This window comes from Vibrio lentus (assembly GCF_030409755.1).
GTDB lineage: Bacteria > Pseudomonadota > Gammaproteobacteria > Enterobacterales > Vibrionaceae > Vibrio > Vibrio lentus.
In genome coordinates this window covers 1,499,457-1,557,127 of sequence record NZ_JAUFQE010000001.1, presented here as the reverse complement: position 1 = coordinate 1,557,127, position 57,671 = coordinate 1,499,457, and the positions used below count along the sequence as shown (strand labels likewise).

General features: G+C 45.8%; 49 protein-coding genes (1 of these 49 only partly in view). 29 read left to right on the top strand and 20 right to left on the bottom strand.

Annotated elements, in window-relative coordinates; translation table 11 throughout:
- The 3 genes from QWZ07_RS06530 to QWZ07_RS06520 form a co-directional block, all read right to left on the bottom strand.
- On the bottom strand, positions 1 to 421 hold the 5' portion of the coding sequence (locus tag QWZ07_RS06530) for a hypothetical protein (protein ID WP_076667195.1). The gene continues 98 nt to the left of window position 1, outside the view; only the first 421 of its 519 coding nucleotides appear in the window; it begins with the start codon at positions 419 to 421; its stop codon lies beyond the left edge, outside the window.
- Positions 422 to 758: 337 nt separating this feature from the next.
- On the bottom strand, positions 759 to 1,160 hold the full coding sequence (locus QWZ07_RS06525) for a hypothetical protein (RefSeq protein WP_192852459.1): 402 nt from the start codon (positions 1,158 to 1,160) through the stop codon (positions 759 to 761).
- 21 nt (positions 1,161 to 1,181) lie between these two features.
- Positions 1,182 to 1,421, bottom strand: coding sequence for a hypothetical protein (locus QWZ07_RS06520; RefSeq protein ID WP_192852458.1), 240 nt, complete (start codon positions 1,419 to 1,421; stop codon positions 1,182 to 1,184).
- 341 nt (positions 1,422 to 1,762) lie between these two features.
- Here QWZ07_RS06520 and QWZ07_RS06515 point away from each other — a divergent pair, with 341 nt between their 5' ends.
- Positions 1,763 to 2,827 (top strand): acyltransferase family protein, encoded by a 1,065-nt coding sequence (locus QWZ07_RS06515; protein ID WP_192852457.1) that lies wholly within the window; start codon positions 1,763 to 1,765, stop codon positions 2,825 to 2,827.
- A gap of 178 nt (positions 2,828 to 3,005) precedes the next feature.
- Here QWZ07_RS06515 and QWZ07_RS06510 read toward each other — a convergent pair whose 3' ends face one another.
- From QWZ07_RS06510 to puuE, 5 genes are all read right to left on the bottom strand, one after another.
- Positions 3,006 to 4,322: a urate hydroxylase PuuD gene (locus QWZ07_RS06510; protein ID WP_192852456.1), complete on the bottom strand. Its 1,317-nt coding sequence runs from the start codon at positions 4,320 to 4,322 to the stop codon at positions 3,006 to 3,008.
- A gap of 14 nt (positions 4,323 to 4,336) precedes the next feature.
- A complete protein-coding gene (locus QWZ07_RS06505; protein ID WP_192852455.1) occupies positions 4,337 to 4,897 on the bottom strand; it encodes an ureidoglycolate lyase in 561 nt (186 codons plus the stop codon).
- 14 nt (positions 4,898 to 4,911) lie between these two features.
- Positions 4,912 to 5,898, bottom strand: coding sequence for an allantoicase (gene alc, locus QWZ07_RS06500; RefSeq protein ID WP_192852454.1), 987 nt, complete (start codon positions 5,896 to 5,898; stop codon positions 4,912 to 4,914).
- A gap of 153 nt (positions 5,899 to 6,051) precedes the next feature.
- A complete protein-coding gene (gene uraD, locus QWZ07_RS06495; RefSeq protein ID WP_017061596.1) occupies positions 6,052 to 6,567 on the bottom strand; it encodes a 2-oxo-4-hydroxy-4-carboxy-5-ureidoimidazoline decarboxylase in 516 nt (171 codons plus the stop codon).
- Positions 6,568 to 6,590: 23 nt separating this feature from the next.
- On the bottom strand, positions 6,591 to 7,511 hold the full coding sequence (gene puuE, locus QWZ07_RS06490; RefSeq protein WP_017633003.1) for an allantoinase PuuE: 921 nt from the start codon (positions 7,509 to 7,511) through the stop codon (positions 6,591 to 6,593).
- A gap of 398 nt (positions 7,512 to 7,909) precedes the next feature.
- On the opposite strand from puuE, the gene uraH reads away from it, so the two are divergent.
- The 4 genes from uraH (at position 7,910) to QWZ07_RS06470 (ending at position 13,069) form a co-directional block, all read left to right on the top strand.
- Entirely contained in the window at positions 7,910 to 8,263 is a 354-nt protein-coding gene (gene uraH, locus QWZ07_RS06485) for a hydroxyisourate hydrolase (RefSeq protein WP_192852453.1), read from the top strand.
- Positions 8,264 to 8,509: 246 nt separating this feature from the next.
- Positions 8,510 to 9,853: an NCS2 family permease gene (locus QWZ07_RS06480; protein WP_017083062.1), complete on the top strand. Its 1,344-nt coding sequence runs from the start codon at positions 8,510 to 8,512 to the stop codon at positions 9,851 to 9,853.
- 243 nt (positions 9,854 to 10,096) lie between these two features.
- Positions 10,097 to 11,548 carry a nucleobase:cation symporter-2 family protein gene (locus QWZ07_RS06475; RefSeq protein WP_192852452.1) on the top strand — a complete coding sequence of 484 codons (1,452 nt, stop codon included), beginning with the start codon at positions 10,097 to 10,099 and terminating at the stop codon, positions 11,546 to 11,548.
- A gap of 159 nt (positions 11,549 to 11,707) precedes the next feature.
- Positions 11,708 to 13,069 carry an 8-oxoguanine deaminase gene (locus tag QWZ07_RS06470; protein ID WP_192852451.1) on the top strand — a complete coding sequence of 454 codons (1,362 nt, stop codon included), beginning with the start codon at positions 11,708 to 11,710 and terminating at the stop codon, positions 13,067 to 13,069.
- A 92-nt stretch (positions 13,070 to 13,161) separates the two neighbouring features.
- Here QWZ07_RS06470 and QWZ07_RS06465 read toward each other — a convergent pair whose 3' ends face one another.
- The 3 genes from QWZ07_RS06465 to QWZ07_RS06455 all read right to left on the bottom strand — a co-directional run bounded on the left by QWZ07_RS06465 (position 13,162) and on the right by QWZ07_RS06455 (position 18,691).
- Entirely contained in the window at positions 13,162 to 14,598 is a 1,437-nt protein-coding gene (locus tag QWZ07_RS06465) for an amidohydrolase (RefSeq protein ID WP_192852450.1), read from the bottom strand.
- A 194-nt stretch (positions 14,599 to 14,792) separates the two neighbouring features.
- The gene (locus QWZ07_RS06460) at positions 14,793 to 17,855 is read right to left on the bottom strand and encodes an efflux RND transporter permease subunit (protein WP_192852449.1); all 3,063 of its coding nucleotides are present in this window, start codon (positions 17,853 to 17,855) and stop codon (positions 14,793 to 14,795) included.
- A 2-nt stretch (positions 17,856 to 17,857) separates the two neighbouring features.
- Positions 17,858 to 18,691 carry an efflux RND transporter periplasmic adaptor subunit gene (locus tag QWZ07_RS06455; protein WP_192852448.1) on the bottom strand — a complete coding sequence of 278 codons (834 nt, stop codon included), beginning with the start codon at positions 18,689 to 18,691 and terminating at the stop codon, positions 17,858 to 17,860.
- A 193-nt stretch (positions 18,692 to 18,884) separates the two neighbouring features.
- On the opposite strand from QWZ07_RS06455, the gene QWZ07_RS06450 reads away from it, so the two are divergent.
- Complete coding sequence (locus tag QWZ07_RS06450) at positions 18,885 to 19,589, top strand: response regulator transcription factor (protein WP_192852447.1); 705 nt, start codon at positions 18,885 to 18,887, stop codon at positions 19,587 to 19,589.
- 50 nt (positions 19,590 to 19,639) lie between these two features.
- Positions 19,640 to 20,890: an ATP-binding protein gene (locus QWZ07_RS06445; protein WP_192852512.1), complete on the top strand. Its 1,251-nt coding sequence runs from the start codon at positions 19,640 to 19,642 to the stop codon at positions 20,888 to 20,890.
- A gap of 93 nt (positions 20,891 to 20,983) precedes the next feature.
- Here the strand turns inward: QWZ07_RS06445 and QWZ07_RS06440 are convergent, their stop codons facing one another.
- The 5 genes from QWZ07_RS06440 to gcl form a co-directional block, all read right to left on the bottom strand.
- Complete coding sequence (locus tag QWZ07_RS06440; RefSeq protein WP_192852446.1) at positions 20,984 to 21,601, bottom strand: TetR/AcrR family transcriptional regulator; 618 nt, start codon at positions 21,599 to 21,601, stop codon at positions 20,984 to 20,986.
- 163 nt (positions 21,602 to 21,764) lie between these two features.
- Positions 21,765 to 23,075, bottom strand: coding sequence for a glycerate kinase type-2 family protein (locus tag QWZ07_RS06435; protein ID WP_192852445.1), 1,311 nt, complete (start codon positions 23,073 to 23,075; stop codon positions 21,765 to 21,767).
- A 186-nt stretch (positions 23,076 to 23,261) separates the two neighbouring features.
- Complete coding sequence (locus QWZ07_RS06430; protein ID WP_017076971.1) at positions 23,262 to 24,158, bottom strand: 2-hydroxy-3-oxopropionate reductase; 897 nt, start codon at positions 24,156 to 24,158, stop codon at positions 23,262 to 23,264.
- A gap of 37 nt (positions 24,159 to 24,195) precedes the next feature.
- Positions 24,196 to 24,972, bottom strand: a complete 777-nt coding sequence (hyi, locus tag QWZ07_RS06425; protein WP_017075254.1) for a hydroxypyruvate isomerase — start codon at positions 24,970 to 24,972, stop codon at positions 24,196 to 24,198.
- Positions 24,973 to 25,088: 116 nt separating this feature from the next.
- On the bottom strand, positions 25,089 to 26,861 hold the full coding sequence (gene gcl, locus QWZ07_RS06420; protein WP_192852444.1) for a glyoxylate carboligase: 1,773 nt from the start codon (positions 26,859 to 26,861) through the stop codon (positions 25,089 to 25,091).
- Between the two features lie 313 nt (positions 26,862 to 27,174).
- Here gcl and aceB point away from each other — a divergent pair, with 313 nt between their 5' ends.
- Complete coding sequence (aceB, locus tag QWZ07_RS06415) at positions 27,175 to 28,800, top strand: malate synthase A (RefSeq protein WP_192852443.1); 1,626 nt, start codon at positions 27,175 to 27,177, stop codon at positions 28,798 to 28,800.
- A 101-nt stretch (positions 28,801 to 28,901) separates the two neighbouring features.
- Positions 28,902 to 29,342, top strand: coding sequence for a GlcG/HbpS family heme-binding protein (locus QWZ07_RS06410; protein WP_192852442.1), 441 nt, complete (start codon positions 28,902 to 28,904; stop codon positions 29,340 to 29,342).
- A 98-nt stretch (positions 29,343 to 29,440) separates the two neighbouring features.
- On the opposite strand, the gene QWZ07_RS06405 is transcribed toward QWZ07_RS06410, so the two are convergent.
- Positions 29,441 to 29,923, bottom strand: a complete 483-nt coding sequence (locus QWZ07_RS06405) for a MarR family winged helix-turn-helix transcriptional regulator (protein ID WP_017054932.1) — start codon at positions 29,921 to 29,923, stop codon at positions 29,441 to 29,443.
- Between the two features lie 125 nt (positions 29,924 to 30,048).
- Between QWZ07_RS06405 and QWZ07_RS06400 the strand changes: the two genes are divergently transcribed.
- Positions 30,049 to 30,957 (top strand): DMT family transporter, encoded by a 909-nt coding sequence (locus QWZ07_RS06400; RefSeq protein WP_192852441.1) that lies wholly within the window; start codon positions 30,049 to 30,051, stop codon positions 30,955 to 30,957.
- 197 nt (positions 30,958 to 31,154) lie between these two features.
- Complete coding sequence (locus tag QWZ07_RS06395) at positions 31,155 to 32,672, top strand: DUF1254 domain-containing protein (RefSeq protein ID WP_192852440.1); 1,518 nt, start codon at positions 31,155 to 31,157, stop codon at positions 32,670 to 32,672.
- Positions 32,673 to 32,856: 184 nt separating this feature from the next.
- On the opposite strand, the gene QWZ07_RS06390 is transcribed toward QWZ07_RS06395, so the two are convergent.
- Complete coding sequence (locus QWZ07_RS06390) at positions 32,857 to 33,765, bottom strand: LysR family transcriptional regulator (protein ID WP_192852439.1); 909 nt, start codon at positions 33,763 to 33,765, stop codon at positions 32,857 to 32,859.
- Positions 33,766 to 34,175: 410 nt separating this feature from the next.
- On the opposite strand from QWZ07_RS06390, the gene QWZ07_RS06385 reads away from it, so the two are divergent.
- The 3 genes from QWZ07_RS06385 to QWZ07_RS06375 all read left to right on the top strand — a co-directional run bounded on the left by QWZ07_RS06385 (position 34,176) and on the right by QWZ07_RS06375 (position 37,620).
- The gene (locus QWZ07_RS06385; protein ID WP_017111417.1) at positions 34,176 to 35,093 is read left to right on the top strand and encodes a DMT family transporter; all 918 of its coding nucleotides are present in this window, start codon (positions 34,176 to 34,178) and stop codon (positions 35,091 to 35,093) included.
- 248 nt (positions 35,094 to 35,341) lie between these two features.
- Complete coding sequence (locus QWZ07_RS06380) at positions 35,342 to 36,187, top strand: helix-turn-helix domain-containing protein (RefSeq protein WP_192852438.1); 846 nt, start codon at positions 35,342 to 35,344, stop codon at positions 36,185 to 36,187.
- 86 nt (positions 36,188 to 36,273) lie between these two features.
- Positions 36,274 to 37,620 carry an MATE family efflux transporter gene (locus QWZ07_RS06375; RefSeq protein WP_192852437.1) on the top strand — a complete coding sequence of 449 codons (1,347 nt, stop codon included), beginning with the start codon at positions 36,274 to 36,276 and terminating at the stop codon, positions 37,618 to 37,620.
- Positions 37,621 to 37,738: 118 nt separating this feature from the next.
- Here QWZ07_RS06375 and QWZ07_RS06370 read toward each other — a convergent pair whose 3' ends face one another.
- Both QWZ07_RS06370 and QWZ07_RS06365 read right to left on the bottom strand, forming a co-directional pair.
- The gene (locus QWZ07_RS06370; protein WP_017111414.1) at positions 37,739 to 38,920 is read right to left on the bottom strand and encodes an MFS transporter; all 1,182 of its coding nucleotides are present in this window, start codon (positions 38,918 to 38,920) and stop codon (positions 37,739 to 37,741) included.
- 216 nt (positions 38,921 to 39,136) lie between these two features.
- On the bottom strand, positions 39,137 to 41,143 hold the full coding sequence (locus QWZ07_RS06365; RefSeq protein ID WP_192852436.1) for a hypothetical protein: 2,007 nt from the start codon (positions 41,141 to 41,143) through the stop codon (positions 39,137 to 39,139).
- 242 nt (positions 41,144 to 41,385) lie between these two features.
- Between QWZ07_RS06365 and QWZ07_RS06360 the strand changes: the two genes are divergently transcribed.
- The 15 genes from QWZ07_RS06360 (at position 41,386) to QWZ07_RS06290 (ending at position 57,649) form a co-directional block, all read left to right on the top strand.
- Positions 41,386 to 46,236 carry an Lcl C-terminal domain-containing protein gene (locus QWZ07_RS06360; protein ID WP_192852511.1) on the top strand — a complete coding sequence of 1,617 codons (4,851 nt, stop codon included), beginning with the start codon at positions 41,386 to 41,388 and terminating at the stop codon, positions 46,234 to 46,236.
- Positions 46,237 to 46,300: 64 nt separating this feature from the next.
- Positions 46,301 to 46,483 carry a Flp family type IVb pilin gene (locus QWZ07_RS06355; protein ID WP_102560008.1) on the top strand — a complete coding sequence of 61 codons (183 nt, stop codon included), beginning with the start codon at positions 46,301 to 46,303 and terminating at the stop codon, positions 46,481 to 46,483.
- A gap of 30 nt (positions 46,484 to 46,513) precedes the next feature.
- Positions 46,514 to 47,395 (top strand): Flp pilus assembly protein CpaB, encoded by an 882-nt coding sequence (gene cpaB / locus QWZ07_RS06350; protein ID WP_192852435.1) that lies wholly within the window; start codon positions 46,514 to 46,516, stop codon positions 47,393 to 47,395.
- A complete protein-coding gene (locus QWZ07_RS06345) occupies positions 47,388 to 48,785 on the top strand; it encodes a type II and III secretion system protein family protein (RefSeq protein WP_192852434.1) in 1,398 nt (465 codons plus the stop codon). The genes cpaB and QWZ07_RS06345 overlap by 8 nt, the downstream gene beginning before the upstream one ends.
- A gap of 7 nt (positions 48,786 to 48,792) precedes the next feature.
- A complete protein-coding gene (locus QWZ07_RS06340; protein ID WP_192852433.1) occupies positions 48,793 to 49,416 on the top strand; it encodes a CpaD family pilus assembly lipoprotein in 624 nt (207 codons plus the stop codon).
- A complete protein-coding gene (locus QWZ07_RS06335) occupies positions 49,413 to 50,573 on the top strand; it encodes a CpaE/TadZ family protein (protein WP_192852432.1) in 1,161 nt (386 codons plus the stop codon). Before QWZ07_RS06340 ends, QWZ07_RS06335 begins: the two co-directional genes overlap by 4 nt.
- Complete coding sequence (locus QWZ07_RS06330) at positions 50,573 to 51,916, top strand: TadA family conjugal transfer-associated ATPase (protein WP_192852431.1); 1,344 nt, start codon at positions 50,573 to 50,575, stop codon at positions 51,914 to 51,916. The genes QWZ07_RS06335 and QWZ07_RS06330 overlap by 1 nt, the downstream gene beginning before the upstream one ends.
- On the top strand, positions 51,916 to 52,830 hold the full coding sequence (locus QWZ07_RS06325; RefSeq protein WP_192852430.1) for a type II secretion system F family protein: 915 nt from the start codon (positions 51,916 to 51,918) through the stop codon (positions 52,828 to 52,830). Before QWZ07_RS06330 ends, QWZ07_RS06325 begins: the two co-directional genes overlap by 1 nt.
- Positions 52,827 to 53,678 (top strand): type II secretion system F family protein, encoded by an 852-nt coding sequence (locus QWZ07_RS06320; RefSeq protein ID WP_192852429.1) that lies wholly within the window; start codon positions 52,827 to 52,829, stop codon positions 53,676 to 53,678. Before QWZ07_RS06325 ends, QWZ07_RS06320 begins: the two co-directional genes overlap by 4 nt.
- Positions 53,675 to 54,415, top strand: coding sequence for a tetratricopeptide repeat protein (locus tag QWZ07_RS06315; RefSeq protein WP_102514024.1), 741 nt, complete (start codon positions 53,675 to 53,677; stop codon positions 54,413 to 54,415). Before QWZ07_RS06320 ends, QWZ07_RS06315 begins: the two co-directional genes overlap by 4 nt.
- Complete coding sequence (locus QWZ07_RS06310) at positions 54,415 to 54,864, top strand: TadE/TadG family type IV pilus assembly protein (RefSeq protein ID WP_192852428.1); 450 nt, start codon at positions 54,415 to 54,417, stop codon at positions 54,862 to 54,864. Before QWZ07_RS06315 ends, QWZ07_RS06310 begins: the two co-directional genes overlap by 1 nt.
- Complete coding sequence (gene tadF, locus QWZ07_RS06305; protein ID WP_017111400.1) at positions 54,851 to 55,411, top strand: tight adherence pilus pseudopilin TadF; 561 nt, start codon at positions 54,851 to 54,853, stop codon at positions 55,409 to 55,411. The genes QWZ07_RS06310 and tadF overlap by 14 nt, the downstream gene beginning before the upstream one ends.
- Positions 55,404 to 56,627 (top strand): vWA domain-containing protein, encoded by a 1,224-nt coding sequence (locus tag QWZ07_RS06300; protein ID WP_192852427.1) that lies wholly within the window; start codon positions 55,404 to 55,406, stop codon positions 56,625 to 56,627. The genes tadF and QWZ07_RS06300 overlap by 8 nt, the downstream gene beginning before the upstream one ends.
- A gap of 57 nt (positions 56,628 to 56,684) precedes the next feature.
- Positions 56,685 to 57,149: a TlpA family protein disulfide reductase gene (locus QWZ07_RS06295; RefSeq protein ID WP_065105139.1), complete on the top strand. Its 465-nt coding sequence runs from the start codon at positions 56,685 to 56,687 to the stop codon at positions 57,147 to 57,149.
- Positions 57,149 to 57,649: a DUF4266 domain-containing protein gene (locus QWZ07_RS06290; RefSeq protein WP_102299834.1), complete on the top strand. Its 501-nt coding sequence runs from the start codon at positions 57,149 to 57,151 to the stop codon at positions 57,647 to 57,649. The genes QWZ07_RS06295 and QWZ07_RS06290 overlap by 1 nt, the downstream gene beginning before the upstream one ends.
- Positions 57,650 to 57,671 lie beyond the last annotated feature (22 nt).

Sequence of the window (57,671 nt, the reverse complement as noted above, 5' to 3'; positions counted from 1 at the left end):
TTTCTAATGGCTGCTTCACCTGCGCTTCTCTGGTTTTTATGTATTGGTTTTTCTGCTTCTCATACTGGCTCAACATGCCGCTTACCCACACGGCGTCGCTTTCCACCAACGAAACGCTAGGTGCAGGGACCGTAAAATCCGATGCATTCGGTAGCAAGGTGAAATCGACATCTTTGAACGTAATTGCCGTATTCAAATACCACAAACACGCTTCATGGTGCTGAGCGTGATTATCCAAAGATGGTTGACCGGTGCAGGTATCACTTCTCAGCTTATCCAAAGAAAACTGCTGAACCGACTCTAAAATCGCTACCGCTCTGGTTTGTTCTGTTTCAACCCAATCACCCGCTACTTTCGCACGAATCTCAGACACTGCACCCAGCATCCCGATACCCGCTAGAAACGGCCATAAATAATCCATAAGTTTCCATTTGCGTCGGCTCAAGTTGAACCCACACCAAATCGGAAGATGAAAAAGGAGCGTTAGCCCAAGCGATAGCAAAACGAAATTCAAAGAGCTAGAGAGCATGAGTTCGCTATCAAAGAAGTTCTTCATAATGAGAGACTTGCCTGTATAACAAAGAGTAATTCGATACTAGGTTCGATGTTAGAAAAGAGTGTAAGAGGAAAGTAAAAACAGCACCAACAATTGGAGTTGGCGCTGTTTATTTGAGCAAGTAGCTACCAATGGCAGGGCTTAACCACTCATTACTCAGCGATTACTGAGTTGTTCACGATACACAAGGTGCTAAAGGCTCTTATGCAGCAGACTTTAGATAGATACCGACTTCTCTTAGCTGCGCTTTAAGATCTAACATTTGCACGTGAGACAACACTAATTGGATCAAATTAAATACTGCCACCGCAAACATCAAACCTGCGACGTAGCCAGACCATACTTGGTGGTCGACCTGATACAGAGTATTGAACGAAAGAGCAAAGAAAATGAGACTGGAAAAGCCAGCAGCATATTCATTGCAGTTGTAAACGTATGAACGCGTAACGTAATCGTATTTAATCTTAATCTTTCCTGCGGCTCTGCCTAGTTTAAGATTAAGAACATTCCCGCTCACTTCATATTCCAACCCGTTAATCGAAGCAATATCCTGAACTTTTTCAAGCATGTCTTTTTTGTCCATATTATTTTGAATACTATCCATGGTCACACTCTATTCCGTTGCCTAAAAACTATTGAACACACCAATTGCTAACAGAAGCAACACGAGACTAATAGCTCCGATATAAGAGATTCTGGTTCGTTCTTTTTCAGTTGGAATCAATGGGGGGAAGCGCCCTAATGTGAATACTTTACAGACTATCCAGCCAGCTTCGTAACCAATGAACTCAATCAAGATCGACTGAAACAGATACCTAAAGAGTGAGCTCAATGCCCTAAAATACGCGACTATCAAGTCTTCCATTTTTTGTCCTAATTAAAGTCTATTTGGAACAGAAAATGCCATGGGTAGAGATTCAGATCAAGTGACTTATACGGAACTATCTACGAAATAAGGACTGAAGTAAGACTTCATTCGACCCTCGATTGCGAGAGAAAGGAAAGAGACTCAATCGGAAATAAAACCTATGGTATGCCATCTATTTAAATTGATTCGCAATTTGAAAGTGAAAAATTGATTTAAAATATAAGATAGATATAACAACAAGATAGGTTCAATAAACAAATGGCACTCCCCTTGCTACCTATACAATGAAGGCCGAAACATTCGGAGGAAGACAACGAGCAACAAGGGGATATAATCACATGGAGAACAGAATTCCATCTCTAGATGGATTGCGTGCTGCATCTATATTACTAGTCTGTTTGGGGCACTTGTGCGGTACCGTTAACTTTCCCCAGATCTTTATGCCACTCAATAGCTTGGGTAACTTCGGCGTAAAAGTATTTTTTGTAATTTCTGGATTCTTAATAACCACGCTATTGCTCAGTGAACTCAAGCTAACCAATAAGATCAACCTGCCTCAATTCTTCATCCGGCGAATGTTCCGTTTATTCCCTGCTTTTTATTTCTACATTCTTTGTATCGCTATCGCAGAATACGCAGGCATCATCTCTTTGCTACCGGGCGACCTATTCCACGCGGTCACCTACACGATGAATTATCACCATGAGCGCGAATGGTGGCTCAACCATACTTGGTCACTTGCGGTCGAAGAGCAATTCTACCTGCTGTGGCCGCTTTTACTCACCACAATGGGACGACAACACGCTAAGTCGTTGCTCCTATTAGCGGTTTTATTTGTCCCCTGTATTCGCTATTGGATGTGGTTTGAAGCTGGCAGCTCACCCTCTGCGATGACCCGAGAGTTTCAGGCAATTGCAGACGCACTAGCAATGGGCTGTGTTATTGCCTACATGAAAGAGGCAGGGTTCACACTCCCCAGTTACTTTGGTTCTAGGTGGTTCATAGTCGTGCCTGTGGCGATGATTTTAGTTCCCAGCGCACTCTATAAGCTCAGCCCCGCTTGGTTCTACGTGCTTGGTCAAACGTTAGTCAATGTTTGTGCTGCACTTATGATTCTTCGCTATAGCCAGTTTAATCACGGTCTAAGCTTCACCATTTTAAATAGTAAACTTGCAGTGTGGTTAGGTGTATTAAGTTACTCGCTGTATCTGTGGCAAGAACCCTTCTTAAATTCTTGGACTCGCGAGTGGTATGCCACCTGGCCTATCAATATTGTTCTAGTATTCATATTTGCGCTCATTTCATATTTCTTAATTGAGCGGCCAGGGCTTAAATTAAGGAAGAAACTCGCAGCAAGACGTAAAAAGGCAAAACCGGTAAACGGACGTAAATCCAAGGTGTAATATCTAATCCTCTTACCTTAACTATAGCTTCTCGAAGCATATATCAGATATCTAAAACAAAAAGCCCCGGTTATAGGAACCGGGGAAACAGGGTGGGATGAGTTTGGCGCGTGCCCGAAACCAAACTCTCCCCAAGCCTCACCTAAGACTCATGCTCTTAGGTAAAGGATTCACATCATTATTGAAGCGTCGCGCCTTGCTCCACCCAAGTGCCGATAAGTGCACGTTCTTCATCAGTCATTTGAGTCATGTTGCCGAGCGGCATCACCTTGGTTGTTACGGTTTGAGCAACAATCCTTGGTACGTTGGCTTTAATCTCTTCTGGGGTATCAAACATCACACCACCAGGTGCAGCAGCAAAAGCAGCATGGCTAGGAGTTGATGAGTGACACACAGAACAGCGCTCTTGAATGACTTTGTTGATGGTTTCAAAGCTGACGCCTGCGCTCGCAGATTGCGTTGCGTGTGCTGGAGCCTGTTGAGCATCAGTCGTTGCCGAAGCTGTGCTATTCGCAGTAAGTTCTTCTGGAGCCGATTCTGTCACGCTCACTTGCGCTTCTTGAACCACTGGTGCTTGCACAACCGGAGTCATTTGTTTTTTCGCGTAAGGTGAGGTAACAAACGCGAGAGTAATCATACCCAATGCCGCTACTGGCACTGTCCATGCAAACTTCTGGCTACCATGACGGGTGTTGAAGTAGTGACGAACCAAGATACTGAAGATCGCTAAGCCAGCAAGAATCAGCCAGTTATATTCCGAGCCGTAAGTGCTTGGGAAGTGGTTACTGATCATGATGAACAACACTGGCAGTGTCATGTAGTTGTTGTGACGAGAGCGCAGTAGACCTTTCGCTGGCAATGCCGGATCCGGTTCGCGTTTCTCTTCAATCGCTTTCACCAAGTTACGCTGTGCAGGCATGATAACGCGGAATACGTTACCTACCATGATGGTACCAATGATGGCACCCACGTGGATATAAGCACCACGACCACTGAACACTTGGGTTAGGCCATAGGTTGCAGCAACGAGCAACACAAACAGCACAACACCAAGCAGTACCGGGGTTTTGCCTAATGGCGAGTCACACAGTAAATCGTAGATAAACCAACCAGCAACGAATGAACCAATACCAATCGCGATTGCCGTTGTTGAATCAAGGCCAGAGCCCGGTGCAATCAGGTAGATTTCAGCGTTTAGGTAGTAAACCACACCCAGTAGACACACACCGGTGATCCACGTGAAGTAGGCTTCCCATTTGAACCAGTGCAGGTGCTCTGGCATTTCTGGTGGCGCGAGTTTGTACTTCTCTAGGTGATAAATACCACCGCCGTGAATCGCCCATAGGTCGCCTGAAAGGCCCGTTTTAGGGTTAACTCGGTTAAGGTTATTCTCTAACCAAACAAAGTAAAATGATGCGCCTATCCACGCAACACCAACAATCATGTGAATCCAGCGAATCGCTAAATTCAACCACTCTGTAATATGCGGATCCATAATAAACTCCTGTATCACAACGCTTTAGCTAAGCGTTGCTCTTCCTTGTTGTCTTCCATTGGCAGATCTTCCAAATGCAATGCCACTCGATCGCTGTCGAAATAAACTTCATCACAGTTGTGTCCTTCTCCGCCTCTATCGACAATCAAGAACTGGTCTTGATCGGTGAGTGCGAGAACTGGGTGATGCCACACCCCTTTGTGATAGTTCACTCCTTGACGGCCGTTGCTCAAGAAAGCTCGGCTATTGGCTAACGTTGGGTTATCGCCTTTTGGTGCAACAACAATTAAATAGGGTTGACCAAGTAATGGAACGAATGCCTGAGAGCCAAGTGGATGACGCTCTAACATTTTGATGGTCAGTGGGTAGCTCAACGGTGTGGCCTGGAAGATGCTGATGATCGCTTCTCCGTCTTGGTCTTGCACATCCGTTGTCGCTAGCTTGTGGTAGCGACGTGTTGATCCACTGTTGATCATGAAGAAATCACTATTATCGGACTCGATAACATCGCCAAACTCAGCAAAAGCCTGCTTGGTTAACGGTTCGATAGATAAACGACGTATTCCATTACTCATACTCATTTCCTTACCTATTTCGCTTTCGTACCAAATAGACGCAAACGGCTAATACCACCATCTGGGAATATGTTTGCACGTACGTGGGTAATCGCACCAAGGTCGTTTACCTCAGAAATGAATTCGTGAATCTCGTGCGCTTGCAGCTTTTGTGCTGGCAGGAGTTCACGCCAGAATAGGCTTTGTGTTTCCACTTGGTCGTCGGTGCCACCTTTCACGTAAGCCGCTTGAATTGAGCAGCTGTCTGGGTAGTTACCTTTGAAATGTGCCGTATCCACAACGATACGTTCGATGTTACCTGGGTGGCCTAGTGCCACGATTACCCAGTCGTTACCCGGTGTACGACGACGTGCTGTTTCCCAGCCATCACCCATGTTTTCACCGCGGCCTGGGCCTAAGATGTTGGCTTTGTTGCCGTAGTGCTCATCGCTACATGCGAGTGCTCGGCCACCGTGCTCAACCGCTGCTAGATCGACTTGTTGCTGAGAATCTATTGCGTCCCAATCCACGCTTGGTCGGCCATAAACACGTAGGCGTGCGACACCGCCGTCTGGGTAGATGTTCAAACGTAGGTGCGTAAATACTTGGTCACTTTCGATGTCTTCAAGATGATGATGATCACCTTGTAGTGCCAGTGAAGGTAGAATTTCTTGCCACTCTGTTGAATCTGTTGGCTCACCTTGTGGTGAATAACACGCGTCAATTGATGCCGAAGGTGGGAAGTTACCTGTGAAGAATGAGGTATCAATATCAACGCCAGCAATGGTACCAGCTAGGCCAAGACGAACGACACAATAATCGTAACCTTCGCCGCGTTTACGTCTGCTTTCCCAGCCGTCCATCCACTTGCCGTTATCGTCGTATAAGTCGTCTTTCCACTCTGGCGCTGCGTGACTGAGTAGACGGCTTTTATCTGCGAAAAAATCGTCGGTTGCGAAGATAGCTTCTGCGCCGAGTTTTTCGTCTGCAAGGTTTATGTACTGTTCAAATTTATGGGTCATGTCCGTGTAATCCTATGAAATTAATCAAGTAATAATAAAATGAGAACTTAGTGGCTCGGGCTTTATTCAATAAGGCTTTGATAAATAAGTCTCTGATAAATCAAACCTTTAGCGCACTAAGACTGGGCTGAGATAGCTGTTAACTCCGTTAACTTACATATCCCAGAGACGAAACATCGCGATCTTGTTGATCTCTTGAATCGCCGTAGCAAACTCAGTTTCACTATCATTTCCTAATCGCATCTCGAACGACTCAAGAATTTGGTAACGATTGGCACCCTTCACCGCCATGATAAAAGGGAAATTGAAGCGACTTTTGTAGCTGTTGTTGTAAGAAGTGAATTTTTCAAATTCTTCGGCGCTGCATTGGTCAATGCCCGCCCCCGCTTGTTCTTTGGTCGACGACTCGGTGAGTTCGCCATTTACTGCTGCTCTGCCCGCTAAATCTGGGTGAGCGTTGATCAAAGCCAACTGTTTGCCTTGATCGGCATTTAACAAGGTTGATGCCATTTTTAGATGAAGATTCTCGATATGGTCGTCTTCGGCATTCAAACCTTGGTCATACACCGCTTCAGCAACCCATGGGCTGTGTTCGTAAACATCAGCAAAGTGCGCGACAAAGGTATCGCGGTTCATGGTTGTTGGTTGGCAAGATCGAAATTCAGTCACGTTAAGCCTCCTTGCTGTTCGTTCTAATTTTGTTGTTCGTTGTATGGGTGATGTTGGTGCCAGTGGTTCGCGATATCGATTCGACGACATAGCCACACGCTGTCATGCTGTTTTACGTAATCTAAGAAACGTCTTAATGCAGCAATTCGACCGGGACGACCAATAAGACGACAATGCAGCCCAACCGACATCATTTTCGGTGCGGTTTCACCTTCCATATAAAGGGTGTCAAACGTGTCTTTTAGATATTGGAAGAACTGCTCACCCGAGTTGAAACCTTGCGCGGTTGAGAAGCGCATATCGTTTACATCAAGTGTGTAAGGGATCACCAGTTGTGGATGACCGGTTTCGGTGTGCCAATAAGGCAGGTCATCGTCATAGGCATCTGAGTCGTAAAGGAAGCCACCTTCTTCTGCGACTAAACGACGAGTGTTCGGCCCTGTACGACCGGTATACCAACCTTGTGGTCGTTGACCCGTCACTTGTTGGATGATCTCAATCGCTTTGGTCATGTGGTCGCGCTCTTCAGACTCATCAATGTATTGATAGTCGATCCAGCGGTAACCGTGACTACAGATTTCGTGCCCCGCTTCGACCATGGCTTTAGCAACGTCTGGGTGACGCTCAATCGCCATTGCGACAGCAAATACGGTCAGTGGGATTTCATATTCATCGAACAAGCGAAGAACACGCCACACACCTACACGGCTACCATATTCATAGATGGATTCCATGCTGATGTGACGTTCGCCTTTGATCGGCTGTGCTGACGGGATCTCTGAAAGAAAGGCTTCAGACTCGTCGTCTCCATGTAACAAACAACGCTCACCGCCCTCTTCATAGTTCAATACAAAAGAAACCGCGACGCGCGCATTACCTGGCCATTGAGGGTTTGGAGGGTTAGCTCCGTAACCGATCAAATTTCTTGAATAATCCTTATTCATCCAAGTACTCCTAACATAAGTGGTTGGCTTAGCCGCTCTTTAAGTGAGTCACCAAATGGATTCTCGATAAACAAAGCAACCTTACCCCTGTACATTTATTGTATACAATTATTTATCTCAATGTAAAGATTTTGTTATTCAAGTTAAATTTACACACCATTTTCACTTAAAAACAATAACTTAATGAAACACAAGCTCACCAAAAAACGATAATCAAGATCTATAAAGTCAGAAAAAACGACACAATGGTTAACATTTTTACAACAATTAGCTTTACTAATTGTGTACAGTTCGTACATAGTTAGTGATAACAAAGTGACCAGTTGCATTCTTTGCAAGGTCGAAGCAGACAGATAAACCACGGAACAGAGGAGCGCCAAAAGCGCTATTAAAGGACTATGGGAAGACTAACAACACACGTATTAGACACGACTCACGGCTTACCGGGTGCAGAGATCAAGGTAGAGCTTTATAAGGTCAATGAAGACTCAACAGAAAAGTTGGCGACGATAATCACGAACTCCGATGGCCGAACCGATGCGCCGATTCTGGCAGGGAATGATTTCCGACCAGGGAAATATCAATTGGTGTTCTACGTTGCGGATTACTACAAAAGCAAAGGTGTGGAATTGGATGGTGTGCCTTTCCTAGATGATGTGGTTATTCGTTTCGGCTTAGATGATCCAGAAGCGCATTATCATGTTCCTCTTCTCGTCTCGCCTTACAGTTTCTCAACCTATCGGGGCAGTTAGTCCCGTCTCCTAGAACTTCGAACTAGGCTCAACCATCGAATAATAAACAGATTCGTGCGTGCATCTAAAATGATGCGCGCTCATTAAGCACGCTCATATAAAAATACTAACAACGTTAATAGTTAGAGAGTTGATGACTAAACAACAGATAACTAAAGAAATAGCGGCTAGGAAAAACCTTAAAACTTAATATTGAAATCTCGCTGTATTCAATAAATGGATCACAACATAAAAGGACTTGCTGACATGAGTGAGAGTAAAACAGAAATACTCAACCAAGATGCGAATAACGGATTTTTAGAGAAACTCTTTAAAATTAAGGCCCACGGAAGCAGCGTAAAAAATGAGTTGGTCGGCGGTGTCACCACCTTCGCTACCATGGCTTACATTATCTTCGTTAACCCACAAATAATGGCTGCTTCTGGCATGGATGCAGGAGCGGTATTCGTCGCTACCTGTATTGGTGCCGCGATCGGTTGTTTGTTAATGGGCTTATTTGCCAACTGGCCTGTCGGCCTTGCACCGGGCATGGGCTTAAACGCCTTCTTCTCGTTCACGGTAGTAAGCGAAATGGGTTATAGCTGGGAAGTCGCACTGGGTGCGGTGTTTATCTCCGGTATCTTGTTCGTCGGGATGAGTTTCTACAAAGTCCGCCAATGGATCATTGAAAGTATCCCAGTGAGTCTGCGTTACTCCATGACTGCGGGTGTTGGTTTGTTCTTAGGCCTAATTGGTCTTAAAACAGCGGGTATCGTCGTCGAAAACCCAGCAACACTGGTATCACTAGGTGACTTCACTAAACCTGAAGCGCTACTGGCCGCTATCGCATTCTTGATCATCGCGGTTCTGAGTGAACGCAAGGTTTTTGGTGCGGTGTTGATCGGTATTTTGAGTGTCACTCTGGTTGGCATGATGCTTGGCTTAGTGCATTACAACGGCTTCTTCGCAGCGCCACCAAGCTTAGCGCCTACGTTCCTAAAAATGGACATCATGGGCGCGCTTGATGTTTCAATGATCAGCGTTATCTTGGCTTTCCTTTTTGTAAACATGTTCGATACCGCGGGTACTTTGATGGGCGTGGCTGAGCGTGCAAACCTAACCAACCCAGAAACGGGCAAGATCGAAGGCCTGAGCAAAGCGCTTAAAGCCGACAGTATCTCAAGTGTGGCAGGTGCGTGTGTGGGTTGTCCGCCAGTAACCAGTTATGTAGAAAGTGCAGCGGGCGTTGCAGCCGGCGCACGAACTGGCTTATCAGCGATTGTGGTTGGTGTGTTGTTCTTAGCGGCGATTTTCCTATCTCCACTTGCAGGCATGATCCCCGCTTACGCTACTTCTGGCGCGTTGATTTATGTCGCTTTCGTAATGATGAGCAGCATGCAACACGTGGACTGGAAAGACTTCACCAACGGCGCACCCGCAGCTATTACGGCGTTAATGATGCCCCTGACATTCTCTATCGCGAATGGTATCGCACTGGGTTTCATTACCTACACCGTGTTGAAACTGGCGACAGGTAAAACAAAAGACGTCTCGATTTCGATGTACTTCCTAGCCGCGATTTTTGTCGCGAAGCTGGTGTTCATCGGTTAATCACCAAACGTAACTATCGCTTGGCTTGTTCGCAGGCCAAGCAATCAATCAATCAATCAATCAATCAATCAATACACATGCTACCGACAGCATTTTTAAGAAAAAGCTAATTGTGCTAATCAGCGGATCGCAGACGCATTCCGCTCGGTTAGTGCACCTTTTTTATGACCCTACGCAGTTTGTAGAAGTCATTATTTGACCGCCAATCGTCTGTAAACGGAAACGCAGGCAGAGGAATATCAAATGAAACTTCTGTACACCCTAAATGAAAGACCGCCTCACGGCTTAACCCTTCTACTCGCATTGCAACACATGCTCGCCTCAATTGGTGGCATCGTTGCTGTTCCCCTTATTGTTGGTGCTTCAATTGGCCTGCCTAACACAGAGATCGTTTCGCTGATCAATGCGGCGCTATTGGCGTCAGGTATTGTGACCGTCGCTCAGTGTCTTGGCTTTGGTCCTATTGGTATTCGGCTGCCCGTTGTGATGGGTTCGAGCTTTGCCTTTTTGGGCGTCGCCATTTCAATCGGCAACGAAGGCGGTGTCGCCGCGATCATGGGCTCAGCGCTTATCGGCTCATTTGTAGTAATTGGTGCCAGCTTCTATATGGACAAGGTTCGCAAGCTGTTCCCAACCGTGGTAAGTGGTGTGGTGGTTACCCTAATCGGCTTAACCATTTTACCGGTTGCCATGAATTGGGTCGGAGACTCCCCTGCCAACACGGAACAATTCGCCACGCTACCAAAGCTGTTTCTAGCACTGATCTCTTTGGGGATTGTGGTTGGCGTATCAGTTTACTGTAAAGGCGCGGTTGCCGCTTCAGCCATCGTGATTGGTTTAGCGGGCGGCTACATTGTGGCGCTATCACTCGGCATGGTCGACCTTGAGCAAATCAGCTCTGCCGCTTGGGTTGGCGGACCTGAACCCTTCAAATATGGCTTTACCTTTTCTGCGAGTGCCATCATCAGTATGAGCTTGGTGTACATCGTGGTTATCGCCGAAGCTACGGGCGATTTCATGGCACTAGGCAACAACTGCCAAACCCAAGTCAGCGGAAAAGACTTAAAACGTGGTCTGTTGGGCGATGGACTTGGTAGTACCTTATCTTCGATTTTAACGGTAATGCCATTGGCGTCGTTCAGCCAAAACGTCGGCATTGTAGGTATCACAGGTGTAGCAAGTCGATATGTAGTGGCTGCAACTGGTGGTTTGCTAATTTTAGGTGGTTTATTCCCGAAATTAGCCGCTATTGCCGTCACGATTCCGAAACCTGTTTTGGGTGGTGTGGGCTTCGTAATGTTCGGTATGATCGCTTACGCAGGTATCCGCATGTTGATCAAAGCCGCAGACACTAAGCGAAATGCCTTGGTAATCTGTGTAGGTTTGGCGTCTGGTTTGGCCGTCACTTTCGAACCACGATTGCTGCAACACTTGCCACATGATTTGGCGAATTTCCTTCACTCTGGCATTACAACAGGCACCATCATGACGGTTCTGCTAAACCTTGTGTTGCCGAAATCTTCACGAGCAGAAGAGCAAGAAGCGTTAGCCGAGAGCCAAGCACAAGTTGAGTTAGAAATGAAAGAACAAGCTGAAGAAGAACGACACTCAGACGAGCAATTAGAGATTCAACAAGCAAGTACAGAAGCAGACGTTCAAGCGGCTTCAGAAAACCCTGAGCCCAAAGCGAACTAACTGGTTCACTGACTAACGTAAATCCGATTTTCACAGAATCAGGGAATGATTAGAACATTGAACGTTTTAACGCCCCTGATTCGAATTTATCTATCAACAGCAAATACCAACAAAGACCCTCTTCCCTGAAAAGGCTGAGATGGCTAAGGACTACTATGAATGGAAACCATCTGGATTAAGAATCCTCTCGCAATCTACACTGGCTCACTCGCTGATGCAGAAGGCGGTATTGTCATTAAAGGTAATAAAATCATTGAGCTGGTTGGCAAACACAAAGAGCCAACCTTACCCGTAGATTACAGCGTCGATGCCTCTCGTCATGTTGTAACTCCAGGGCTTATCAATGCGCACCATCACTTCTATCAAACCCTAACGCGTGCCTACCCCGGCGCACTCAATAAAGAGCTCTTCCATTGGCTACAAAGCCTCTACCCTGTTTGGGCCAACCTCGACTCTGAGATGATGAGCCTTGCTACAGAGTTAGCTCTGGTCGAGTTAATGATGTCGGGCTGTACCACAGCGTCAGACCATCATTACTTGCTGCCAAACGGACTAGAACACGCCATCGATTTACAAGTCGAGGCGGCAGAGAAATTGGGCGTGAGAGCGATATTTACGCGAGGCTCAATGAGCTTAGGGGAAGATGAAGGTGGGCTGCCTCCACGACACACCATTCAAACCGAACAGACTATCATTGATGACAGCCAACGCTTGATTCGTGACTACCACCAGCGTGATGAAGGCGCGATGGTTCAAATCGCGCTCGCGCCTTGTTCGCCGTTCTCAGTCACCACCGATCTAATGAAAGAGACCGCTAAGATCAGTGAGCGTGAGAACGTGATGATGCACACTCATCTATGCGAAACACTCGATGAAGAGGACTTCTGCATCGAGAAGTTTGGCCTGCGCCCTGTTGATTACCTAGAAGATGTCGGCTGGCTGAATGAACGCACTTGGCTTGCACATGGTATTCACTTCAATCCAGAAGAGATCAAGCGCTTGGGTAAAGCGGGAATTGGTATCAGCCACTGCCCAACCTCAAACATGATGTTGGCTTCCGGTATTTGTAAGAACAACGACCTCGAAGCCGCTGGCGTGAAAGTCGGCTTAGGTGTCGATGGCTCGGCCTCCAATGACGGCTCAAATATGATTGCCGAAGTGCGTATGGCGATGTATCTACAGCGCCTGCAATATGGCTCTGCCAATGTTTCACACTTCGACGCACTGCGCTGGGCAACGTCAGGCTCTGCCGCCGCAATGGGTAGAACCGACATTGGAACGCTAGAGGTTGGTAAACAAGCCGACATCGCCATGTTCAAGATCGATGACATTCGTTTCTCTGGCAGCCACGATCCACTGGCAGCACTGCTACTTTGTGGTGCTCAACAAGCCGATAAAGTGATGGTAGCCGGAAAATGGCGAGTTAATGATGGTGCCGTTATTGGCGTAGACATGGAACAGTTGATGCACCGCCACCATGCTGCCGCCATGAAGCTCGGTAAGCTGGCGATGAATAACTAGAGTTTCTATATTTTGCATTCTCAGAAAACAAAAAAGGCCGACATTACGTCGGCCTTGTTCATTCTTTTCGATTTTAGAACTAGGTTTACGTCCTAATCCATCAAGCTCTTCGACTTGATCGCCTTCTTAGAAAGCTCTTTGGCAAAGGTTTTAATATCAGCTTCAAATTCATCGACGCTTTGGCGGATTTCATCCAGTTGAACCGTCTGCATCACTCTGTTTTCCATTACGATTTGGCCGTTAACGATGGTGGTGTCGATATTGCTTGGGTTCGCTTGATAAACCAGTGTCGCGTATGGGTCGTAGCTTGGCATCATGTTCGCTGATTGTGTTTCTACAATCACGATATCCGCTTTTTTACCGGCTTCAAGAGAACCGATTTGGTCTTCCATGTGTAGAGCTTTTGCGCCACCTAATGTCGCCATCTCAATCACTTGCTCAGGGATCATAATGGTACGGTCAGAATGCTTTAAACGTTGCATGTTGGCAGCGTAACTTAGGGTACGCATGATATCGACTTGGTTAGAGCTCATTGGGCCATCGGTTCCCAAACCAATACGCATATCAGCACGGTACATCTCCCACGCAGGAGCTATTCCTGTCGCACCTTTGGCGTTCGCCATTGGATTGTATGAGATACCCGCATCAGCCTGTTTTAATAGCTTTTGGTCATTCTCTGAAAGGTGGATACCGTGAGCAATCACTACGCGCTCGTCCAGCACTCCAATTTCATCCATGTATTCAACTGGCGATGTCGCTTTGGTTTCGTCTTTGATGCGCTTTTCTTCGTTCGGGAATTCAGCAACATGAATCAACACGGGTACATCGTATTGAGCCGACAGTTTATTGATTTCTTGCAGCTTGTCTTTGCTCACGGTGTACACCGCATGTGGCGCATAAGCGGGTGTGATTAACTCATCGTTTTTGTACTGCTCGATAAAACCTTTGGCATATTCAATTCCGCCGTAAGGTTCTTTAGCATCGACCACTGGGAACTTAATCACCGTCTCGCCAAGCACTGCACGCAGGCCAACTTCTTTGGTCGCCTTGGCCATTTCGTCCATGTGGTAATACATGTCGGCATAAGTAGTTACACCGCTTTGTGCCAATTCAATAGAGCCAAGCTTAGTTGCGTTGTAAATCAGTTCACGGCTTAGCTTTTCGGCTTCGAGTGGGAAGAAGTAAGCAAACAGACGATTCGAAATGCCCTCTTCGCCTAAGCCACGAAATGCAATCATAGGAAGATGGTTGTGCGCGTTCACCATGCCCGGCATAACGATCCCATCTTGAGCATCAATCACCTTTTCAGCACGGTACTGAGTAATCAAATCCTCATTGCCCACTGCGATGATCTGGTCGTCTTTTACCACTACCACACCATCTTCAATCACATCCATTTCAGAGTTGATTGTTAGAACCTGTCCATTGGTGATGATCAGATCGGCATTGTATGTTTGCGTCGCGACTGTCGAACCACAGCCTGCCAGTAGAACTGCGCTGATGGTGCATGCCAAGCTTTTAAGCGTCATTGCTAAACCTATATGTTGTGTGTGTAATATTGTTAGAAGCTTCACTTTAGTGTTCTGAGCTATTCACCTCTAAGAACAATAAGTGTCGCTAATTTTTGCGACACTATAACCTGTTATTTAAATGAAATGGCATACCTAATCGAACCGATTTCAAGTTAAATGAGTTATTGCACAACGGGTCACAAAACCACGCTTCAGGACTCCTTAGCGTTTAACGTGTTCTCGACATGCAAACCGTCCTTAGTTCTCGAAACCGAGCCTTTAGAAAAGAACAACGCATACATTGCAGGAATCACCAAAAGTACAACGGGTAATGAGAACAACAGACCATAGCCTAGCGTGAGCGACATTGGCCCCATAAACACGTCCGTTCCGCCTAACCCATAAGCAAGAGGAAGCAAGCCAGCCACCGTGGTCAGTGATGTCATCACAATCGGACGCAGACGACTAACCGCAGCTTGAGTCACTGCATCTATCGCGTTCAGACCTTCGATTCTTAACTCGTTGATTCGATTAATCAGCACCAAGGAATTATTGACCACAACACCTGTCATCCCAAGTACGCCAATCAATCCAAACAAAGACATCGGCTGCATGTGAACCACAAGCGCCATTAGTGAAGCCATAATCGCAAACGGGATAACCGCCATAATGAGCAGTGGTTGCAATAATGAATTAAACATCACCGCCAATACGAAGTAGATCGCGACCATAGCGACAGGGAACACAACCATAAAGCCACTCATGGTTTCGTTAGTGCTTTCCGCTTCGCCGCCAACGCTAATGGTCACGCTTGATGGGTATTGACCTATAAGGTCTGTGATTAGCTCATCAGATAATGCGACAGGGCTAATGCTCTCATCAGACAGAGCGGCAGACACCGTCACTTCACGCTCACCGTTGTAATGCTTAATCAAACGCGGGATTTCTATCTGTTCAACCGTTGCTAATCGACTCAGTGGTACTTGCTGTCCGTCTGTCGTGTAGATTTTGGTGGTTTTCAGTTTCTCTATATCGCGGAACTGCTCGTCCAATACCACCCGAATATCAACTTCTTGATCACCAAGCCAAGTGGAAGTCACGCTATTACCATCAAACCCGACACGCAGCGCATTCGATAAATCACTCACGGTTAGGTTGTATTTAGCCAACCAGTGATATTGAGGCACAATGTTCAACTGAGGATCTTTTAATGCCTCACTGTGATTAATACTGGTCACGCCTTGGTAGTCTTTTAGCCAAGCCATCACCAAATCAACGGTTTGATTACGTTCACTCTCTGTTCCACCCAGCACACGGACTTCGACTGGGTCACCTGGAGGCGGACCACCAGCATCAATCGAGAACTTAATGAACATGTCATCAGACAGCGCTGCCAACTCTTCATTGAGCGCCGTGATAATCTGTTCGGCTGAACGGGTGCGTTGGTCAAAGTTCGTTAGGTTGATGATGCCCTGCGATACCGGTGACGAGTAAATCAACTCATAACTAACCAGTTCCGTTTCTGGCAGAGATTCGATCGCTTGCTCGATAGACTGATGGGCGTCTCGCACTTTAGATAATGGAGTGCCCGCCTTTACTTCGGTGTAAACCTCAATGTATTTACCCGCTTCTGTTGGGAAGATATCCACTTTCAACGAAGACACTAAATAGCCAGATACCGCGAACCCAACGATGGCTAATGCGATCACCGATTTTTTGTAGTTCAGAGCCAGATTCAACAGAGAGCAGTAACGGTTTGAGATCCATTCAAATCTATCCTTTTCTTGTGTCTTTGAGTTACTCTCTTTCGCCGACGACAAATGCGCTGGCAACGTTAAGGTACATTCAATGAATGAGAACACGAGCGCAGCAATAACGGTAATTGGAATCACCGCGACCGCCTTGCCCATGGTACCTGGGATAAACATCATCGGGATAAACACCAAGGCCGTTGTCACTAGGCTCGCCATCAATGGCTTGATCACCTTTGAAGTCCCCGACACCGCAGCATCGACACCTTTTTTGCCCGCTTCCTTTTCTTGAAAAATACTTTCGGCAATGATCACTGAATCATCAACGATAATACCGATCACCAACAGCAATGCTGCCAATGTAATGCTGTCTAAATTCAGACCCATGATTGGCAGAACCATCATCACACCGAAGACACAAAATGGGATAGAAACCGATACCCAGAAAGCGACACGACGTTGCAGAATCATGCTCAGAATCAGTAAAACCAGCACCAAACCTATCGCACCATTGGTTGCCACGATAGAGAACTTCTCACCCATGTCTTTACCAAGATCGAGGCTGGTCTGAAAAATAAACTGGTCACCAATACGCTCGCTTTCTCTGTCTAACAAAGCTTTAATACTGTCGATGGTGGTAATGACATCCGCGCTACCACTATTGGTGATAGAGAAAACCACCGCTGGTTTCCCGCTCAGAAAGGGGTCTTCGGTTGCTCGTGCGAAGGTATCAATCACCGTTGCTACGTCTGACACGCGAACAACTTGACCAGAATCCAGCGCCTTAATCACGATGTTAGACACATCACCGGTCGACGCCACTTTAGTCATGGTGACGATCTTTTGCTCTTGGCTCCATGACTCTACAAAACCACCCGATTGCGATAGGTTGTGTTGCTCTATTGCAGTGCTGACATCATTGAACGCAACTTGATAGCGGCGTGCTTTTTCAGGATCAACTTCAACCCAAAACTCACGTTCGTTAAAACCAGAAAGCTTGATAGAACCTACGCCTCCAAGGTTGTTGATTCTCTTTTCTAGCTGATACGCGTAGTGCTGTAATGAAGCGGGATCGGTATTGCTGTCTGATAAACTCACGCCAAAATGGTACACATCCAAAGAAGAGGTTTTTTGTTGAGTCACAACCGGTGGCGAGTCTATATCTTTCGGCAGGCTACCGACTCGGTCGACGGCTTGCTGAATATCTCGTAAGATCACCGCAGCGTCTTCACCAGGTAGATATTCGACCTCAATAAAAGAACGCCCTTCTGAGGATTCAGACGAAAAGTAGGCAATGCCATCCACGGAACGAAGTTCTTTCTCTATCGGGTTGGTGATGTTGAGTTCAATGTCTTGAGCCGTCGCACCGGGATAGCTGGTTTCGATTTCCGCGGTGTCCATAGCAACATCGGGATACTCTTGTAAATTGAGCTGCATTAACGACATAACACCCGTCAGCAACACCATGACCGTAATGATTCGAGCCAAAAACTGACGATTGGCGAAGTATGCTAAAAAGTTCATCGTTACTGCCCTTTACCTTCGTTTGATGCTGTTTGACCCAATGCGACTTGAGCGGTTGTCATATTTTTCACCGCAAGATCTGTCGAGGCGTACACCGACATACCTGGCTTAAATTGATGCCCTTGGTTAGTAATCTCGACCAATACTGGGTAGGTCAAATTTTGCATCTCGACACCAATGCGTTGCACGCTCGCTTCCATTTTTATCTCTGGGTTGGTTTCAGACCACACAACCACGCCCTGACCGACAGTAAAGTGCTTTAAGTCATACTCACTCGCCATGAATGACAAGGTGACTTTGTCGATATTGACCACTTCATAGAGCAAATCGCCTTCACTCACCCAAGCACCCGATTGCGCGGGTTTGTTAGAGATATAGCCCGAGATAAGAGACTCAATTTGCGTGTTTTCGAGATCAACTTGAGACTGTTGATAGTCAATTTGAGCGACAGAAACAGCCGCTTTAGCACTGAGAAACTCGGCACGTGCTGTATCTAACTCTCCCATTGAGAGGCTGTTCTTTTTGATGAGTGCTTGATAGCGGTTATAGGTTGCTTTTCGTAGCGCAAGATCCGCCTCTGCAAGCTCAAGATTTGCTTTGGCTTTATTAACGCTAAACTTAAAATCATCGGCTTTAATTTGAGCAAGTACTTGCTGTTGGTTTACAGCATCCCCCACTTCAAGATTATTCATCGCCACGACACCGGGCACCTCTGCCACAACACTGTGTTTATTTAAGCCTTGAACGTGGCCGATTAGCTCGGTTGCTTGAGCTAGTGTTACTTGAGTCGTTGAGACACCGAGAAGTGCTGCCAGCGCGATAATTTTAGTTTTCATAATTCAACCCTCACCTATTGATGTGAACTATTGTTGAACTGGCTTTGTCGAATTAAAGTCGAAGTCCAGTCGACATTAAAAAAGAATTTGATGAAGTTTCATTTTTTTGATCAACGCTATCCATTAGACATAAATTCGACATAATTTTAGGTAGGCTACATTTTTGATTGGAGCAGATCTTTAGGTGGGACAGATGCTTGAACGCAGTCGTATTTTGGTTGTTGAAGACAATATCGAACTACAAGGCATTATTGCCGACTTCTTAGAGGTTAAAGAGGCAATCGCAGACTTCGCTTCCGATGGCGAGCAAGGCTTTGAACTCGCCATGCACAATGACTTCGATGCAATTATCCTAGACGTCATGTTGCCCAAGCTCGACGGTATGCAAGTGGCGACCAAATTACGACGAAATGGCGTAACGACACCGATATTGATGCTAACAGCTTTAAATGGCCAAGAAGATCTACTGAACAGCTTCGATTCCGGCGCGGATGACTTTGTCACTAAGCCGTTTAAATTTCCAGAACTGGAAGCTCGTCTTTACGCGCTTATCAAACGCCATAAAGGCTTGGTTGCTCAAAAGATCTTAAGCTATGGCGAGGTAACGATTGATGAGAAAACGCATACAGCGTCAAGAGACAAACAACCCCTAACCCTGACACCTATCTTGTTTCAGATTCTAAGAGAATTAGTGAAAGCCCAAGGCGGCGTCGTATCTCGTGAAAGATTGATATACATGCTGTGGGGCGATGATATTCCAGACAAAGATGTACTCCGCAGCCATATCTACCTGCTGCGAAACGTACTCGATAAACCATTCGACTTCCCAATGTTGAAGACAATTCCTAAGCACGGGTTTCAGTTGATCTTATCTGCTAGTGAGCCTCAACAAGTATGAAAATTCGAACCAAACTAGGCAACTCAATCGAGGATGTCAGAATCCGTACCATGCGCACCTTTTCTGTCATCGCTCTGGTCTCTTCATGCGTTGTATTTTTTGTGTTCTCACTGCGTTTAGTTTGGCAGGAAGAAGCTCAAATAGAGAATCACCTGAAATCATTCAAAGGGGTGGCAGAGCAGTTTTACAAACGTCTTTCTCCCGATGGCAGCCTAAAGCTATCGGAGAACGTAACGGTTTATTATGGTGAAGAGGACTTTACCGACCAACTCAAAAAGGTTCCACCCATGGCATTGGATACCGTAGTTCGCCAACGTTTTGAACTAAGACTTTCTGAAGAACACATTCTTATACCCGGTGTAGTCGTCTATCATTTTGCCTTCGAAGACCAGAACAAAACTATCCCAGCTTACATCGCCATCAGCTCTTTTGATATGGATTTGTGGGACGACAGTTGGGGCGTATTAATGGCAATATCAACTCTGCTTATGCTCGGGCTGATTATTGTATTGCGGATTACACTCAAGCAAGTGTTTGACAAGCTTATGGCACCCATTGGAGAACTCAGTACGCAGCTCAGCAAGCATGAGTCTGATAACTTCCATGTTCCGACTCACACGGTTGATGAGTTGCAGATGCTTACTTCACACCTAAACAGCTACTCCAAGATGAAAGACCGACTTGCCAAGCAAGAGATGATGTTTGCCAAATACGCCAGCCACGAATTAAAAACACCGATATCGATTGTTCTTGGCGCTGCCGAATTGCAAGCCATGAAGCCTAACGACCCAGCATTCCAAACCAAGCAACGCGAGCGTATTCTTGGGGCGGCCAATGGCATGAGTTCCACCGTTGAGGTGTTATTGAACATTGTGAAACAAGAGAACTCTTCAACTGAGAAAACTCTCACCGTTATCGACGATGCCACTCTCGATTTATCTAAGTACAAAGCGATGCTAGCTTCTGGCGTTGAGCTGCTATTAAACGTTGAACCAAACACCACACTCAACATGCCATTGCCGCTGGTGAATATGGTGTTGAAGAACTACATTGAAAACGCGATCCGATTTACCACGCAAGGTGAGATAAGGGTGACCATCAACTCCAACACGATTTCGGTTACTGATACTGGCACAGGGTTAAGTGATGATACTAAAACTGAACACGGCCTTGGCCTAATCATCGTAAAACGCATCGGAGACAGTTACGGTTGGACATCAACTCTAACTGATAACGCGCATTCAGATTCGACAACAACCCGTTCTGGCTGCACTGCGACCTTTGCTCAAAGCGATGCATAAAAACGGCGTCTATTCAAAAGCGGCTGTTTCAAGAAACAGCGTATGCAAAAAAGGACATCGAGTGATGTCCTTTTTTAATGAATTGAAGGGAAACTATTCCGCCTTTCCTTTTACACCACACCCTTTAATCACGAGCTGGGTGATGAATTCAGCGGCATCTTCATAGTCTTTATCATCGAGCTGGTCTTTCTGCATCACGCTGCAAATCTGCCAACCAAAATCGGCGTAGGTTTGAGTAGCCGCCCAGATGGTGAACATCAGATGGTGTGCCGGAACGTCATCCATTAAGCCTTGTGCTGACCACGTTGAGAACTTATCAAGGATCATCTGTGACTGCTTATACAATTCATCACCGATCTCTTTCGGAAGCACTTTAGCATCTGACATCACTTCGTTAGCAAACACTTTAGAAGCGTGTGGGTGGTCGCGTGAGATGATTAACTTAGTTTGAATGTATTGAGATAGGGCTTCTACGGGATCACTCAGCTCTTCAATAGGACGAGAGGCTTCAAGTAACGGCTGCGTGACGGTTTCTAGAACGGCATTGTAGAGCTTGTCTTTCGAGCTGAAGTAATAGAATACGTTGGGTTTGGGAATGTCGGCCGCCTTCGCGATATCCGCCATTTTGGTTGCGGCATAACCATGAGTAGCGAATTGTTCACACGCCACTTCGATGATTAAATCTTGATTCTTTTGTCTGATCCTAGACATATTGCATCCTTTACAGCTCGTTACTAAAATCATAGTAATCAACGTGCTTCATTAGTCCAGAAGATAATCTCAGAACTCAAGGTCACCGCATTGATAACAATAAAATGGCCGCTCTATTTGTTAAGAAGCGACCATTCCATACCGTGTTTTTGAACTGTTCAAGTTAAAGAATCAATATTGCGCGGAAGTCATTCACATTGGTCAGCGTTGGTCCCGTGGTAAGAAGCACATCGACTTGCTTGAAGAAATCGTAGCTGTTGTTAGCATCGAGATAGTCTTGCGCTTTAAGCGACAAGTTCGAACCTTGCTGCCATGTTTGTGGGGTAATCCACGCACCCGCATTGTCTTCCACGCCATCAATCCCGTCGGTATCGGCGGCCAATGCAAATATGTTGTCTTGGCCTTTAAGCTCATTATATAGGCTCAACAAGAACTCACAGTTACGCCCACCGCGACCATTGCCTTTAACGGTTACTGTGGTTTCGCCACCGGAAAGTATCACGCAAGGCGTCTCAAATGGGTGCTTGTGATTGGCCACTTGTTTAGCCAACGCAGCGTGAACTTTCGCAACATCTCGCGCTTCTCCCTCTATACAATCACTCAACACATAAGCCGGAATGCCTAAGCCTTCAGCTTCTGCTGCAGCGGATTCCAATGCCGACATTGGGGTGGCGATAATGTGGTGCTCGGCGTTTTTCCAACAGACGTCATCTGGCTTAACGGTTTCTGACTCTGGATTATTTAACCATTCAAATGCCGAGCGTGGTGTTTCTATTTGGTAACGTTCTAAAATTGCCATCGCATCAAAACGCGTGGTGGTGTCGGGTACGGTTGGGCCAGAGGCAATCACACTAATGTCATCACCCGGCACATCAGAAATCGCCAGTGACACTACCCTTGCAGGATAGGCCGCTTTGGCGAGTCGACCGCCTTTTATTGAAGATAGATGTTTGCGAACACAATTCATCTCATCAATGGCGGCGCCTGATTTGAGCAGCGCTTTATTGATTTGTTGCTTCTCTGCCAAGCTGATGTCGCCACCGGGCAGACTTAGCAAAGCGGAACCGCCACCCGACAGTAGGCAAATAACCGTGTCATCTGCGCTCAAGCTACTCACCAATTGCAGCATGCGCTGGCTCACTTCTAAGCCCATCGCATCTGGCACAGGATGCGCTGCTTCAATCACTTCGATATGTTCGCAAGGGGCGGTGTGCTCATAACGAGTCACCACCAAGCCTTCAAGATCACGCAGTGCAAGATCTTGTTGTTTCTTTGCCTGCCACACCGCTTCGAGCTCTGCTGCCATTGATGCGGCCGCTTTTCCTGCTCCGATCACCACAGTACGCCCGGCTTGATTAGCTGAGCGATAAAAAATGTCTTGAGGAAGAAAAGGTTCGATGTGATTTTTAGGTAGCGCCTGATTAACAGCACTTGAGAAAAGGGTTTGCAGAAACTGCTTAGCATCAATGTCCATCAGCCACTCCTTAGTTGACGGAGAAAAAAGAACCCCGATACAAGGCCAAAGGGTGCCTGCTAAGATCAAGTTGGAAAGGAACAACTTCAACCTCGGCCTCGTATCAGGAACGCGTATAAAAGGAGACGAAACTACGCGATTTATAAACAAACTGTTGGGCTACGAATCGATAGCAGCCCTAATTAATTAACGAATCGAGTGGTCAGAACGTTTCTCAATCGCTTGGATAAGAGCAGAGTGGTCCCAACCTTCGCCGCCCATTTCGGCACACTCTCCAAATAGCTCTTGAGCGTTGGCCGTATTCGGCAGCGCAACACCCAATTCTTGTGCGCCCGTTAGCGCAAGATTTAGGTCTTTCTGGTGAAGTGAGATTCTAAAGCCAGGATCAAATGTGCCTTCAACCATACGCTCACCGTGTACTTCCAATATCTTAGAGTTAGCAAAACCACCTAATAGCGCCTGACGTACACGTGCTGGATCAGCGCCAGCTTTTGATGCAAACACCAGTGCCTCAGACACGGCTTCGATATTCAGAGCAACGATGATTTGGTTTGCGACCTTACAGGTTTGACCCGCACCGTTGTCGCCTACTAGCGTGATGTTCTTACCCATGATTTCGAACAGAGGACGAGCTTTATCAAACGCGTCTTGCTCACCGCCCACCATGATAGTCAGCGCTGCATTAATCGCGCCTACTTCACCGCCCGAAACCGGAGCATCAAGGTATGACGCGCCGCCTTCATTAATTCGCGCTGCAATTGCTTTGGTCGCGATTGGCGAGATCGAACTCATGTCGATAACCAGTTTTCCAGCTGCACCGCCCGCCGTTAGGCCTTTCTCAACACCGTTGTCACCAAACAGGACATCTTCAACTTGTGGTGTATTCGGCACCATTAAGATAACGATATCTGCTGCTTCAGCCGCTTCCGCTGGTGAATGACAGACCGTTGCGCCCGCTGCGACAAGGTCGGCAGGTGCTGCATTAAAGTGATCCGACAGAATCAAATCGTGACCTGCTTTTTGAAGGTTACTCGCCATAGGTTTACCCATGATGCCAGTTCCGATAAATGCAATTTTAGACATGTTGTTCTCCTTAACGTTTGAGGGTTACCAGACGCAATTAACGGTACTGGTGTAGCCAACCAAGGCCTTCTGTCGTTGTTGTTTTCGGCTTATATTCGCAGCCAACCCACCCTTGATAACCAAGCTCATCAAGATAATTGAGCACGAATGGGTAATTGATTTCTCCAGTACCCGGCTCGTGTCGACCTGGATTATCCGCCAGTTGCACGTGTGCGATTTGGCCAATGTTTTGTTGCATGGTCGGCGTAAGATCGCCTTCCATAATTTGCATGTGATAAATATCGTATTGGATAGAAAGGTTATCGCTCCCTACCTCTTTGATGATCGCTTTGGCTTGCTCTGTGGTGTTCAAGAAGAAGCCCGGAATATCACGGGTATTGATCGCTTCTATCACTAAGCTAATGCCTTCTGCTGCTAGCGCGTTTGCCGCGTAATGCAGGTTAATCACAAACGCCGATTGCGCGTCTTGTTGGGTCACACCTTGCGGGACAATCCCGGCTAAGCAATTCACTTGAGTACAGCCGAGTGCTTTTGCGTAAGCGATAGCTTTAGGTACACCCGCTTGAAACTCTTCAACTCGTGCTGGGTCTACCGCGATACCACGATCACCAGCATCCCAATCACCCGCAGGCAAGTTAAATAGCACTTGCTCTAGGTTATTAGCGTCGAGCTTTGCTTTGATTGCCTGAGCATCAAAGGCGTAAGGGAAAAGGTATTCCACACCTTGAAAGCCCGCTTCTGCGGCGGCCTCAAAGCGATCCATAAAATCAACTTCCGTGAATAACATTGACAAGTTTGCTGCAAATTTTGCCATGACTCTGTCCTTATTCTTTATCTGTAAAAATCTGGTTGTTTGTAGTAAAGCCTCACTCTATCGGAGGCTTTCCGTAGAGCTAAATCTCAGCTCTACGGATACACATTACTTAATGATTACTTGTACGCTAGCGCCGTTGGAGCATCGCCGCGGCTTTCGGCAAGTGGCTCAAATTCGTTGATGGCGTTGATCTCTACGCCCATCGCAATATTGGTCACTCTCTCAAGAATTAGCTCAACAACAACCGGTACTTTATGCTTATTCATCAACTCTTTGGCTTGTCCAAACGCAGCAGCAATTTGCTCTGGTTCACGAACTCGAATCGCCTTACAGCCTAAACCTTCAACAACCGCGACATGGTCAACCCCATAGCCTTCAAGCTCTGGCGCATTCTGGTTATCAAACGCCAGTTGTACACAATAATCGATATCAAATTGACGCTGTGCTTGACGGATCAAACCTAGATACGAGTTGTTCACCAACACATGAATGTATGGCAGGTTGAATTGCGCACCTACTGCCAGTTCTTCGATCATGAATTGGAAATCGTAATCTCCAGAAATAGCAACGATATCGCGATTTGGATCAGCCGCTCTTACACCCAATGCTGCTGGTGTTGTCCAACCTAGTGGGCCAGCTTGACCACAGTTGATCCAGTTACGCGGCTTATAAACATGCAGGAACTGAGCGGCAGCGATTTGCGACAAACCAATGGTGCTCACGTAGCAAGTATCACGACCAAATGCCTTGTTCATCTCTTCATAAACACGCATCGGTTTCATTGGCGCTTCATCGAAATTGGTTTTACGCAGCATGGTCGATTTGCGTTCCTGACACTCACTTGCCCAAGCATTTCGGTTTGGCAGCTTGCCAGCATCACGCCACTCTTGCGCCACTTCAACCATTAGCTCTAGCGCTGCTTTCGCATCAGAGACTATGCCCAAATCCGGACAGAACACACGGCCGATTTGAGTTGGTTCAATGTCAACGTGAACAAACTTACGGCCTTCGGTGTAAACATCCACAGAGCCAGTATGACGGTTTGCCCAACGGTTACCGACACCAAACACGAAGTCAGAGTTGAGCATGGTTTCGTTGCCGTAACGGTGAGACGTTTGCAGCCCCACCATACCTGCCATTAAGTCATGGTCATCTGGGATAGAACCCCAGCCCATCAAGGTTGGAATCACAGGAACACCGGTGATTTCGGCGAACTGCTGGAGCAATTCAGATGCGCCAGCGTTAATCACGCCACCACCCGATACAATCAGCGGTTTTTCCGATTGAGACATCATGGTTAATGCTTTCTCAACCTGCGCGCGAGTTGCTTGTGGTTTATAAGGTTCTAGCGGTTCATAGGTATCGATATCAAACTCAATCTCAGCCAGCTGAACATCAATCGGTAGATCAATCAGGATTGGTCCCGGGCGACCCGAACGCATTAAATGAAAGGCTTTTTGAAATGCGCGTGGCACTTGTGCAGGTTCCAGTACCGTGGTTGCCCACTTGGTCACTGGCTTGGCGATAGATTCAATGTCGACCGCTTGGAAATCTTCTTTGTGAAGACGAGCTCGTGGCGCTTGGCCGGTGATGCATAGAATTGGGATCGAATCTGCAGACGCAGAATAAAGGCCCGTGATCATGTCCGTTCCCGCTGGGCCAGAGGTACCAATACACACACCTATATTGTCTTGATTAGTACGTGTGTACCCTTCGGCCATATGGGATGCACCCTCTACGTGGCGAGCTAAGACGTGGTCGATTCCTCCGAGCTTTTTCATAGCCGCATACATAGGGTTTATTGCTGCGCCGGGAACACCAAATGCGATGTCTACACCTTCACGTTTAAGCACTTCTACCGCTGCTTCAATCGCTTTCATAATTGCCATTCGAACCTCCAGTTCAGATTGTATACAATTAAACTAACTTTTGTGTACTATGAACCATCCTCGCTATTTATCAACCCCAGAATGAAACAATTTTGTTACATCAACCCATCACATTAAGTACGCACTTACCTTGAAAAGCTTACAATTCATTGCTTTACATAAAATATCTTTACGTAAAAATAAATTACAAAAAGATCAAATGATAAATAAATGTTAAATACCGTTTGCTTGTTTACAATTTCTACAATATAAATACCCTTAAAAAGAGCATTTTGTATACAAAGTGGCATCGTATTGTTTAAAGTAGACAACAATGATGAATGACGTAAAAGAGAGAGAAGAAGTACAATGTATGCAGGTACTTGGGAAGATGGACAACTCCGAGTACAAAGAGATCTTGTCTAAAGATGCATTAAAATTCTTAGAAGCTCTCGTCAATAAGTTTGGAGATCGCCGTCATACCCTGCTAAGTGACCGCGACGTAAAACAAGCTCAATATGACGAGGGTGAGTTACCCAATTTTAGAAAAGACACCATTTCCATTCGCCAAAATAAAGAATGGAAAGTGGCGACACCGCCACCAGAGCTACTCGATCGCCGAGTAGAGATCACCGGGCCTATCGAAAGAAAGATGGTGATCAACGCGCTAAACTCAGGCGCGAAAGTCTTCATGTGCTGCTTTGAAGATGCGTCTTCTCCTACTTGGGCCAATATGGTCGAAGGGCAAATCAACCTAAGAGATGCCAACCTTGGCACCATTCGTTATTTCGATGAGAAGAAGCAGAAGCGTTACCAATTAAACGACGATCCTGCACTGCTGATCGCACGCCCACGAGGAATCCACCTTCCTGAGCAATCCATCCAATTCAACAATCAGCCTATCGGCGGTTGCTTGATGGACTTCGCCTTGTACTTTTTCCACAACTATCAATCACGTGCACAACAAGGTTTAGGGGTTTACTACTACATTCCAAAGCTAGAAAGCATGGAAGAAGCACAATGGTGGGACGATATTTTCAGCTTCACCGAAAACTATTTCCATGTACCAAAAGGCACCATTCGCGCGACAGTATTGATCGAAACGCTACCAGCCGTATTCCAAATGGAAGAGATCTTGTACGCCATGCGTGATCACATCGTTGCGATGAACTGTGGCCGTTGGGATTACATCTTCAGCTACATCAAAACTCTGAAGAACCATAAAGACCGCATCCTGCCAGATCGTCATGGGATCGGCATGGATCAAGAATTCCTCAACGCCTATAGCCAACTGTTAGTGCGTACTTGTCACGCTCGTGGCGCATTAGCAATGGGTGGGATGTCAGCCTTTATTCCAGCAAAAGACCCGCAAGAAATGGCGCGTGTAACCGCCAAGGTTATCGAAGATAAACAAAGAGAATCTCAGAACGGACATGATGGAACATGGGTTGCGCACCCTGCGCTGGTTGATTTGGCAATGTCGATCTTTGATAAGCACTTAGATGGCAAAGTAAACCAAATGGATTTCCAAAGCCCAGAGCATGTGATCAACGCCGACACGCTACTCAAGCCTTGTGAGGGCAGTCGCGACGAAGCAGGAGTACGTAAGAATATACGCATCGCGCTGTATTACATCGAAGCTTGGATTCAAGGCTACGGCTGTGTGCCTATCTACGGCCTTATGGAAGATGCCGCGACTGCTGAGATCTCGAGAGCCAATATTTGGCAGTGGATCCACCACGGGGTAACACTCGATGATGGCCAAACCTTTACCAAATCACTATTCCACTCTTGGCTTTACCAAGAGCTAGACACGATAAAACATGAAGTCGGAGACTCGCGCTATACAGCAGGTCGATTTGAAGAGACAGCTGATCTTTTCTATCAACTTTCTACAGCCGAAGAGTTCGCCGCCTTCCTAACTTTACCCAGCTATGGGCTATTACAAGAGTCCAGTTAGGACTCTTGTACCGAGCTGAATCAGTCAATGATATTCACAACAAGAGTAATGATTGGCAGGCTTAGCTTGGTACACGGCCCCTTGAAAAACTAGGAGATAACATGGGAAGTTTGACTCTACAACAAGCGTTGACCATCATCGATGGCACCTTAAAAGCAGGAAAAAAGATCCACACAGAACCTTTGACGGTCGCCGTCTTAGACAGCGGTGGCAAACTGATTTCTCTGCAACGTCAAGATGGCTCTAGCATGATGCGACCAGACATCGCGATTGCTAAAGCGTGGGGGGCACTCGCACTGGGTTGTTCCTCTAGAAAACTCGCCCAAGATGCTGACAACCGACCAGCATTCATCTCCGCCGTAAACGTGCTGGCACACGGAAACATGGTGCCAGTTCCAGGGGGACTACTGATTCGAGACAAGGATAAAACGGTACTGGGTGCTATCGGGGTAAGCGGTGACATCTCAGACATTGATGAAAGCTGCGCCATCAACGGTATTGGCTGCGCAGAGCTGTTCAGTGATGAGATGTTGCAAGCATAACTAGCCAACTCGCTGTACTTGAAGTTCTTAGACAGGAATAAAAAACCGAAGCCAGATAGCTTCGGTTTTTTTATGAATCGAAAGGAAGATCAGCAAAACTACTCGTAAGCGCTCAACCATGTTTTTAACAGTTGGTTGGTGTTCTTCTTCTGGCTCGCAGACAGAGATTTAACCAGCTTTTTCTGCATTTCAACATGCTCAGTCATCATTTGGTCAATCAGAATCAGACCATCTTTGGTTAGCTGAACACTCACGCTGCGTCTGTCTTCTTTGCTGTGCTCACGACTGATCAACCCTTTAGCTTCCAATTTATCAAGGCGATTGGTCATCGCGCCAGATGTCAGCATCATCGACCCAATCAATTCTGATGGCGTGAGTCGGTAAGGCTTTCCAGAACGTCGCAACGTAGCCAGCACATCAAACTCACCGAGTTTCATGTCGTATTTTTTATGAAGCTCGGCAACTTGAGTCTCCATATACTTGGCAATACGCATAATCCGGCCCATCATTGCCATAGGCTCAGTTTCTAGCTCAGGCTTTTCCTTTGCCCATTGCTCTACTACGCGGTCGATAGCATCCATTTGCAATCTCGCTCCGTTATTAGTCTTGATTACTTCAAACTAGTTTAACATAAAGATACTTTACAACCACATGATCTAAGTATACAGTTCACACAATTAGTTATCTTAACGTAAAGATATTTCATATGAACATATTACTCGCAATGATCCCCGCGTTCTTTTGGGGAACAACTTATGCAGTGACGCAGTTTACTCTTCAGGAATGGCCTCCTCTGCTACTTGGTGCTTTACGCGCCTTGCCTGCTGCCTTATTGCTGCTTGCAGTAAAACCTAGCCTGCCAAAAAAAGGCGAGTGGCAGATCATTTTCACCTTAGGTCTGATTAACATCGCGACCTTCTTTGGTTTGATCTTCGTAATGGCACTAACGCTGCCTTCAGCGATTTCTGGCGTGGGTATGATCTCTGTACCTGTGTTTGCGATGATCTTCCACTGGGTGGTTAAGAAACAGCGTCCACACTTGATTCAAGCCTTGTCTGGTATTGGCTTAATCACATTGGCATGGATACTGTTCGACCCAAGTCAGATCGCTTTAAGCCCAATAGGCTTAGGCGCCATGTTTGCTGCCATCATGTGTATCGTCATCGGCAGCAGTCTGACCAAGTCTCTTGGTAACCGCATGCATTGGTGGAAGGTATTAACGTGGCAGCTGATTTTAGGTGGTACGATTTTGTCTGTAGCTTCTGGCGTTCATGCATTCATCGACCCGCAGCCTTATGTTAACGCTGTCACTCATTTCGATACTCGTAATGCGATGGGCCTATTGTGGGTGATTGGGCTAAACACAGCACTTGGTTACGGCATGTATGTATGGTTGCTACAACGTATGTCAGTGGTTGATTTTACCTTTGGCGGTATTGCCAACCCTGTTGCGGGCATCGTGACAGGCATGGTGTTGATGGGCGAATCGTTTACTCCCACTCAATACTCACTAATGACAGGCATGATCGTGATGTCGCTGCTACCGCAACTTATTCTGGCAGTAAGACAAACCAAAACGGTCAAACCCGTTACACAAAGCAAAGTGCAGCAATAAGCCCGCACCGCAATAACCGAACCCAACAAACCCGCCCAATGCGGGTTTTGTTTTATCTGACTAATTTGGCAACCTACATAGCACCCCACACCTCAAGCCTTCGATTCAAAGCTCATTTTTGAGCCTGCAACGTATCAGATATGTTTTTTCAACTAACATAAAGTAAGCGCATCGAAACAAAACTTAAAGGTGACACCATGATTACATCGAAGTTGAAAGCACTTGTGTTAGCGAGCAGTATCTTCATATCACACCAAGTACTTGCTACGGAAAACTACAATACTGAGATTCCTCCAAGCATCATGACTCCAGATACCGTGCAAACCAGCATCGGTGAATTAAATTTTAAAGACGGTGCACCAACGGCGGAAACGGCACAAAAGCTTTATGACAACCTCGATACACTTCGCTCAACAGAGGTGTTTCTCAACGCGATTCCTATGGCATCTGTAGAAGCGCTGCGCCTTGGGCACGTTGAATTAGGTTCAAAGTCATCAAATCAAGTCGTTGTGTTCGATAAGCTGATGGATTCAAACCCACTATTCTTAACGGGTAATACCGATACCGTTTATGCCTCTGTCTTCCTCGATTTGGAGAAAGATGGACCAACAGTCATTGAGGTTCCTGAAGGCATGGGCCCGACGACCGTTAATGATGCATTCTTTCGCTTTGTCACCGACTTAGGCATTGTCGGACCCGATAAAGGCAAAGGCGGTAAATACCTAATTCTGCCTCCTGGCTATGAAGGTGAAGTGCCGGAAGGCTACTTTGTTTCGCAGTCCACCAGCTACACTAACTGGTTTATTGCTCGCGGCTTCTTGAAAGACGGTAAAACCGATGCGGCGATGAAAGCCTACAAAGAAAAATTGAAAATCTACCCACTAGCAAAGAAAGATGATCAACCCAAAATGGAGTTCATCTCAGGCAGTGGCAAACCGTTCAATACCATTCATGCGAACGACGAGCATTTCTACAAAGAGATAAAAACGGTATTGGATAAAGAGCCAATCTCGTTTATCGACCCAGAACTGCGCGGCTTACTATCGAGTATTGGTATTCAGAAGAACAAACCTTTTGCTCCTGACGAACGCATGCAGAAGCTGATGAAAGATGGTGTCGCGATTGGTAACGCAACGGCTAGATCTCTGTACTTCCAACCACGAGATGAAAAAGCCTACATCTATGATGATCGCCTATGGAAAACAGCATTTATTGGTAAAGATTACCAATGGTTAGTCGACAAAGGTGAAGGTGGGCGCAACCTAGATGCTCGAACTTATTTCTTCTATGTTGCAACAGTAAACACACCTGCGATGGCACTTAAGCTTATCAACAAAGGTTCACAATACGCGCTGATTGATCAAGCGAAAGATGGTGAATATTTCGATGGTAGCCAAAACTACAAGGTGAATATTCCTGCGAATGTTCCTGCGAAAAACTTCTGGTCCGTGGTGGCTTACGACACGCAAACTCGCTCAGAGCTGCAAACGAGCCAACCATTACCAAGTAAGAATAATCAGCGTGATGACTTTGTCGAAAACAAAGATGGTTCAGTCGATTTGTATTTTGGCCCAAAACCACCAAAAGGAAAAGAAGCAAACTGGATTGAGACCGTACCGGGTAAAGGCTGGTTTGCGATTCTAAGATTATATGGACCACAAGAAGCGTGGTATGACAAAACATGGAAACCGGGAGATGTGGAACGCGTAGAGTAATCTACTTAGCTCTTAAATCATCGATTCCCGTAAACTAAAAAACGCGCCTTCATTAGGCGCGTTTTTTGATTCTCTTTAATTGGTTTCCTATCTGGTTCTTAGTTCTTAGTTCTTAGTTCTTAGTTGATAGTTTTTAACGCTCAGCTATTAAAAGATACACTATCGATTCACCTTTCCAGTTCAATTAAATCGCCTTTAAGCAAGTCGACAACAGCCCTTCAATACGTTTAACAACCGGGTGTTGATAGCAAGCACGATGGTATTGAATCCCAACATCAAAGAAGATTTCCTCACCTTGGAACACCACTGGGATTTTAGTAAGTCCACTAAGTATCGATGCATCATTCATATTGAATCCAATAAACACATATTGGCTCACTTGAGCACACTCTAATGCTGAAAATACAGAAGCAACAGTAAGCTTTTGCTCTAGCTTGATACCAGTACGCTTTCGCAAACGCTCATAGTAAGAGTTGCCATCTAGAGTCCCCATCGATACACGAACCGTATCAAAGTTCTCTAGTTGAGTGAGGTCTATGTTTTTATTGTCAGCGAGTGGATGTGAGTCCGCCACATAAGCAAACAGGGCAAGCGACCCCACTTTCCGTTCTACAAGATTATCATTGAGATCATTCGGGTATCCTGATATTCCAACAGCAAGAGTGCCTGCTTTGGGGTACTCAACCCCTTCTAACGACCAGTCCATCATGGATATTTTGGGATGGTAGTCTGTGTTGGATAGCCCTTTCAGCAACGGTACCGTCAACAGAGTGCTAAGAGGATTGGCAGCATGGAAAACATACTCGATATTGGCATCCGTCCCCTCAAACGACTGAGAGATTTGCTGCGCTTGCTCTAACTGTTCAAGTGGCTCTTTCACCACCAACATCAACTGAGTGGTAAACAAAGTCGGAGCATAATTTCCCTTTGCTGCAATAAACAACTCATTGGCAAATAAATCACGGCAATCTGCTAAATGTCGGTTGAACGTCGCACGGCTAATATCCAAGGTATGACAAACCTTAGCCTGAGATTGCTGATCATAAAGCAGGCCCAAAAAGCGATATAAGTTTAAGTCGATGGTGTTCTTCAAACATCCTCCTAGTGCCACGCTCTGCGTATTCAATCAGTATGGCGCTGAACAAAGTAAACTTTCAATACTCAGTGCTATAACTTTGCTGCCAGTAGCATTTTTCATGCAAATTTTCTAAATACGATTTTCGGAAGGGCTCTAATGCCAACTGAAAGGAACATTATCTTACATCGCTGAATCCAGCATCCACACACAAAAATTAGACCTTACAAAGAATGATGCCTTTAACAAAACTCATTTTCATGAAAAATTTTTACACATAAACATTACATTAGAGATTTAATTTCTACAAAAACCTTCAATTAGAGACAAAAAGGCAAAATTTTTCTCCGACTACCTACTTATACTGTGCCACGTCATTAAGGCGCTACAAGCCTATGATTTAAAATAATTATTAAAGAGTAGTCACCATGAATTCGAAGTCGCTAACTATCTTGCTTTTTGTCTCTGTTTGCTTAATTTGGGGAACCACTTGGTTCGCTATGGAAGTGGCATTGCATTCTATCCCACCTATTTTTGCCACTGCATTACGCTTTCTACTCGCAGCACCTCTGCTTGCGGTATTAGCGAAAGTCTTTAAACAACCTTTGCTATTTCCCAAGGGTAAGCGTCAATGGCTGCTCATTGTCGCGCTGATGTACTTCGCTATTCCGTTTACTTTAATGATCTACGGTGAGCAATACATCTCTTCTGGTTTGGCATCGATCATTTTCGCGAACATGCCGGTTGCTGTCATGTTGATGTCTGGCTTATTCCTAGGCCTGCGCTTGGCGAAGCATCAAATCTTCGGCCTGATCACCGCAGTTGTCAGTCTATGTTTAATCCTTGGCACCGAAATGCAAATGGGTGGCGATGACTACCTGATTGGCACGATTTGTTTAGGCCTTGCTGTTGCCATTCATGCAGTGATGTATGTGTTGGTTCAAAAGCACTGCAAAGGGATTGAAGTTCTAACCTACAACGCCGTACCAAGTTTGATTGCTGCTCTATTCTTATTCGCCGTTTCAGCGATGGGTGAAAACGTGAATGTTGAATCCTTCACTTGGGATTCAATATCAGCCGTGGTTTACCTAGGCTTTGTAGCAAGTGTTGGCGGTATTGTGGCTTACTTTAAATTGGGGCAGGTTTCGACACCGTTCCAAGCGTCTATCTGCTTCCTCATCTTCCCAGTTGTTGCTCTACTGATCTCTTGCTACGTCAATGGTGAGGTTCTATCTGAACAGTCTCTGCTTATGATGATCCCTCTACTTTGTGGCATCTTGCTGACCAAGGCACCGAAGAGCATCTTCAAACTGCGCTCTTCGCTAAAAACGGCAAGCAGCAACTAAGCGCTATTTAGCTGATATATTAATTCACCCTAGAAACTCGCAATGAGCTTCTAGGGTTTTGCTTAGAGAACGGATTGCACTCGCAATGTTTATCACACATTCCTTTCCACTCACCCCAGCTTGTTTCACCACTATCACGACTCACCAAGTGAATGACTTAACAGTCGCTATCGACTACATTAGAACCAGCTAGAACAGTCGGCCATTGCCTTACCCTGCAAAGCGCAGGTCTTCAGCATAGGAATACCATGAGAACTCCCATTAAACACGTTCGCCTAATCAAAGGTCAGCCTTGTCGTGCGACTGAGCTGTCTAAAAATAATGACGACGCGTTCTTAGAACCACACAGACATGAGTATTGGGAGTTGGTGTGGTGCGTGGATAATCTGGGTAGCCAAAGTATTGATTTCGTCGACTACGACAACAAAGTCGGACGTATTTTTACCATTGCTCCTGGCCAGGTTCACCGCTCTGAACTGGTGGGTGAAAATGCTCGTTTACTGGTATTTACTCCTGGCTTTGTCAAAACCAATCATCGCAACACACAGCTGGTCGATACCGTTTTTGCCATGCATCAAAGTCGTCCTCCCTATTTGGACTGCAACGAAGAAAGCAACCGCTACCTGCTGCCTATTTTCACCATGATCAAAGAAGAGTGTGAGCGAGAGGACAACGACTGGGATTTAGTAGAATCTCTCGTTAATAGTTTTTTGCGCTACATACTACGCTTCGCAACCCAGTCCTCATTGAAAGGCGAAGTGCGCGACAGCCGAGTAAACAAGGTTGTTGACTTGATTGAACAACATTACACAACGCACAAACATTGCGAGTTTTATGCGCAAGCACTGTCGATAACTAACAAGCGCATCAACGAAATAGTCAAAGCGGAACGAGGTAAAACGGTCACTCAGTTAATCCATGATCGAACCATCTTAGAAGCGAACCGAGAACTGATCTTTTCGACCAAGACAATTAAAACCATCGCCTTTGAACTTGGCTTCGAAGACCCTGCCTATTTCAGTCGTTTTTATCGTGGGCAGATGAAAGAGTCTCCTGCAGAGTTTCGAGCTCGATGTGCAGATAGTGCAACATAACACGCAGATAATCCCTTTTTAGAATCCAATTAAGTTCGGATAATTCTCCCTCTTTATTTCATCCAATTTGTTGGGAGCTTTCTGGAATGGGCATCAACCTCAAAACCGATCCGATCTCAAAATCCTTTTATCAATACCTTTGGCCCGCACTAACGGGCATGGTGATCAAGTCTCTTTTTATCATGGGAGATGCTTGGTTCGTCGGGCGCGGTGTTGGCCCAGATGGGCTTGGTGCTATCGCTTTGACCATCCCTGCTTTTTCAATATTCACCGCCATTGCCATGATGGTGGGTATTGGTGGCGCGGCTCTTATGTCTATCGAAGTCGGCAAAGGAAATACAACGTCGGGTCAAACCCTTTTTAGCCAATCAATGCTCAGTACCGCTGTGCTTAGCTCCATTTCAGTCAGCATCGCTCTGTATTTTCTAAACGACATGATTGCGTTAATGGGCGCTTCTGGTTACATGGCAGAACTGACTCACGACTACCTGTCCGTGATGCTGCCATTCTTTGTGTTGTACTCGTTAGCTTGGGTCATGTCGTGCTTTGTTCGTAACGATACCAACCCAAAACTGGCGACTTACGCGATGTCGATAGGTGCTGTCGTTAACCTAGTTTTGGATTACTTCTTCGTCTTAGAGTTTGGTTGGGGCATGAAAGGGGCAGCCTACGGTACGGCAATTGCTCAAGGTGTTATCGCTTGTATTCTATTAAGCCACTTTGTACGTAAGCAAGGCACTTTGGAGCTGAGCTTAAAAGGGATTGGTTTGAGCAAACTGCCAAGCATTCTAAAAATAGGTACGCCGACATTCTTCATTGAAGTAACCGCAGCGATGACAATCTTATTGTTCAACTACGTGTTGCTGCATCAGTTTGGTGAGAATCATATTATCGCCTATGGCTTAACAGCAAACATCGGGGTATTTGCCCTATTTGTGATGGTCGGAATCGCTCAAGCCTGCCAGCCAATCATCAGCTTTAATCATGGTGCCAATCAGCCAAGTCGTATCGAAGCGATTTTTCGCTTAGGTTTAAAAAGTGCAATTGGTAGCGGCTTGGTGTTTATGGTTATTGTGTTCCTGTTTGCTCCTCAAATCGCAGCCCTCTATTTGGGTGAATCAAGTGATTTGATTGCACTGTCATCAACCGCATTGACGTTCTTCTTCTTTGCTGTGCCTCTGATGGGCATCAACTTAGTGATCGCCAATCTGTTTCAGGCAACGGCCAAACCTAAACAAGCAACACTGATATCCCTTGGGCGCGGCTTTGTGTTCGTCGCCTTGGGCATCATGATTTTGCCAAAGCTATTCCCAGAACAAGGAATTTGGGCGAGTATCCTGTTCGCGGAAACCGTAACAGCCATATTCAGCCTGAGCATGTTACGCAGCTACAAGAAGCGCTTTTCAGGCTCATTAGAAAAGCAGGTGGCATAGGACATAGGACGTAATCCGTTTAGAGCATAACGCTTCTTGATCATCAAACAGCGTATACAAAAAAGCTCCAATATCGCTATTAGAGCTTTTTGTTTCTCTCATCAGATCGAAATGAACTTTAGCGCCAGCTAAACATCCGGACTTCGTTACCCTCTTCAGGCTTCTTAGGAATGTTTAAAGACAGCGCCAGAGAAACCACTGCCATTGCTGCACCAATGTAAAAAACTGTTGCGGGAGACGATAACCAAATCACACCAAACGCGACTGGAATAACAACCGCTGCGATATGGTTGATGGTGAAAGAGACACCCGCGGTTGAGGCCATGTCAGCAGGGTCTGCAATTTTCTGGAAGTAGGTTTTGATCGCCAATGCCAACGCAAAGAACAGATGATCGACAACATACAGCGCGGCAGCCCACTCCGCTGTTTGTACTAAAGCATACCCAACGAACACACCTATCAAACCGACATACTCGAAAATCAGCGCCTTCCGCTCACCCACCACACCAATAAACTTACCAATGCGTTTGGCGAACAAGAAGTTAAACAAGTAGTTAATTAAGAACAATAGCGTGATGTCTGCAGCCGAGTAACCGAACTTCTCTACCATCAAGAAGCCTGCGAACACCGTGAAAATTTGTCTTCTTGCGCCACTCATAAACGTTAGCGCGTAATAGAGCCAGTAACGCTTCCTCAACACCAGTTTTTTATTTTGCTGAGTCTTGGTTTGAAACTCAGGGAAACCAAAGGTCATCACCAATACTAAAATGAAACCGATGCCCCCAGTGATGCCATAAACCCATGCAAAATCAAGCTTGAGCTGTTCTAGCATCACCCAAATTGATCCATAAGTGATTAACGAGGCCAACGCGCCAACGGAGATCATCTTACCTAACATCTCTGGCGCTTCTTCTTTACTCAGCCATTGCAGTGACAAAGACTGCTTCAGCGTTTCAAAATAGTGAAAACCCGTCGACATCAAAATCGTAGTCAGCAATAAGCCTGTGAGTGTAGGAAATAAGCCGGTAATCGCCGTGCCTACGGTTAACATCGCCAGCGATATCAACATAAAGCGTTGCTCACGAATGAATGCCAACACAAACACCACGGTAAACGCTAAGAAGCCTGGGATCTCACGAACACTTTGCAACAAGCCAATATCGGCACCATCAAAGTTCGCTTTCTCAATCACGAAGTTGTTAAGCAGAGCCATCCAGCTCGAAAACGCGATAGGGACAACAATCGAAATCAGTAATAAGAAGTTTTGCGGCGTTTTCCAGCTCGCTGTTGATGCACTCATGACAGCCAAATCCTAAATAGTAATCCAGTATCATACTCCGGTTTTATGGCAATTAACAAACGATTAACTTTTGTTTTTCTAGCGTTTATACAGGGTATAAATGCATGGTGCAAAAAGAAATAATCAAGAGAAATAGGTCGTTATGAAAAAGAGAGGTGAAATAAGAAAAGAGGAATAAGAAGGGAGTATTCCTCCCTTCTTTGACGCAATAAACCGTTAAAGACCTTTATAGAAAGTTAGCCATTCACCTCGTTCTAAGCCGCTAACATGTACCCCAGAGATGCCACTTGACGTTGTCGCGTTGGTCGGAGAAAACGAGAGGTTTACGTTTTTGAATTTATCGGAGATTTCACTTGCTGTACCCGTTTGAGAAAGAATGTAACCCAAGTTGGTTGAATTCCAATTTGAATTGCCGCTGTCTTCCCACTTTTTGAGGAGCTCTTTGGTCACCAACTGGCTACCAACCTTGAGAGCCGGGCCGCTGATATTTCGGAACTGATAATAGTCCGCGTCCGAAGAAGTTAACGCAATCACCTTATCTTCTAACACATACAAAGACTTGATGGCATTGTTACTCAGAGACTCTGTTACAAGTAAGGTTCTCGTCATGTTATCAACGATATAAAGAGAACTTGCTGTGGTAATCGCACTGGTTATTCCGTCTCGCGATGTCGCTATCTTGCTAATAGCAGAATCAACGGTCAGCTCCCCAAGTACGGTTTGTTGTATCGAGTTAGACACCCACTCAACCTTATTACTATCCAGCCCCAACAATATCTGTTGATTCACGACAATATTGGCTGTTTTAAGGTTTAACTTATCAATCGTCATCTTAGTGGATAGGTTAGAGGTGTTGATAACTTCTGCTGCTAAATTACTGTTTGAAAAGTAATTCTTATAAACAATTAATGCTTCACTTTCGTCGTAAGATGACATGACTTGCGGTGAGGAAGCTTTCAATGCGTGACTCCATCTTTTCATATCAAGCTTATTAGCACTTAGCAATTTGAGTTCTTGCTGTGAGTATATCGAGCTTCCGGTATTTTTAATCGCCAGTAACGAGCCACTTTGTAACAGAGGAACCACTGCCGCGAAGTTATCATTGATGCACGATTCACTCGATTTAGGCGGCTCGGCTGGATTAGGTTTTGGAATGGGTGGAAGCGTACCTCCACTGCGACTGCTGTATGTATCAATCGCAAAAGCCTTCACGCCAACATTGTTGTTATTCGAACCATTGAGGCTTGTAAGGAAAACACCATTAGCGCCTTGGCTATTACAAATATCACTCGATGTAGGTGTGACGTAAGCGGTCGGTTTATAAACCTTGTATGCCTGAACACCATTTAACGCAGGAACTAACTGAATGATTTCACTCGAGTCGACCGGTATTTCTCCGCCTCCAGTACCACCTCCGTGATCGTAATCATCGTCGTCATCATCATCGTCATCATGGTCGTCGTGACCGTCATCGTCGTCGTGTGAACGGATGCTAACCAGACCAGAAACCGCTTGAGATGCTGGGTCACTATCGATTGTCACTGGCTTATTGCGTGAAGAGCTATCAATTTGCATAACCACATCATTGGCCGTTAAAAACACAATCTGACTGCTCGCTGGATTCAGAGCTATCGACTTCGCATTAGACAATTGCGGTACCGATTGTGAACCGCGAACAACCAAAGAATCTTCAATTTGTAGATGCCGCGAAACCGTACCAGCAACGTCAATATTAGATAAGTCTAAAGTCTTATGTTCTATCATCAAATCAAGAGCATGAGCAATATTCGTATAAGAAGACTGCTTACCGTCACTTTGCGCCTTTTTCAGCGATTTTAACAACAGATTTGATAGATCTTTAGTTCCATGAGTTGAGTCCAGAACACTAAAATTGATGCCAACATGATCGCCTAACTTACTTTGAAGTGATGCTTTTGCTTGTTCTACATCGTTACTTACCGTTGGGTTAAACATCATCTCGCTATGAATCAAAGTAGTGAAAGGCGTCACCACTTTCATACCAGGAGAAGCAGTCAAAATTGCACCATCATATTGCCTTTGCTGTGCGTACCCAGAAACATCAGCAATCTGTTTCTCTTGATCACTGCATACGCCATTCAGATCTGCATCAGCGCAGACTAATGAATCTAAAAACGCATAGCCTGAAGCCGTAGACCCAACTGGGTTTTCGCTATCAGAACTGCCTCCACATCCTGAGACCATCAAGGCACTAGAGATTGCTAGTGACAATTTGCATATTAAGAATTTATTGTGCATTTTTTCGACCGATTCACCTAGTTTATTATTGGATTGATAGCATTTAATTTGGCTATTAAATCACTCAACGAAATAAAAGATCAAATGATATTGATAATTACTATCATTTAAATTAATATCCTCCGCCTTTCCTATGGGTAATTTATAAATTATTTGGAGTTCAGGTGGTAAGAAATCCATACAAACTAATGAGTGTTTCACTCGTTTCCACAATGCTCATGGCTTGTGGTGGAGCAGAGTCAGATCCGAAGCTCAAGCAGTCACAGACTCAACCAAATTCTCAGAATATTTCGGGCATAGCTTTGGATGGTTATTTACACAATGCGAAGGTTTGTTTAGACAAAAATAGCAATGCCATGTGTGACTCTGCTGATGGGGAAATTGCCACTACGGACGCCGAAGGACGATTTCAGTTAGACGTCGACAATGATGTCGCCCAATACCCAATATTGGTTGAAGCGGTTGCCGGTATAACCATCGATATGGATTCACCAAATCAGCCTATTGAATCCGGATTTACGTTAGAAGTGCCGAGTAACAATTCGAACGTGATCAGCCCCATGACATCTCTTATTGCGAGTGTAGCGAAAACCAGTGGAATCAGTTTTGATGAAGCAACTCAGCTTGTGGCCAGCGACTTAGGCATAGATAAACAACTGGCTGTTGGTGATTATTCCGCATCAAACTCAGCGATAAGCCGTGAAGTACACATGTTTGCACGCGGTGTTACTCGCGTACTTCAGGAAGCACAAATGGCCTCTGTTGATGCAGGTGTCGACCAAATCAATGCTCGAAAAGGCTCTATGTACAAGCTGGCAGAGCTTGATTTAGCAGAATTTAAAGCCAAGACCGATTTGCTGTCTCATGGCGCATCAGGAACCGATAGCGCATTGAAGCAACTTGGTAAGGAGTACCGAGATCAACTCAAAGTTTCCCATGAAGACATCGATGGCAATGAAATCATCACTAGACCGCCGGCTCCTAAACATGGTCAGGTCAATGATGCCTCAGACACCTTCGACTGGCAGTTTGTACGTGGCTTCAACCACAACACAGATTACGAATATTCGCTAGATTCAGGGAATACTTGGACAACAGTAATTCGTAAGCCGATTGCTGTAGGGAAACTGGCGTTCGACAAAGGAGCCGTTCAAGTTCGAGTTGCCGCGTCTAACGTTCGTAATACTCCAGCCGGAAAACCAATGCTTTCAGACAAGGCGTTTACGCTAACGACAGTGCCTGCTGCTCCAGCTTGGATTACGGTGAATAACGCGATCAACCAATTTGATTGGGCATTTGTCGACTCGTTTAATGAACTAGGTTTATATGAATATTCATTAGATAACGGCTCAAATTGGATAAAAGCGACTGAAAAGCCTCAAAACATTCAAGACCTAGATATTCCAGTTGGGCACTTAAAAGTTCGTGTAGCCAAAGATGACTTGCTAGGTCACCCAACGGGATTAAGTTCAGCATCAGAACAATCGATGACGGTAACCCCAAACCAACCAGCAAAGCCGGTATTGGAATTTGCTAAAGACAACACCAATCAGATCTATTGGCTCTGGGTAGCTGGATACAACGATCCATCTTTCTACGAGATTAATCTAGGTAATGGTTGGCAGGACGTAACTGCACTGCCGTATCTTGTTGGCAATGTTTCACTTCCTGTAAACACGATTTCGGTTCGCGTTAAGTCAAATGCACTGGATGCCCGCCCTGCGGGAGTTCCTTTGGTTATCAGCTCTGCATTCACTCGCTCAGAAAATCAACCTAAAGCACCAACCTCACCGATTGTTGACGATGCAGAAAACACATTCGCATGGACGAACGTTGAAGGATTCACGGGGAGTGACTCCTACGAATACTCTCTCGATAGAGGCATTACTTTTACCCCTGTAACTAGCAACCCACAAGCTATCCCTGATGAGATATTTTCCAAGGGGCAAGTCTGTGTGCGAGTAAAAGCAGAATCGGATCCTCTACATGATCCTGGCGAAGCGCTGTGTTCAGACAAGGGCTACTCTGTTACTCCTAATATGCCTACCGCGCCGACATCACCAGTCTCTCACGATGGGGTAGACACATTTGATTGGTCATTCGTTACCGGGTTTTCAGAGGTAACAGATTACGAGATCAATGCACTTAACGCCGGTTGGACAGTGGTTGCTACAAAACCATATCAGCTAAACGACCAAGTTTACGCTATCGATTCAATCCAAGTACGCGTTAAACGAGATCCGATTACGGGTCGTCCTAGTGGTTTAGAGTTGACGAATGATGTGGCGTTTACTGTTCGTCCGTCAGCACCAAGCGCCCCGACGGGTCTGGTGGTTAACGACGCAGACAACACGCTCGATTGGACATACTTCGGTGAATTCACTCAGCCCGAGCACTTTGAAGTCACACTCGACTCCGGCTCAACTTGGACAAAAGTAACCGCTAAGCCTGTAGTCATTGGCAATGTAGACAAGAACATCGCTGAAGTGCAATTACGAGTAAGGCAGAACCCAACTAATGGTATGCCTCATGGCACATCAGCATTAACAACAGAAGCCTTTACTAAGGTGTTTGAAATACCCGCGCCAACCTCGCCTGAAATTGTGAATACATTCACTGCTAGTAACCCAATCAATACCAACGGATTTCAATGGGATTACTTAACCGCCAACGTTGAGGGTCAATCGGTTCGTTTTGACCAAGCCGAATACTATGAGTTCACCAATGACAAAGGCCTCACTTGGCATCCTGTTGTATCAAAACCTCAATTTATTGGCCCAGAAGGGTACGACAAAACCAATGTCGGTGTTCGATTAAAAAGAAATGCGAAACAAGGTGTCTCAAACTCAATCAGCGACACCCTTTGGGCTACAGGTGCTAGTAGTCGCTTCACTGCATTAAAATTCGTACCGATGAAAACCCGTTCGCTGGTCGCTGATTTTAATTACGGTGGCTCATGGAACACCTACTCCCTAAAGTGTATTGCTGAATACGATGACAAAGGACAAGGGGAACCGACGTTTTGGGCGGAACGATTCGAATCAGATATCGATACTGTATTCGATAAGATCGCACAAGTAGACGACTGTGGTATCGCGGGTTGGGATCTTCCAGAGAGCAGTGAAGCCATCACGCTATCACAGCGAGACCCAGCAACACTGCCATCAAACTTAAGAGGCTACTTAATATCGAACCAATCTAGAAATACGTTAGCAGATAAAAATGGCGTCGTTGTTACCATAAATAAAGGTCAAGAGCCTGTTGTGCTAGAGGGCAGCAAATTCGCATACCCTAAGTGGCAATTACCGCCTGGAGCGCAGCTAGTTAGTCACATTGATGCTTCAACAACTGCTGTTGAAACCCTACTCAATACACAAAGTTCAATAGTAAAGGCGGCTGAGGCTTACCTAACAACATGGTTAGCAAACAATCAGAAAAAAGCGCAAAGCTACGCGACTTTAGAAACCCAAGCACAAGCTAAAGCTGTTGAACTGGCGGCCTTTACTAAACCATGGTTTAACGAACTGAGTGCAGTGAGCACGAAACTCACCATTTACGAGTTACAGGTATCGGTTGCTCAAAGCCGCACTGATACGGAGAGCCTTGAGTTCATTACCAAAGTAAAATCTTACAAAGAAAAAGCAGCCAAACTACAGCAAAACTCGAACGGGTTAAATGCACTGGTAGAAGGCGCTAAGTTTGCTCAAAAAATGGCGTTCATCCAAAAAAAATCGGTGATGCTAACCGATGCCGCAAGCGCAATAGGATCAGCTTCATTGGCTTCAGAGCTGCATCAAGCAAGTTTGGACCTCTACAATGCAATTTCAGTATTAGAGAGCCAATATGAGCAAGTCGCTGACTTTATTACTCAACTGAATACAGCGACCAACGGAATTGGCTCTGAGTTTGATTCGCTCATCGCTCTATATCAAACACTTGTCAAAGAGATGAGCACAACAGCCACACTCCACGATCTCGCTCAATCTAAGGTGTTAGCAAAAGATGGACTAAAACAAGCAGCAGACAATGGGTTTAGTGTTTCTCAAGCCAACGCAATGGTAAGTAACCGCTTTGCCAAGTTGGATGAACTAGGAAACTACCTACCAAGTGATACTAGCTATCAACAAGGTTGGCGTTGTGTTGAAGACACGAAAATTTCAGGAAAACGTCGAATATGGGCACTGCTTAAAGACGGCCTACCAAATAGCGCAGATGATCTTGCCTATGATGGTTCAGCGACCGGATACGCGAGTATTCTAGGCAGCAATGAGTTACTCGCTAACTCGAATAACAACAAACTGTGTGGTTTTAGTGACTGGGAAGTGCCGCACTTAGCGCAGTTATTGTCGATTAACACCAAAGCTGTCGAAGGTTCAAGTTCGAAAATGACCTTGGATACAGACGTATTTCCAAATTACTTGGGACTAAAGCCAGAATACGACAAATCTTATTTCGATGGTGGAACCACGTTTTATTACTGGTCTAGTGCAGCAAGCGGTGATCAACAATACATCACAAGTTACGACACTAAGGAAAGTAGACAAACTCTAGCTAAAGCTCATACCGATGGTTCTGAAGACAAAGTCGTCTTAGCTCGATTATTCAGAGAAAAGTCTGCTAATTATCAGTATCTAAATGCGCAAGGGACGGTAGTAACCAATCGACAAAATGCAGTGTGTGCTCAAAACACAGACAGCAACTTGGTTTGGCAACTCTTCTCTCGAGGTGACAGTAGCCGTTTCAAGAAATACGTAGATATTGCCCCTCTTATCACAGCACAAAAAACCAAGAGTATTTGCGGAAAAGCCAATTGGCGTTACCCGACAAAAACTGAACTGTATAGCTTATTGCCACTTAATAACGAAGTGTTTGAGTTCAACGAAGCAACTGGTGGTAGCTATAACTACTACATCACCAGCGATGCTACCGACTCACAATATAACCGTTTCGTCGGTTTGAACATGAATACGATGGTGGAAACGCAAGTCTTGATAGAGACCCATTCACCAGCTTATCTATATCGATTAGTTGCAGACTAACGACACCTTTATTAATTATCACAGCAGCCTCGGCTGAGGCTGCTTTCATCTAGGAAATAACAACATGTTGAACAAGAAAAAGCAGCGCGGCGCGGCCGCTATCGAATACGCAATCCTCGCAGCAGCAATGTCAGTGGTTTTACTCAGTTTTGTTGGCGGTGAGAACGGTGAGCTAACAACAGCTATCAGTGACGCCTACGGTACTGTAGTCGAAAAACTAAAAGACGCACAACAAGCCTCAGAGTAAGCCCGTTTATTGCAAATTAAAGGAATAGTTATGACTGCCAAGCGACTCATGTTGCTGTCGTTATTTTGCTCGGTGCTCGGAATATCCGTTTTACTGTTGAGCCAAACCAATAGCGAGTCTGCGACCACCTCTTCTAAACAAGCCGTTAAGCAAACTATCAAAGTGCTGGTTCCAACTCGCACTATCGAGATAGGCCAAACCTACACGCCAAACTCGTTTCGATGGAAAGAAGTTCCACAGCAAGAGTTAGAGAACTACATCGACCACGTGACACCGGAAGATATTTCTGCCGACCACACGATGTCAGGGCTTGCACGTACCAAACTCGTCAAAGACTCAATATTGTCGAAAGCCGACATTACCGAACCCGAAGGTGGCTACTCGCTCTCATTGAAGTTGCAACCGGGCTATCGCGCGATTTCAGTCCCTGTCGATCAAGTCACGTCTAATTCAGGCTTCATTGAGCCGGGCGACAGAGTGGATATTCTCCTACTCGGTTCACAAGATGGAGAGCTACTTCGTTATGGCAATTCATCTCAAGGATTGTACGTTACAACGATAGTTCATGACACAAGAGTCTTGGCATTTAATAACAAGCAAACGGCAGAGTCTTATCAAAAGGCTCGAGAATCTAATGGTTTCGAAGATGGTGTCCCTGACGACAGCAGTGTCTCTTTAGAGGTAACTCCCGAACAAGCAAACCAAGTGGTACTTGCGAAACAATTAGGAAAGTTAACGCTTGTATTGCGTGGGCAAAACGAGGCTCAAAATCAACCTCAACACGCAAATGCCGTGACGCTGAAAGTCATTTCTCCGGACACAACTCAGGTATTACCTGACGTGGGATTAGTGGAATTTAGAGCCGACAATAAAACGGTTAAAACTAATACTGGAGCTGATAACAATGGCTAATATCTGTCGTTGGTGGGGTGTTCTCCTGCTCTCAAGCCTATGTGTCTCTTTTGCATCTGCAGCATCAACATTTGATGTCACGATCAATGAGGCAAGAATGATTCACTTACCCGAAAAAGCGAAATCCATTTTCATCTCGAGCACCCATATCGCTGATTACCAAACCTTGACCAATACCAAGGTGATGATATTCGGTAAGCGAGCGGGCAGCGCTACGATCACCGTTTTGAATGAACAAGAACGCGTGATTTATACCAACAAAATTCGCGTGACACACAACAGCCGCGAGTTCAATGAACTGGTTAAAAACAAGTTCCCAGAAGCGTCAGTCAACGCGGAATCTCTGGGCGGAAAACTCTGGCTTAAAGGACGCGTTCCCTCTCCGATGATGGCACACAATATCGTGTCGCTCGCGAAAGGCTACTTATCCCCGATTGTCGGTTCTACCGAACAACAAGAGAGCTCGAATTCACAGGGAAACAGTAACAACAGCGGTAATTCAACCAATCAAAATCAGCAGACTCAACCTAATGATGATGAGCTGATCAATCAATTGGTTGTCACCATGCCAAATCAAGTCAACATTCGTGTAAAAATCGCTGAAGTCTCAAGAAATGTATCCAATAAGTTGGGAATAAAATGGGGCTCAATCGCTGGCGGTGTGGGGCAATTTTCGTTTTCAAAGCTGCCTAATGTCAGTAGTTGGGGCAAGCCGAGCATTACTGCTCTGATTGATGCGCTAGCAACCAACGGCATGATGTCTGTGCTTGCTGAACCTAACTTGACCGCAATGTCAGGTGAAGATGCTGAGTTTTTGGTGGGTGGACAAGTGCCGCTACCACTGATTACAGCTGACACCACTCAGATTGAATACAAGGATTTCGGTGTGAAACTGAACTTCACCCCAACCGTGCTCAGCCAAAACCGTATCAGCTTAAAAGTGAACCCCGAGGTCAGTAACGTCTCAATCGAGAGCCAACAAGTGATACACGGAACTAACTTCCCTTCTTTTACCACTCGTAGCGCCTCCACCACCATTGAATTGGCGAGTGGGCAGAGCTTCGCTTTAGGCGGGTTATTGAAATCGGAAGACATTGAACAGCTACAAAAAGTACCGCTTATCGGTGAAATACCGGTTCTCGGTAGCCTATTCCGCTCGACTGAATTCACTCGTAGAGAAACAGAGCTGATCATCATTGTAACGGCTTACCTAGTTCAACCTACTCGTTCGGACTCAATGCCACTCCCAACCGATGGCTTAATCCCGTTGAGCGATGTTGAACGTTTACTGGCATGGCCACGGATTCAACAAAAAACATCAAACAATAAAGCGAGTTACACCGACAACCAGAAGCCTCGCTTACTGGGTGACAACGGGTTCTACTACTGAGGACATCATGAACAAATTATCCTTATTACTACCCGCTCTCATTGCGCTTGCGGGTTGCGCGCCAACGCCTACAACCCAACAACCTTCTGTGGATGTGGTGTCCGTGACAAACAAACTGACTTTAACGCTGTCGGGCAAAACGTTATCGGCTCAAGAGAAAGATAACATCTCTGATTTTATTGCTCGTCGAGGCACGCTATCCAACTTAATGGTCAAGATTGAAAATACGACTCAGAAAGGAGAAAGCCAAAGCGAAAAAGTTAGGCTTCACCTGATCGAGTCAGGGCTCTACCCTTCTCAAATTTCAGTATCGAATCCATCGGTACAAGGTAAAGGTGATCTCACGATTTTTGTTGAATCTTATCGTGCCAAAGTAACGGCATGTGACGCGGGTAAAACACCAAGAACTACACTCAACGCTTATCGTACTCAGCGCAATTTTGGCTGTGCGAATGCCAATGCACTGGCGCAAATGGTCGCAAATCCAAAAGACCTGATTGTTGGTCAGCCCATCGACAGTGCACAAGGACAAAAAGCGGTGTCTAGCATCGATAACTACTTTGCGCCACCAGCACAAAACCAACAGACAAACTCTGGTTCTTCGAATACCACGCTAGGAGGTTCGCAATGAATCAAGTACATAACTTAACGGTACTGATCGCGGCATCGGAGCAACTCGATACATTAGCGCTCACATACACACTGAATGATTTCGGTATCAACAACATCACGACCTCTTCGAATCAAGAAGATGACGTGGTGAGACAGGTACTTAAGAACGACGTTAAAACCATCTTCCTCGATGTACTGAATAGCGAATTGCCAGAGTCGAAACAGGTTGTGCAGCGCTTAATACAACGTACTGGCTGCCAAGTTATTGCGATTGGTCATTCAGCCGAAATTTTTGCTTACCGTGGAATGCTCGCATCCGGTGCCAGTGACTACTTAGTCAACCCAGTGACACCACAAGATCTTGAACACGTAACCTTTGTTGCTTTGCAACTCAACAACGAAAAACGAAATGAAAAAATCGTTTCCATTGTCAGTTCAAAAGGTGGCTCAGGAAGCAGCACCATTATAGCGACGTTATCGCAGCAGCTTGCCGAACTCGATAAACGAGTAACTTGTATGGACCTCGATTTTTCGATGGGTGATTTGGATTTGCTACTCAATGTCGAAGGCAACACGGCGTTGGTAGAGCTTTTACAATACCCAGAAAGATTAGAACCTCTCGTATTTGAGCGCAGTGGGATCAGTGTGTCACCCGAGCACACGCTCTTTACCGGTTATCTACCTTTAGACACCACACCATTTTGGCCACAAAAGAGTGCATTCGATCAGTTTACAAAGTTCTGCCTGCAAAGTTCAGACTACTTACTGATCGACATCCCGACCTATTCATTGCGCGACCAGGTTGGCTTTGAATCGCTTAAAGGTGCCGATATCCGAATCATTGTAGTGGAGCCTACACTCAGCTCCATTCGCAATGCCGGTCAGATAATCAAACGACTTCAAAACCAAACGGCTTCACAAACCATCGTGGTGTTGAACCACTGTAAGTCCGATTCCGCATCCCTTATTTCGGTCAATGATGTGAAGAAATCACTCGGTACATCCGTAGACGTCGTGATTCCGTTTTTGCCTAACCATTTCCTGAGCAAGTCATCGCTTGGTCAGCCTGCCCATAAAGGCAATAGGAAAGTGAAGCTCGCGTTTAACTCTCTACTTGAACTAGTCACTGGTGAGCCGCAACAAGGCAGCCGCCGTTTTTGGAAGCGAGGCGCATAATGTTTGGTCAGAACACACAAGCCATAGATCCGATTGAAACGAATAGAGCTCGAACACATGAAGCCCTAACATCAACACCTTCGGTTCGTGAGCATTATCATGTGATTCATGAAGAGGTCATCAAGGCGATCGACCCATCGGTTGTAGTGAGCTTAAGTGCACCCGATCTTGAAGCTAGAATTGCCGAAATGGTATCAGATATCGTGATCTCTAAGCAGTTACCGCTTGGTCACAAAGATGTCGCTCATTCGGTGGAACAATTGCTTAATGAGTTTCTAGGATTAGGTCCACTGCAGCCCTTAATTGAAGACCAAGGCATTACCGACATCATGGTCAATGGGTACCGTGAAGTCTACGTAGAACGCTCAGGAAAATTGCAAAAAACGGCAGTTCAATTTCGCAATGAAGAACAACTTCTCAACCTAGCGCGACGCATCGTCAGCAAGGTTGGACGAAGAATCGATGAATCGAATCCATTAGTCGATGCTCGATTGGATGATGGTAGCCGTGTCAATGTGATGATCCCGCCGCTAGCGCTTGATGGAACCTATATTTCAATCCGAAAATTCAATGAGAATAAGCTAACACTCAGCAAATTGGCTCAGTTTGGCGCAATGTCGAAATCGATGGTCAAACTTATCGATATTATTGTTCGCTCACGCCTTAATGTGCTTGTTGCGGGAGGTACTGGTGCAGGTAAAACCACACTGCTCAATGCAATGTCTTTTAGCATTTCACCTCAAGAACGCATCATTACCATCGAAGACACCGCAGAACTGCGTCTACAACAACCTCATGTTGTTCGCGCAGAAACCCGCCCAGCCAATGCCGAAGGCTTAACGCCAATTACCCAACGAGAGTTGGTGCGAAATGCGTTACGTATGCGACCAGATCGCATCATCTTAGGCGAAGTTCGTGGCGATGAAGCCTTTGAAATGATGCAGGCAATGAACACCGGCCATGATGGTTCACTGTGTACATTGCATGCAAACTCGGCGACTGACGCACTCGTTCGCATGGAAAACATGTTGATGATGAGCCAAGCGACTCTGCCTCTGTTCTCATTGCGTCGCCAAATCGCAGACACCATCGATGTCGTTATACAAGTTGAAAGAATGCGTGATGGCAAAAGACGCATTGTTTCGATCACCGAGGTGCAAGGGTTAGAAGGAGAACAATACATCACTCAAGACTTGTTCAAATTCAAGCCTTTATCAGAGGATCAACAAGGCAACCTGATTGGCGAATACAAGAGTGCTAAGTGCGTACCAAGCTTCAATGAAAAAGCCAAATACCACCAACTCGATGCTCAACTAAGAATAGCGATGGAGCTTGAAGCCTGATGATCTTAGTTCTCACTGTTTTCGTTTTATTTATCGCGATCGGGTTAATCAGGTTGAGCTCAAAGCAAGCCATCGTCAATAAACGGCTGTTATTGGTAAGCGGCAGTCAACGCTCGCTTACAGCTGACGTTTCAATCAAAAAAACCAACCACCAGCGCAGCAACAAACTGCATGCTTTCTTTTTACGAATGAATGCATTGCTGCCAGTTTGGGATAAGTACTTCATTGCTTTATCAGCTATCGGTTTCCCAGCATCAGGCCACATGTTATTTCCCCAACTGGCAATGCATCATCAACTTTTCGCCGCTGTTGGACTTTGGTTTGTATGCACATCTGCCTTGGTGATGTACCGCCGAAAAATGCAGGTAGAAGAGTTCGAACAAGGCATCATCAATGTACTTGGCTTAATTTCTAGAGCTGTGGCTGCGGGGCTCTCAGTCCCACAAGCGATTGAACAAGTGTCAGAAACCCAACCAGGGCTATTAGGACGTGAGTTCTCCTATATTCGCGATAACTTAACGCTCGGTTTAAGCCTTCGCCAAAGCCTCGATGATGCATGCGTTCGCCTTCCTTACAGCAGTTTCCGCTACTTCTCGGTCGCGTTGATCCTGAATCAATCGAATGGTGGCCAACTGCGCGACATTCTTCAAAGCTTAAGCAGAACCATGCATGACAATCGAGCGATGAGAAAAAAGGTCAAGAGCTTAACCTCGGAGCCTCGTATGACAGCCCTCTTTCTTTCTATCTTACCTTTGGGGTTATTGGGTGGTATCTATTTGATGGAACCCGCCATGATAGTCCAATTGTTCAACACAGAGTCGGGACAGCGGGTACTAACCTACGCCGTCATTAGCATCAGCTCAGGCACACTCATTTTGAACGCTCTGACTCGTAACAAAAGGTTCTCATCATGATGTATGTTGCCTTGTTTCTGTTGGGATGTGCATTACTACTGATAGTTGTCGCACGCTTGTCTTCTTTCAAACGAGATGTTGTCGCTGAACGACTGACTCGCGTATCGAGCTACTCCTCTAAGTACACCACCGCTTCAAGTAAATGGCGCTTCCAAGGTGCAAAACCACGACGCCAGAAGTTAATCCTCATTGGCTGGTTGAGTCCTAATGCAGAGATCTATTTTCTTGGCTTAAGACTACTGACGATGGTGACGGGATCTATTGCTTGGTATGTCACTCCAATCCAAGTGCTTAACATGAACTCTGTGGCCGAATGTATCGCAATCGCCATTGTGGTTGGCATCCTGTTCGACCGCATTCTAGATTGGCGCGTGAACCAAGTCCGAATGCAAATTAGCCGCGTTATTCCTGATGCCGTCGATCTGATGGTGGTATGTGTCGCATCAGGCCTAACACTCGAAGCGGTATTTCGCTGTGTCGGTGAAGAGATGCGTGCGATCTCTCCTGCATTGTCACGCGAATGGCTACTCACTGCGACTGAGATATCGGTTCTTGATTCACCACAAACGGCACTTTCAAACCTAGACAAACGAGTCCAGCTTCCTGACATCAACAATATTGTGACCACCATGAATCAAGCGCTTCAATACGGCACACCTCTCGCTGAAGCGTTAAAGCTGATTGCCTCTGATAGTCGCCAATATCACTTCCTAGAGCTTGAAGAGTGGGTAGGAAAAATACCAGCTAAGATGTCGTTCCCTTTAGTGGTCTTCATCATGTTACCTGTCGTGGGCATTATTGTCGTGCCAATCATGTTATCCCTTAAACAAACTCTGGGGGGCTTATGAACAAGATCATTCTCTTGGGTTTAGCGCTGATTTTGGTTGGCTGCCAATCAACGAATAACGTTGAAAAAGAGGCCTCTGAAGACATGAAAGTCGCAGAGGTTGCACTGATGAATGGCAAACCAGAAAGTGCCATGGATCTGTACCGAAAGATGCTGGTATCGAAGCCTGATGACCCACAGTTACTATTGCTAATGGGGTCCGCCGCGAATCAAGCCAGTCGTTATGATGAGGCACTGCATTATCTAAAGCACGGTATCGAGCTCAATCAATCGAGCACGATTTACAGAGAACTTGGCCGCGCGTGGTTGGCGCTTGGTGAGCTTGAACAAGCCACATCAGCACTCGAAGAATCTGTCAGATTAGTTACAACTGATGATGTCGCCCACAACAGTTTAGGCGTGAGTTACTCGCTCAATAAGCAGTATTCAAAAGCGCGTGAATCTTACTCTCATGCCCTCAGCTTGATGCCATCCAGTAATGAGTATCGCAACAACTTAGCCATGGCTTGGATACTCGATGGTAAACCAGAGCAAGGGATTCGAATTCTGCACCCGATCTTTGTCCGAGGTGAAGCGAGCGTAAAACTGCAACTCAATCTAGCACTGGCTTATGCGCTTTCTGGAGACAGTGCGTCCGCGAAAAGTATCGCTCGTGTACATCTATCTCAACCTGAGTTCGCCAACAATAGTCTGTATTACCAAGAGCTTGCTGCTAAAACTGAGCAAGGAGAACAGTGATGCTCTCACGTCAAAAAGGTGCACAGACCGTCGAGTTTGCAATGTTGGTGGTACCGTTCCTGATACTGATCATCGGGTTCTTTGAGATCTGCCGCCTGCTGTTGGTCAACATCATCCTTGATGTAGCCGTTAATGCGGGTGTTCGTGAGGCCAAGACACGGCCGATTAGTCCTATTTCAGACCAAGTTTTTGCCGAGACTATCGCAAAGTTCCCACTGATAGATAAGAGCAAGCTCGTCTTGGATCCATCGCCGCTATACGCCGAAAACTTCTCAGATTTAGTTAATGAGAAACCGGTATCCAAAAGCAGAGCAGTGTTAGGCGAGTACAAGGTGTCTTACTCATTTTCATTTGCCTTATTACCTAATCTATCAACTCAGTTTTCTGAGTCTATCGGCAACATGACAACCTTGAAAAGAAAGGTACTGGTTAGTTATGACAACAAATAAAACACACCTAAAAAAACAAACTGGTTCAGCGGCGATTGAGTTCCCCTTTGTTGTGCTCGCACTCATGATCATTTTGTGGGGGCTTGTTGCCGTTTATCGCTTATTCAGCCTGCAGACTCAACTCGACAGCGTGACATATAACTTAGTCAACGCCGTTTCACTAACGCAACTAAAACCAGAGCAAGGCCCAAACGGATTACCTAATACGTTAAAGGATCAGCTTCTCGATCTCGCCGAACGTTATCTTCCGCAAGACATCAAGCGCAGCGATATTGGGCTGGTACTTGAAAGCCGTGTATTTGATACCACCGCTTCGAACTGGGAATACAAGCACATCCATGCCGGGATCATCTGTCAAAAGTACACACCCATCGATCAACTAGAGACACTTATCGTTGAGGGAAGCGGCGACCCTGCGTTAGTTGGAAGACCATCCACCTTGGTTCAACTCACTTTATGTGTGAATACACCGTTTGACTACAAGCGACTCGATCCTCCTAAAACACTCTCAAGTTCATCAGTCGTGATAGGAAAGCATTATGGTTAAACCAATATTCGGCAGTAATGCGCTTAAAAAACAGCAAGGCTCCATGACCATTTCATTCTTGGCGTTACTGTTTCCCGCGCTTTTCATCGCCGTTGGCACCCTGATGGTCTCGGCTCAAGTAATGGTTTCAAACCGAGCAGCGCAAGCCGCCGATTCTGCCGCATTAGCCTGTGCCTTTGCTGATACAGCCACACTCCCAATGATGCGGGCTTACCAAGAGTACTATAAGCCAACCCTAAAAGGGGTGAGTGGCTTAGAACCAGAAATCATAGGCTCAGAATGCCGTATTAGCCTAGGTTATTCATTGTCACCCTTACTGCCCAACTTCCAATATGAGAGCTATGCAAACAAGGTAACGGCGACGGGTGGTGGTTATAAAAGTGTGGTTGAAAGCAAGCAATCTTCGATTCCAACGGAGCTGGTTTTAGTACTTGATGTGTCTGGATCGATGGGTTCAAACATCCAGTCGTTGAAATCCATTTTATCCAATGCATTGAATACGATTCAATCTCAGAGCAATAACGCTAACGATTTAGATTCTGTAAGCATTTCAATCGTTCCCTTCGACTCTGGAGTCGCAGCGCAACGCCCACATTGGTTATCCAAAGAAGCGGCAGGAATCTACTGTATTGATGGGCTTAGCTATCGCAATGGCAATTTCTCTGCAGCACTGACGGTCGACAACTTAGCGACGCTGCACTCAGAACGCCCTGTGAAGTTTACACCGCCAAGTCAATGGTTAAGCGACTGTAACCAAGACTCACCAATGCTGCCATTAACCAGCGTCTTTTCTCGCGTCCGAAACTCGATAAACAGCCTAACAGCAAATGGCGGTACTCGCTCTTTTCACGGCTTGTTATGGGGAGTGAGACAACTGATCCCTAGCTGGCAACAAGCATGGGGAATCAACGTCAGCACAGTACCTGAAACCAGAAGAAAGCTAGTGCTCTTCACCGACGGTGCTGACGAAGGAGACACGTTTGACCAACTGGTTAACGCAGGGTTCTGTACTACCGCAATCAATCAATATGGCATCGAAATGAACTTCATCGGCTATGGCGTCAGCTCATCTCGAATCGCCCAGTTCGAGCGTTGTGCAGGGAGCCCATCACGTGTGTTTAGTGCCACGAATACCACCCAACTCAACGAGTATTTTTCCGACATTTTAGCCGTTGAATACTCGGCAACAATCAAACTCACTCAAGCATCTAATTAACACTTCTTAATTAGAAAAACTGAACTTTAAACACAGTTAAAAACAATGGAGAACAACATGTTTACACGAGCCTTAGCGTTATTGGCGCTATGCCTTTCTTTACCCGCATTGGCTTATCAAGAAGGCGATTCTTTATCACCAGACGTTATCGAGAAACTGCAACTTAACAACGATGAACTGACCATTATCGACTTCTTTGCAGAGTGGTGCGTCTCTTGCCGCGAAGAGCTACCGGAAGTCAATCAGCTCTACACCGAACTCAAAGGCACTGGTGTCACGTTTAAAGGCGTGGACGTTGATGAAGATGTTGAGGTTGGCTTGGCGTTTCAAAAGCAGCTCGGACTGGAATTCCCTGTTGTTAACGACCCTGAACAAGCATTAATTGCCGAGTTCAAGCCGATCGGCATGCCAGCGCTTTATTACATCTATCAAGGCAAGGTTATCAAGATTCGTTTTGGTGCCATCAACCACATTAGCGACGTCATTACTGACGACCTCACCAAGATGGGAGTGCAACTGTAATGCTAATCAAAGCCACCCTTGTTGGGCTATTCGCTATTCCAATGACTGCTAATGCGGCTCTTGAACTCGATCTTAGTGGTTTAGGAAAGAAGCCCACTGAACAGCAAACAAGTAATAGCAGCACAAATAGCGATGGTCCAATCATTGAAGAAGAGATCATCTCCAGCACCGTTTATTCAAGTGGCGGTGATTATTCAAACCCAGAAGCGAAACGTGCAACCAGACGAAACATTGAAATGGTGAAACCCAAGGCAAAGCAATTGGTTATCGAACAGAAAGCACCAGAAGTAAGCAACAAACCTTCCGCTCTGGCTTTCGTTGATGAGTTTCTTGGTATTGAACCTGTAAAGCCTTGGGAAAAAGGCACATTGGCTCAAAAAGAGATGAAACCCGGTGGCCCGGTGCCTGAATTCGACGTCTTTTCTGAAAAGGTCTTCGCTTACAAACAAGGTTCCGTCGGCGGCAGTGGTGTTGGTGGCGGTGGCTGTGGTTGTAACTAACCGCTCCATCAATGAACAAATC

What these genes read in the sequence shown, in the direction of transcription:
- QWZ07_RS06515 (WP_192852457.1), top strand. Translation starts at nt 1,763, where the DNA reads ATGGAGAACAGAATTCCATCTCTAGATGGATTGCGTGCTGCATCTATA.
- QWZ07_RS06315 (WP_102514024.1), top strand. Translation starts at nt 53,675, where the DNA reads ATGAACAAGATCATTCTCTTGGGTTTAGCGCTGATTTTGGTTGGCTGC.
- QWZ07_RS06475 (WP_192852452.1), top strand. Translation starts at nt 10,097, where the DNA reads ATGAAACTTCTGTACACCCTAAATGAAAGACCGCCTCACGGCTTAACC.
- QWZ07_RS06440 (WP_192852446.1), bottom strand. Translation starts at nt 21,601, where the DNA reads ATGTCTAGGATCAGACAAAAGAATCAAGATTTAATCATCGAAGTGGCG.
- QWZ07_RS06465 (WP_192852450.1), bottom strand. Translation starts at nt 14,598, where the DNA reads ATGACGCTTAAAAGCTTGGCATGCACCATCAGCGCAGTTCTACTGGCA.
- QWZ07_RS06345 (WP_192852434.1), top strand. Translation starts at nt 47,388, where the DNA reads ATGGCTAATATCTGTCGTTGGTGGGGTGTTCTCCTGCTCTCAAGCCTA.
- QWZ07_RS06435 (WP_192852445.1), bottom strand. Translation starts at nt 23,075, where the DNA reads ATGGACATTGATGCTAAGCAGTTTCTGCAAACCCTTTTCTCAAGTGCT.
- puuE (WP_017633003.1), bottom strand. Translation starts at nt 7,511, where the DNA reads ATGAATAAGGATTATTCAAGAAATTTGATCGGTTACGGAGCTAACCCT.
- QWZ07_RS06290 (WP_102299834.1), top strand. Translation starts at nt 57,149, where the DNA reads ATGCTAATCAAAGCCACCCTTGTTGGGCTATTCGCTATTCCAATGACT.
- QWZ07_RS06430 (WP_017076971.1), bottom strand. Translation starts at nt 24,158, where the DNA reads ATGTCTAAAATTGCATTTATCGGAACTGGCATCATGGGTAAACCTATG.
- QWZ07_RS06400 (WP_192852441.1), top strand. Translation starts at nt 30,049, where the DNA reads ATGAACATATTACTCGCAATGATCCCCGCGTTCTTTTGGGGAACAACT.
- QWZ07_RS06355 (WP_102560008.1), top strand. Translation starts at nt 46,301, where the DNA reads ATGTTGAACAAGAAAAAGCAGCGCGGCGCGGCCGCTATCGAATACGCA.
- QWZ07_RS06450 (WP_192852447.1), top strand. Translation starts at nt 18,885, where the DNA reads ATGCTTGAACGCAGTCGTATTTTGGTTGTTGAAGACAATATCGAACTA.
- QWZ07_RS06330 (WP_192852431.1), top strand. Translation starts at nt 50,573, where the DNA reads ATGTTTGGTCAGAACACACAAGCCATAGATCCGATTGAAACGAATAGA.
- QWZ07_RS06295 (WP_065105139.1), top strand. Translation starts at nt 56,685, where the DNA reads ATGTTTACACGAGCCTTAGCGTTATTGGCGCTATGCCTTTCTTTACCC.
- QWZ07_RS06360 (WP_192852511.1), top strand. Translation starts at nt 41,386, where the DNA reads ATGAGTGTTTCACTCGTTTCCACAATGCTCATGGCTTGTGGTGGAGCA.
- QWZ07_RS06385 (WP_017111417.1), top strand. Translation starts at nt 34,176, where the DNA reads ATGAATTCGAAGTCGCTAACTATCTTGCTTTTTGTCTCTGTTTGCTTA.
- QWZ07_RS06320 (WP_192852429.1), top strand. Translation starts at nt 52,827, where the DNA reads ATGATGTATGTTGCCTTGTTTCTGTTGGGATGTGCATTACTACTGATA.
- QWZ07_RS06510 (WP_192852456.1), bottom strand. Translation starts at nt 4,322, where the DNA reads ATGGATCCGCATATTACAGAGTGGTTGAATTTAGCGATTCGCTGGATT.
- QWZ07_RS06505 (WP_192852455.1), bottom strand. Translation starts at nt 4,897, where the DNA reads ATGAGTAATGGAATACGTCGTTTATCTATCGAACCGTTAACCAAGCAG.
- QWZ07_RS06520 (WP_192852458.1), bottom strand. Translation starts at nt 1,421, where the DNA reads ATGGAAGACTTGATAGTCGCGTATTTTAGGGCATTGAGCTCACTCTTT.
- QWZ07_RS06375 (WP_192852437.1), top strand. Translation starts at nt 36,274, where the DNA reads ATGGGCATCAACCTCAAAACCGATCCGATCTCAAAATCCTTTTATCAA.
- QWZ07_RS06455 (WP_192852448.1), bottom strand. Translation starts at nt 18,691, where the DNA reads ATGAAAACTAAAATTATCGCGCTGGCAGCACTTCTCGGTGTCTCAACG.
- QWZ07_RS06370 (WP_017111414.1), bottom strand. Translation starts at nt 38,920, where the DNA reads ATGAGTGCATCAACAGCGAGCTGGAAAACGCCGCAAAACTTCTTATTA.
- QWZ07_RS06325 (WP_192852430.1), top strand. Translation starts at nt 51,916, where the DNA reads ATGATCTTAGTTCTCACTGTTTTCGTTTTATTTATCGCGATCGGGTTA.
- aceB (WP_192852443.1), top strand. Translation starts at nt 27,175, where the DNA reads ATGATGAATGACGTAAAAGAGAGAGAAGAAGTACAATGTATGCAGGTA.
- QWZ07_RS06310 (WP_192852428.1), top strand. Translation starts at nt 54,415, where the DNA reads ATGCTCTCACGTCAAAAAGGTGCACAGACCGTCGAGTTTGCAATGTTG.
- QWZ07_RS06340 (WP_192852433.1), top strand. Translation starts at nt 48,793, where the DNA reads ATGAACAAATTATCCTTATTACTACCCGCTCTCATTGCGCTTGCGGGT.
- QWZ07_RS06335 (WP_192852432.1), top strand. Translation starts at nt 49,413, where the DNA reads ATGAATCAAGTACATAACTTAACGGTACTGATCGCGGCATCGGAGCAA.
- QWZ07_RS06460 (WP_192852449.1), bottom strand. Translation starts at nt 17,855, where the DNA reads ATGAACTTTTTAGCATACTTCGCCAATCGTCAGTTTTTGGCTCGAATC.
- hyi (WP_017075254.1), bottom strand. Translation starts at nt 24,972, where the DNA reads ATGGCAAAATTTGCAGCAAACTTGTCAATGTTATTCACGGAAGTTGAT.
- QWZ07_RS06405 (WP_017054932.1), bottom strand. Translation starts at nt 29,923, where the DNA reads ATGGATGCTATCGACCGCGTAGTAGAGCAATGGGCAAAGGAAAAGCCT.
- uraH (WP_192852453.1), top strand. Translation starts at nt 7,910, where the DNA reads ATGGGAAGACTAACAACACACGTATTAGACACGACTCACGGCTTACCG.
- QWZ07_RS06380 (WP_192852438.1), top strand. Translation starts at nt 35,342, where the DNA reads ATGAGAACTCCCATTAAACACGTTCGCCTAATCAAAGGTCAGCCTTGT.
- QWZ07_RS06395 (WP_192852440.1), top strand. Translation starts at nt 31,155, where the DNA reads ATGATTACATCGAAGTTGAAAGCACTTGTGTTAGCGAGCAGTATCTTC.
- QWZ07_RS06525 (WP_192852459.1), bottom strand. Translation starts at nt 1,160, where the DNA reads ATGGATAGTATTCAAAATAATATGGACAAAAAAGACATGCTTGAAAAA.
- QWZ07_RS06445 (WP_192852512.1), top strand. Translation starts at nt 19,640, where the DNA reads ATGCGCACCTTTTCTGTCATCGCTCTGGTCTCTTCATGCGTTGTATTT.
- QWZ07_RS06365 (WP_192852436.1), bottom strand. Translation starts at nt 41,143, where the DNA reads ATGGTCTCAGGATGTGGAGGCAGTTCTGATAGCGAAAACCCAGTTGGG.
- QWZ07_RS06480 (WP_017083062.1), top strand. Translation starts at nt 8,510, where the DNA reads ATGAGTGAGAGTAAAACAGAAATACTCAACCAAGATGCGAATAACGGA.
- QWZ07_RS06470 (WP_192852451.1), top strand. Translation starts at nt 11,708, where the DNA reads ATGGAAACCATCTGGATTAAGAATCCTCTCGCAATCTACACTGGCTCA.
- tadF (WP_017111400.1), top strand. Translation starts at nt 54,851, where the DNA reads ATGACAACAAATAAAACACACCTAAAAAAACAAACTGGTTCAGCGGCG.
- alc (WP_192852454.1), bottom strand. Translation starts at nt 5,898, where the DNA reads ATGACCCATAAATTTGAACAGTACATAAACCTTGCAGACGAAAAACTC.
- QWZ07_RS06410 (WP_192852442.1), top strand. Translation starts at nt 28,902, where the DNA reads ATGGGAAGTTTGACTCTACAACAAGCGTTGACCATCATCGATGGCACC.
- cpaB (WP_192852435.1), top strand. Translation starts at nt 46,514, where the DNA reads ATGACTGCCAAGCGACTCATGTTGCTGTCGTTATTTTGCTCGGTGCTC.
- gcl (WP_192852444.1), bottom strand. Translation starts at nt 26,861, where the DNA reads ATGGCAATTATGAAAGCGATTGAAGCAGCGGTAGAAGTGCTTAAACGT.
- QWZ07_RS06300 (WP_192852427.1), top strand. Translation starts at nt 55,404, where the DNA reads ATGGTTAAACCAATATTCGGCAGTAATGCGCTTAAAAAACAGCAAGGC.